The sequence below is a fragment of the Spirulina sp. CCY15215 genome (assembly GCF_016888125.1).
Taxonomy (GTDB): Bacteria; Cyanobacteriota; Cyanobacteriia; order Cyanobacteriales; family Spirulinaceae; genus CCY15215.
This window is the reverse complement of record NZ_JACSWA010000575.1, coordinates 1-57671: the sequence shown is the minus strand read 5'-3', so window position 1 is coordinate 57671 and position 57671 is coordinate 1. Positions and strand designations below refer to the sequence as shown.

General features: G+C 42.2%; 50 protein-coding genes and 1 pseudogene (1 of these 51 running past the window's edge). 27 read left to right on the top strand and 24 right to left on the bottom strand.

The genetic code is table 11. The annotated features are described in order from the left end of the window. The 3 genes from JUI58_RS20290 to JUI58_RS20280 all read right to left on the bottom strand — a co-directional run. Positions 1-617: the beginning of a serine/threonine-protein kinase gene (locus JUI58_RS20290; RefSeq protein WP_204105630.1), read on the bottom strand. The gene continues 871 nt to the left of window position 1, outside the view; the window shows 617 of its 1488 coding nt (coding positions 1-617); it begins with the start codon at positions 615-617; its stop codon lies beyond the left edge, outside the window. A gap of 75 nt (positions 618-692) precedes the next feature. Continuing rightward, entirely contained in the window at positions 693-1046 is a 354-nt protein-coding gene (locus tag JUI58_RS20285; protein WP_204105629.1) for a XisI protein, read from the bottom strand. Continuing rightward, on the bottom strand, positions 1034-1450 hold the full coding sequence (locus tag JUI58_RS20280) for an element excision factor XisH family protein (RefSeq protein WP_204105628.1): 417 nt from the start codon (positions 1448-1450) through the stop codon (positions 1034-1036). Before JUI58_RS20280 ends, JUI58_RS20285 begins: the two co-directional genes overlap by 13 nt. Positions 1451-1784: 334 nt before the next feature. Here JUI58_RS20280 and JUI58_RS26715 point away from each other — a divergent pair. The 4 genes and pseudogenes from JUI58_RS26715 (at position 1785) to JUI58_RS20255 (ending at position 3019) form a co-directional block, all read left to right on the top strand. Continuing rightward, positions 1785-2243 (top strand): annotated as a pseudogene (locus tag JUI58_RS26715) (element excision factor XisH family protein). Next, positions 2231-2587 carry a XisI protein gene (locus tag JUI58_RS20265; RefSeq protein WP_204105625.1) on the top strand — a complete coding sequence of 119 codons (357 nt, stop codon included), beginning with the start codon at positions 2231-2233 and terminating at the stop codon, positions 2585-2587. Before JUI58_RS26715 ends, JUI58_RS20265 begins: the two are co-directional and overlap by 13 nt. Further along, positions 2565-2702 carry a hypothetical protein gene (locus tag JUI58_RS20260; protein WP_204105624.1) on the top strand — a complete coding sequence of 46 codons (138 nt, stop codon included), beginning with the start codon at positions 2565-2567 and terminating at the stop codon, positions 2700-2702. The genes JUI58_RS20265 and JUI58_RS20260 overlap by 23 nt, the downstream gene beginning before the upstream one ends. Further along, positions 2690-3019 carry a XisI protein gene (locus JUI58_RS20255; RefSeq protein ID WP_204105623.1) on the top strand — a complete coding sequence of 110 codons (330 nt, stop codon included), beginning with the start codon at positions 2690-2692 and terminating at the stop codon, positions 3017-3019. The genes JUI58_RS20260 and JUI58_RS20255 overlap by 13 nt, the downstream gene beginning before the upstream one ends. Before the next feature lies 1 nt (position 3020). Here JUI58_RS20255 and JUI58_RS20250 read toward each other — a convergent pair whose 3' ends face one another. From JUI58_RS20250 to JUI58_RS20230, 5 genes are all read right to left on the bottom strand, one after another. Continuing rightward, positions 3021-3977, bottom strand: a complete 957-nt coding sequence (locus tag JUI58_RS20250) for an SGNH/GDSL hydrolase family protein (RefSeq protein ID WP_204105622.1) — start codon at positions 3975-3977, stop codon at positions 3021-3023. A 57-nt stretch (positions 3978-4034) separates the two neighbouring features. Beyond that, positions 4035-4823 (bottom strand): dienelactone hydrolase family protein, encoded by a 789-nt coding sequence (locus JUI58_RS20245; RefSeq protein WP_204105621.1) that lies wholly within the window; start codon positions 4821-4823, stop codon positions 4035-4037. A gap of 35 nt (positions 4824-4858) precedes the next feature. Further along, a complete protein-coding gene (locus JUI58_RS20240; protein ID WP_204105620.1) occupies positions 4859-5815 on the bottom strand; it encodes a glycosyltransferase family 2 protein in 957 nt (318 codons plus the stop codon). Positions 5816-5951: 136 nt separating this feature from the next. Then, complete coding sequence (locus JUI58_RS20235; RefSeq protein WP_204105619.1) at positions 5952-7253, bottom strand: flippase; 1302 nt, start codon at positions 7251-7253, stop codon at positions 5952-5954. 43 nt (positions 7254-7296) lie between these two features. Beyond that, positions 7297-8655 carry an O-antigen ligase family protein gene (locus tag JUI58_RS20230; RefSeq protein ID WP_204105618.1) on the bottom strand — a complete coding sequence of 453 codons (1359 nt, stop codon included), beginning with the start codon at positions 8653-8655 and terminating at the stop codon, positions 7297-7299. A gap of 248 nt (positions 8656-8903) precedes the next feature. Here JUI58_RS20230 and JUI58_RS20225 point away from each other — a divergent pair, with 248 nt between their 5' ends. After that, positions 8904-9173 (top strand): hypothetical protein, encoded by a 270-nt coding sequence (locus JUI58_RS20225; RefSeq protein ID WP_204105617.1) that lies wholly within the window; start codon positions 8904-8906, stop codon positions 9171-9173. A 44-nt stretch (positions 9174-9217) separates the two neighbouring features. Here the strand turns inward: JUI58_RS20225 and JUI58_RS20220 are convergent, their stop codons facing one another. Then, positions 9218-9784, bottom strand: coding sequence for a DUF4126 domain-containing protein (locus JUI58_RS20220; protein ID WP_239121605.1), 567 nt, complete (start codon positions 9782-9784; stop codon positions 9218-9220). 266 nt (positions 9785-10050) lie between these two features. Between JUI58_RS20220 and JUI58_RS20215 the strand changes: the two genes are divergently transcribed. Then, positions 10051-10857, top strand: a complete 807-nt coding sequence (locus JUI58_RS20215; RefSeq protein ID WP_204105616.1) for a sulfotransferase domain-containing protein — start codon at positions 10051-10053, stop codon at positions 10855-10857. A 20-nt stretch (positions 10858-10877) separates the two neighbouring features. Here the strand turns inward: JUI58_RS20215 and JUI58_RS20210 are convergent, their stop codons facing one another. The 3 genes from JUI58_RS20210 to tyrS all read right to left on the bottom strand — a co-directional run bounded on the left by JUI58_RS20210 (position 10878) and on the right by tyrS (position 13456). Then, positions 10878-11435, bottom strand: a complete 558-nt coding sequence (locus tag JUI58_RS20210) for a hypothetical protein (protein ID WP_348539935.1) — start codon at positions 11433-11435, stop codon at positions 10878-10880. 2 nt (positions 11436-11437) lie between these two features. Beyond that, positions 11438-12154 carry an orotidine-5'-phosphate decarboxylase gene (gene pyrF / locus JUI58_RS20205; RefSeq protein WP_204105615.1) on the bottom strand — a complete coding sequence of 239 codons (717 nt, stop codon included), beginning with the start codon at positions 12152-12154 and terminating at the stop codon, positions 11438-11440. A 72-nt stretch (positions 12155-12226) separates the two neighbouring features. After that, complete coding sequence (gene tyrS / locus JUI58_RS20200) at positions 12227-13456, bottom strand: tyrosine--tRNA ligase (protein WP_204105642.1); 1230 nt, start codon at positions 13454-13456, stop codon at positions 12227-12229. Between the two features lie 349 nt (positions 13457-13805). Between tyrS and JUI58_RS20195 the strand changes: the two genes are divergently transcribed. The 4 genes from JUI58_RS20195 (at position 13806) to JUI58_RS20180 (ending at position 20892) form a co-directional block, all read left to right on the top strand. Next, positions 13806-15731 carry a penicillin-binding protein 1A gene (locus JUI58_RS20195; protein ID WP_204105614.1) on the top strand — a complete coding sequence of 642 codons (1926 nt, stop codon included), beginning with the start codon at positions 13806-13808 and terminating at the stop codon, positions 15729-15731. Between the two features lie 28 nt (positions 15732-15759). Continuing rightward, a complete protein-coding gene (locus JUI58_RS20190; protein ID WP_204105613.1) occupies positions 15760-17898 on the top strand; it encodes a family 10 glycosylhydrolase in 2139 nt (712 codons plus the stop codon). A gap of 65 nt (positions 17899-17963) precedes the next feature. Continuing rightward, positions 17964-18932: a glycosyltransferase family 2 protein gene (locus tag JUI58_RS20185; protein WP_204105612.1), complete on the top strand. Its 969-nt coding sequence runs from the start codon at positions 17964-17966 to the stop codon at positions 18930-18932. A gap of 112 nt (positions 18933-19044) precedes the next feature. Further along, a complete protein-coding gene (locus JUI58_RS20180; RefSeq protein WP_204105611.1) occupies positions 19045-20892 on the top strand; it encodes a serine/threonine-protein kinase in 1848 nt (615 codons plus the stop codon). Positions 20893-20927: 35 nt separating this feature from the next. Here the strand turns inward: JUI58_RS20180 and JUI58_RS20175 are convergent, their stop codons facing one another. From JUI58_RS20175 to psaA, 4 genes are all read right to left on the bottom strand, one after another. Next, on the bottom strand, positions 20928-21629 hold the full coding sequence (locus JUI58_RS20175) for a methyltransferase domain-containing protein (RefSeq protein WP_239121603.1): 702 nt from the start codon (positions 21627-21629) through the stop codon (positions 20928-20930). Further along, a complete protein-coding gene (locus JUI58_RS20170) occupies positions 21619-22815 on the bottom strand; it encodes a glycosyltransferase (RefSeq protein ID WP_204105610.1) in 1197 nt (398 codons plus the stop codon). Before JUI58_RS20170 ends, JUI58_RS20175 begins: the two co-directional genes overlap by 11 nt. Before the next feature lie 94 nt (positions 22816-22909). Continuing rightward, complete coding sequence (gene psaB, locus JUI58_RS20165; protein WP_204105609.1) at positions 22910-25138, bottom strand: photosystem I core protein PsaB; 2229 nt, start codon at positions 25136-25138, stop codon at positions 22910-22912. 149 nt (positions 25139-25287) lie between these two features. Then, positions 25288-27591 (bottom strand): photosystem I core protein PsaA, encoded by a 2304-nt coding sequence (gene psaA / locus JUI58_RS20160; RefSeq protein WP_204105608.1) that lies wholly within the window; start codon positions 27589-27591, stop codon positions 25288-25290. Positions 27592-27900: 309 nt separating this feature from the next. Here psaA and JUI58_RS20155 point away from each other — a divergent pair, with 309 nt between their 5' ends. The 4 genes from JUI58_RS20155 (at position 27901) to JUI58_RS20140 (ending at position 31637) form a co-directional block, all read left to right on the top strand. Then, positions 27901-28137, top strand: a complete 237-nt coding sequence (locus JUI58_RS20155) for a hypothetical protein (protein WP_204105607.1) — start codon at positions 27901-27903, stop codon at positions 28135-28137. Further along, the gene (locus tag JUI58_RS20150) at positions 28122-29477 is read left to right on the top strand and encodes a hypothetical protein (protein WP_204105606.1); all 1356 of its coding nucleotides are present in this window, start codon (positions 28122-28124) and stop codon (positions 29475-29477) included. The genes JUI58_RS20155 and JUI58_RS20150 overlap by 16 nt, the downstream gene beginning before the upstream one ends. 313 nt (positions 29478-29790) lie before the next feature. Then, the gene (locus JUI58_RS20145; RefSeq protein ID WP_204105605.1) at positions 29791-29943 is read left to right on the top strand and encodes a hypothetical protein; all 153 of its coding nucleotides are present in this window, start codon (positions 29791-29793) and stop codon (positions 29941-29943) included. Positions 29944-29993: 50 nt separating this feature from the next. After that, the gene (locus tag JUI58_RS20140; RefSeq protein WP_204105604.1) at positions 29994-31637 is read left to right on the top strand and encodes a GspE/PulE family protein; all 1644 of its coding nucleotides are present in this window, start codon (positions 29994-29996) and stop codon (positions 31635-31637) included. A 78-nt stretch (positions 31638-31715) separates the two neighbouring features. On the opposite strand, the gene JUI58_RS20135 is transcribed toward JUI58_RS20140, so the two are convergent. Beyond that, positions 31716-32462: a 4'-phosphopantetheinyl transferase superfamily protein gene (locus JUI58_RS20135; protein WP_204105603.1), complete on the bottom strand. Its 747-nt coding sequence runs from the start codon at positions 32460-32462 to the stop codon at positions 31716-31718. A gap of 33 nt (positions 32463-32495) precedes the next feature. Between JUI58_RS20135 and JUI58_RS20130 the strand changes: the two genes are divergently transcribed. The 3 genes from JUI58_RS20130 (at position 32496) to JUI58_RS20120 (ending at position 43879) form a co-directional block, all read left to right on the top strand. Next, positions 32496-38336 carry a translocation/assembly module TamB domain-containing protein gene (locus JUI58_RS20130; RefSeq protein WP_204105602.1) on the top strand — a complete coding sequence of 1947 codons (5841 nt, stop codon included), beginning with the start codon at positions 32496-32498 and terminating at the stop codon, positions 38334-38336. Positions 38337-38533: 197 nt separating this feature from the next. Continuing rightward, complete coding sequence (locus JUI58_RS20125; RefSeq protein ID WP_204105601.1) at positions 38534-39478, top strand: MBL fold metallo-hydrolase; 945 nt, start codon at positions 38534-38536, stop codon at positions 39476-39478. A 150-nt stretch (positions 39479-39628) separates the two neighbouring features. Further along, positions 39629-43879: a CHAT domain-containing protein gene (locus tag JUI58_RS20120; protein ID WP_204105600.1), complete on the top strand. Its 4251-nt coding sequence runs from the start codon at positions 39629-39631 to the stop codon at positions 43877-43879. Positions 43880-43959: 80 nt separating this feature from the next. Here the strand turns inward: JUI58_RS20120 and pcrA are convergent, their stop codons facing one another. From pcrA to JUI58_RS20105, 3 genes are all read right to left on the bottom strand, one after another. Further along, positions 43960-46287 carry a DNA helicase PcrA gene (gene pcrA / locus JUI58_RS20115; RefSeq protein WP_204105599.1) on the bottom strand — a complete coding sequence of 776 codons (2328 nt, stop codon included), beginning with the start codon at positions 46285-46287 and terminating at the stop codon, positions 43960-43962. Between the two features lie 83 nt (positions 46288-46370). Continuing rightward, positions 46371-46568 carry a hypothetical protein gene (locus JUI58_RS20110; protein ID WP_204105598.1) on the bottom strand — a complete coding sequence of 66 codons (198 nt, stop codon included), beginning with the start codon at positions 46566-46568 and terminating at the stop codon, positions 46371-46373. Next, positions 46565-47884, bottom strand: coding sequence for an AAA family ATPase (locus JUI58_RS20105; protein ID WP_204105597.1), 1320 nt, complete (start codon positions 47882-47884; stop codon positions 46565-46567). Before JUI58_RS20105 ends, JUI58_RS20110 begins: the two co-directional genes overlap by 4 nt. A 428-nt stretch (positions 47885-48312) precedes the next feature. Here JUI58_RS20105 and JUI58_RS20100 point away from each other — a divergent pair, with 428 nt between their 5' ends. Together JUI58_RS20100 and JUI58_RS20095 are read left to right on the top strand one after the other, a co-directional pair. After that, on the top strand, positions 48313-48825 hold the full coding sequence (locus tag JUI58_RS20100) for an SET domain-containing protein-lysine N-methyltransferase (protein WP_204105596.1): 513 nt from the start codon (positions 48313-48315) through the stop codon (positions 48823-48825). A gap of 25 nt (positions 48826-48850) precedes the next feature. Further along, positions 48851-49435, top strand: coding sequence for a GNAT family N-acetyltransferase (locus JUI58_RS20095; protein ID WP_204105595.1), 585 nt, complete (start codon positions 48851-48853; stop codon positions 49433-49435). Positions 49436-49454: 19 nt separating this feature from the next. On the opposite strand, the gene JUI58_RS20090 is transcribed toward JUI58_RS20095, so the two are convergent. Then, a complete protein-coding gene (locus tag JUI58_RS20090; RefSeq protein ID WP_204105594.1) occupies positions 49455-50420 on the bottom strand; it encodes a DMT family transporter in 966 nt (321 codons plus the stop codon). A 209-nt stretch (positions 50421-50629) separates the two neighbouring features. Next, a complete protein-coding gene (locus JUI58_RS20085; protein ID WP_204105593.1) occupies positions 50630-50773 on the bottom strand; it encodes a DUF2281 domain-containing protein in 144 nt (47 codons plus the stop codon). Positions 50774-51120: 347 nt separating this feature from the next. Between JUI58_RS20085 and JUI58_RS20080 the strand changes: the two genes are divergently transcribed. The 4 genes from JUI58_RS20080 to JUI58_RS20065 all read left to right on the top strand — a co-directional run bounded on the left by JUI58_RS20080 (position 51121) and on the right by JUI58_RS20065 (position 53916). Then, positions 51121-51261, top strand: coding sequence for a hypothetical protein (locus JUI58_RS20080; RefSeq protein ID WP_204105592.1), 141 nt, complete (start codon positions 51121-51123; stop codon positions 51259-51261). Positions 51262-51310: 49 nt separating this feature from the next. Then, entirely contained in the window at positions 51311-53335 is a 2025-nt protein-coding gene (locus JUI58_RS20075; RefSeq protein WP_204105591.1) for a hypothetical protein, read from the top strand. Next, entirely contained in the window at positions 53332-53544 is a 213-nt protein-coding gene (locus JUI58_RS20070; RefSeq protein WP_204105590.1) for a hypothetical protein, read from the top strand. The genes JUI58_RS20075 and JUI58_RS20070 overlap by 4 nt, the downstream gene beginning before the upstream one ends. 150 nt (positions 53545-53694) lie before the next feature. Beyond that, complete coding sequence (locus JUI58_RS20065; protein WP_204105589.1) at positions 53695-53916, top strand: hypothetical protein; 222 nt, start codon at positions 53695-53697, stop codon at positions 53914-53916. Between the two features lie 40 nt (positions 53917-53956). Here the strand turns inward: JUI58_RS20065 and JUI58_RS27870 are convergent, their stop codons facing one another. Next, positions 53957-54133 (bottom strand): zinc metallopeptidase, encoded by a 177-nt coding sequence (locus JUI58_RS27870; RefSeq protein WP_348539934.1) that lies wholly within the window; start codon positions 54131-54133, stop codon positions 53957-53959. Between the two features lie 13 nt (positions 54134-54146). On the opposite strand from JUI58_RS27870, the gene JUI58_RS20055 reads away from it, so the two are divergent. Together JUI58_RS20055 and JUI58_RS20050 are read left to right on the top strand one after the other, a co-directional pair. Beyond that, entirely contained in the window at positions 54147-54875 is a 729-nt protein-coding gene (locus JUI58_RS20055) for a DUF433 domain-containing protein (RefSeq protein ID WP_239121602.1), read from the top strand. A gap of 84 nt (positions 54876-54959) precedes the next feature. Continuing rightward, entirely contained in the window at positions 54960-55118 is a 159-nt protein-coding gene (locus JUI58_RS20050) for a hypothetical protein (protein WP_204105588.1), read from the top strand. A 105-nt stretch (positions 55119-55223) separates the two neighbouring features. Here the strand turns inward: JUI58_RS20050 and JUI58_RS20045 are convergent, their stop codons facing one another. Beyond that, positions 55224-55910, bottom strand: a complete 687-nt coding sequence (locus JUI58_RS20045; RefSeq protein WP_204105587.1) for a zinc metallopeptidase — start codon at positions 55908-55910, stop codon at positions 55224-55226. A 208-nt stretch (positions 55911-56118) separates the two neighbouring features. Between JUI58_RS20045 and JUI58_RS20040 the strand changes: the two genes are divergently transcribed. Then, entirely contained in the window at positions 56119-57252 is a 1134-nt protein-coding gene (locus JUI58_RS20040; RefSeq protein WP_204105586.1) for a glycosyltransferase family 1 protein, read from the top strand. Between the two features lie 126 nt (positions 57253-57378). Further along, a complete protein-coding gene (locus JUI58_RS20035; protein WP_204105585.1) occupies positions 57379-57582 on the top strand; it encodes a hypothetical protein in 204 nt (67 codons plus the stop codon). Positions 57583-57671: the final 89 nt, after the last annotated feature.

Sequence of the window (57671 nt, the reverse complement as noted above, 5' to 3'; positions counted from 1 at the left end):
TATCCTACCGTCCCAATGCCATAATTGGCGTATTGCTGCATCAGAGTCGTAACAATGGGTTTAGCAATGCCAAAATCAATTAAAACCACTTTGCGATCGCCTCGTCTGCGAAGAATATTTTCTGGCTTAATATCTCGATGAATAACCCGCTTTTCATGCACAAATTTGAGAATCTTTAATAAATCCTCCAAAAAGTCTCGAACTTGGCTTTCGCTGAGACTGCCATTTTGCTCTAATTCTGCTTGTAACGTCTGACCCTCAATGAATTCTTGTACCAAATATTGACGATTATCTGAAGTAAAATAAGCAAATAACTCCGGAATTTGCGGATGTTTTCCCAATGCTTCTAATTGTCTTGCTTCCCGAGAAAACAATTCTGAGGCTTTTTGTATACTTTCTGTCCCCTGTGCTTGGGGGAGAAACTGTTTAATCACACAAGGGGGTTTTGAAGGTTTATCTTCGTCTACCGCTAAAAAAGTGCGACCAAACCCCCCTTGTCCTAAAATACGCTTTGCCCAGTAGCGTTCTCGTAATCGTAGCTTATCACCGCATTTCCGGCAAAATTGGGCATTCTTTGAGTTAGTTTGCAGACAATCAGGATTAAGACATTGGGACATTGCTCGACTGGGGAGGAATTTGCGATGGATGTGAGATAATAAAGCTAGTTTACTATAAATTTAGAATCGTGACCATTATGCAGATGTGGCTAAATCCGTTGTTCCATAACCAGTATAAGGTCTCTGGTAAGGTGGCAGCAACCCGATAATAATATCCTCTTTAGGAACTCCCATATTAACCAATTCTTCGGCAATATCCACCTCAGTCATATTGCGCTGAATCCAAATTTTTCCTATTTTTATATCCAGATGAATAAAACAAGCATAAATTCGTTCGTGATCTTGCCAACCGACATCTAATAAGAGATAGCGATCGCGTTCTTTATCAAAAATCAATTGATTCTCTATGTCAGGATTTTCTTGTTCTTTAAAAATTTCTGCGGTTAGAAATTTGCAAATACATTCACGATAAAATTCTAATCTTTCCATTGTGTAATAACCTCCTTGGATGGATCGTAAATAATGAGTTTAAGTTGATAGAATTGAACAGCTTCTTGAATGAATCTTTCTTGAAAAAAAGAGTTAAATGTATTTAATGGTACAGCTAAATATAAGATTCTCTCGATATCGGTCATTTGCAAAGCAAGTCTATAGTTCAAAAATTGACCCAAGGCTGCATGAAAATCTGTGAGACTTGAATTACTTAAGAAACTTTTGATTTCAACGGCAATTTTTCGTTCTCCTTTCTCAGCCGCTAACATTTTATCTGCACCCAAATCGATTTCAAAATGTACTTTGTCAATCTTAACTCTGAGGGGATCGGCTGTAATGTTCCAGTGTTCCTTCTGTAGAGCTTGTTTAACAGCATCATGAAATAAGTCTTTTGCAGCCATTTTTTCTTTTTTATCTCTCCTCTTCTCATTTTAGTTTAACATTATCGCATTTAATCAATTTGCTGCTTTTTCAGGAGACTTTAAAAATTTGATGAGATAAGTATAATAGCTTTCCGTTGTATAATCTCCTAAATTTCCCAAACTCACGCGATCGAACCTCAATCTCATTGTAGGGGTGTTATGCTTGCACCCTCAACGCGATCGGGGTTAATTTGGAGACAATTGGGATTGAGGTATTGAGACGACATTGTTAGACGGGAGAGGATTTATGACTGATGTGGGATGATAATGTTAGTTTACAGTAAATTAAAGATATCGTCACCATTCAGTTGTCATGCCTCGCCGAGACCTCTACCATGAAACTGTTAGAAATGCTCTTATCAAAGAAGGTTGGACAATTACCCACGATCCGCTCATTTTAGGCGATCTTGAATTGCGAGTTTATCCCGATCTTGGAGCAGAAAAATCGGGTGCATCTCAAAGTTGCAAATTTACAACATTGCTCCGAATAATTAGAGCTTCCGAATAATTAGAGCTAGGGAGCGAGACGCTCCCACTACAATAAACCATAATGGGGGTAGTGCGAGCATCTTGCTCGCTATTTTTACTATATTTATATCGCTCTATTTTACGTCGTAGCGGTTCTACTCGTCAGCCGTACCTCGCAGTTCCTTTAAAAGTATATCAAGAACTCTTTCAAAAAGCGATCGTGCAAAATGTAATTGAAGATGAATCTATTCATCTCATTGTGTTTAATCCTGACACGGAGGTTATCGAACAATGGATCGATTAAAACAATATCGTAATGCAATTCAACAAGTTCTCAACGAACACGCCCAACTCTCTCGCAAAGTTAGGGAAGATCGTCCTAGCGATCGCGACATTCCGGCTGAAGCGATCGCAATTTGTGACCCTCAAACCGATAATTATTTACTTGTTACTCTAGGTTGGAATGAATATCAACGCATTCATAGTATTATCGTTCATCTGCGAATTATTGATGGTAAAATTCATGTTGAATGGAATGGTACTGAAGATATAGCCGAAGATTTAATGGAACAAGGGATTCCTGAATCTGCTTTTGTTCCCGCCTTTCGCCATCCCAATTTTCGAGATGCGATCGCGACAAAAACATGATACCTACAAATCTCTCTTTTGCGAACCTGAAATTTCTGATTATATTGCTGAATTGAGCATCAATATTTTGGTTTTTAGTCTCGATACGGAGGAAATTGAACAATGGATCGACTAGAACAATATCGCATCGCCATTCGCACGGTTTTTGCCAAGCATCTCGAATGGTCAAAATCAAACGATCGCGGCGAAACCATCGCGATTTGCAATGAAGAAACCGATAATTATCTTCTGATGAATGTCGGTTGGAATGGCTACCAACGTCTTCACAGTATCTTTTTTCATCTGCGAATTATTGATGGTAAAATTCATGTTGAATGGAATGGTACTGAAGATATAGCCGAAGATTTAATGGAACAAGGGATTCCAGAATCGGCTTTTGTTCCCGCCTTTCGCCATCCCAATTTTCGAGATGCGATCGCGACAAAAACATGATTTAAAAATTCATGTAGTGTCCAACAGTGCGATCGCCTAACCCACCCAAGTTTTTAAAAACCAATTCAGCCACCGATCGCTGACCTTCTGGTGTTAAATGCGCCCAATCAACGAAATAGGATTTTACCATTTCTGGAGGAAGTTTCGACCAAGCATTGTGAATGTCGATCGCGGCAATTTTGGACTCTTGCAGAACTTGGAAAAATTGAGATTTGTAAGCAGGATCGTTAGGAATGGGTAACACATCTTCGCGACTGGGAGTATAAACCACAACAAGGGGAATATTGTTTTCTTGAGTTAAAGCGGCGATCGCCTGCAAAGATTGTAAATTGTCCTTAAATTGTAAATCTAAGTTCTCATTAGCCAATGTTACTTTTCCTCGCATAAAATAGGAGATACGAGGAATGAGATAACGTTGAAATAATTCGGCGATCGCAGAACTAGGATATTCTATTGGATATAAATTCTTTCCTTGACTGGTCGGTTGTAGCAAATCGTGAGTGCCAATTTGGAGAATAATGGCATCAGCATTAAATGTCCCAAATTTCTGCAAATAGCCTAATTGATTACCAATTCCCCAAGAATTTGCCGACGCATTGAGAACCTCTGTTTCTTTTCCCTTCTCTTTTAATTGTATTTCCAATTGTTCGGAAATTGTTTCCATTTGATCGGTACGGTTGCCCCCATTTAATACCGAATCACCTAACATTAAAACTCGTAATACACCTGCTTTTTTTTCAATTTCGATAGGTTCAGAACGTTGAGAATATTGATTATATTCTATCCAATTGCCAAAACGCCGCGTTTTTTGATTGGGCTGAAAACGATAACCCATTTCAATATCAGCTTGTACCAAAGCAGGTTTACCCAAACCTAAAAAAAAGCGCAGTCCTATTTCTATCATCAATACAGTCAATAGAACTGCCAGTAGTATTTTACCAATACCTCTAAGTCTCATCTCATTAATTCTGTTATCAAGTATTCGCTAAAAATTGCATTCAAAAACAACTAATAACTACTTGAAAATTTCACTAAAAAACTGTTTCATTGCAGCCCAAGAACGCCGATCTGCTTCTTTTTGATAAGCCGATCCTTTAGAGGGATCGTTCCCTGCATTAGAGTCGGTAAAACTGTGAACAGCACCCCCATACATGACCAATTGCCAATCAACATTAGCCGATCGCATTTCTTCAGCAAAGGTCTGCACTTGTTCGGGAGGAACAAAAGGGTCATCGGCACCATGCAACACTAAAACTCCCCCGCGAATATTGTTAGCATCCTCAAGATTTGGCGTGTCTAAATTGCCGTGAAAACTAACAACTCCAGCCAGAGAAACACCACTCCTGGCAAGTTCTAAAACTGTCCCTCCGCCAAAACAATAGCCGATCGCCGCTATTTTTCCAGGGGTGGTGAGTTCGTGACTTTGCAGAACTTTTAAACCCGCATTGGCGCGATCGCGTAACAGTTCGCGGTTAGAACGATAAAGTGTAGCTTGAGTTCTGGCTTCTTCCTGAGTTTGAGGGCGTACACCTTTACCATAAATATCGGCAGCAAAGGCAACATAACCCAATTCTGCCAATTCTCTCGCCCGACGTTTTTCGTAATCTCCTAAACCCTTCCACTGGTGAACTACAAGAACACCCGGGCGCTGTTCTTTAACTTCATCATCATAGGCTAAATAGCCTTCTAGAAGCACGTTATCTTGGCGATATTCAACGATCTCCGTGCGAATAGCAGCTTCGGCTGGAACCGCCATCCAAGCTATAATTGGAGCTAAAAACAAAGCAATTGATAAAGATTTCATCGTCTAAGTTCAGTGTTTGAATTTTTATCTTAATCTTACCAGCTTTGTGACAATTTTAACCCTAATATTTTGCGAACTTTACGATTGATGCGCTTGTATAGGTTAGGCTGATAATCAAAATAAGTCGATTCGGTATAGCGATCGGCTTTATCGTGACGAATGATAAAAGGAGGGTGTTTTAAGGGAAATTCCATTGCTTTAACTTCTAATTGATTGTATTGACTTAACGCATTAGTGGTATGGGTTGCATCTTCTGTATAACCAATATATTTAATGAGATTTTCGCGGGGTGTTATGGCTAAACCTCCGTGAACCCAATTGGCAAAAATCCACTGAAAATCCCAACAATCTAACTGGTTTGCGGAAATAATATCAAAGGTATGTGTCCATGATTTAACCGCATGAGAATCTTGTAAAATATCTTGTAGTAGGTTCTTTTCTCTAATTTCTGGCCATACCTTTAAATCAAAATCAAAGTATTTCCAAGCACGTCGCCAACTTGCCCAGCCCCAACAATGATTGTAGCGGGAAAAATAATAGCTATAATCTGTCGGATTTTCTCCAAATTGTACGTTTAAACCGCAAATTGTCATTACTCTTTCGTCATCTCTATAATAGTCTAATAACTCTTGGCAGTAGCGAAAAAAGCTGGGATCGGGTAAACAATCATCTTCGATAATAATTGCTTCTTCTACGCTATCAAACACCCAATCAATCCCCGTAGAAGGACGCTTACCACAGCCTAAGTTAACATCAGAATAATTTTTGTATACTTGACAGTCCCAATCAACTTTTTCGATAATTTCTCTCACCGCAGCGCATTTTTTATCTTCTCCTGGTTTATCTGGGCGAGGTCCATCAGCAATTAGGAAAAGAACGGGAGGTTTGACTTGACGAATCGCTTCAAATACTTTTTTTGTGGTCTGAGGTCGATTAAAAACAATCATAGCCACAGGGGTTGTTAATTGCCAGTTTAATTGCTCGTTATTCATTGCTTTAATCTCCGTAATTTGAATAATATAAAAGAGCGCGATCGCGTTAATGATATAATATTTATACAGTAACCGATCTTGCTAAAATTCGCAAATAAATAGCTCTCAAAATAGGATATTTATAAAGGCGATCGCTTTATTTTTCCCAGAGTCCCATTAAAAAGAGAGCTTTTGTTTGTCGCCAGAAAATAGGTCGGATCGGTTTAAAAAATAACCCAGATAAATAAGAGGCTACAATTTGCGAGATTACTGTAGCAACGGCTGCACCTGTACCGCCATAAGTGTCAATCCATAAAGTATTAAGAATAATATTAATAACAGCGCCTAAAGCTGTTGTTGCTGCTGCAAACTGGGTTAAATTTTCTGTGGTTAACCATGTTGTTCTCGCAACACCCAAACCAATAAATAAACCTGCCCAAATATGAATAGTTAAAATATTAGCAGCTTCGGCATATTGTACTCCATAAATTAGATTCACAATATAAGGGCTTAAAAAAGTTATCGGAATTGCTGCCAGATAGCCAATAATGGTAACAATACTCAATAATTTCTGGATTCGACCATAGTAAATGCGATCGCCGAGTTCTTTCCCTTGAACAACAGAAGGATAAACTGAATTAATAATTGAAATAGGAACAAAATACCACATCTCAGAAATTTTTACGGCGGCTGAATAAATTCCTACTGATTCTGTACTCACCATTTGTGCTAACATGACTTGATCGATTCTCATGTAAATCACGGTGACAATATTGGCTAAGATCAAAGGCCAGCTATCTTGCAATAAAGAAAGGGCGCGATCGCGGCTAAATCGCCAGGCTTTAATTAAACTACCACTGAATTGATAAACAACAGCCAAGCCAATTGCTGTTAAAACTTGTTCGATGGAAAGAATGACAATAAATACTAATAAAGGTGCCTGTAATTGAATGGCGATAATTTTGGCAACGTTAATGATAATATAAACAATGTTTTTTGCAACAACAACATATTTAGATTGGACTTGAGATTGAAACCAATAGTCAATTACTTCCATCGAACGACTGAAACTGTTCCCAATAGCAAAAATACCCACAAAAAGAAGAATATTGGGATCGTTTGGTTCGGAAATTAAGGCGAAGATAATAACACCAATTGTTGCCAGTAAACTTGCAACAAATCTTAAAATACAACCTGTTCCTAATGTTTTATCTTTCTGAGAAATATCGCGAGAAATATCGCGGACAATAATTTGTTCTAACCCTAATTTGGCAACAACACTAAAAAGCAAGACAATAGCAACGACATAATTGTATAAACCAAATCTCTCCGGTCCCAAATAACGTGCAACCCAAACTCCTACAAAAAGCCCGAGAAAAAGCTGTAAAATTTTCTCCCCAAATAACCAAGTTGTGTTACCAATAATTTTTCGTAAATTCGGACTTATTTTTTCTAACATTTAGTTTTTTCTTAATTATTAAAAGTTTAATCTTGCCGTAAAATTATGTTTGCTGACTAATATCAATACTAACTCGAGTTGTCAAAGCAATATACCAAAAAAAGATACTGGTAACACCGAGTAAACCTGTTTCTGTTAAATTGGTAACGAGAGTATAGGTTAAAAGTAGGATGGGTAAGCCACCATAAGGCATAGGAGCTTTGCTTAAGTAGATGACTGCTTTAACAATACTAGCAATAAATGCAGCAATAAAAAAGGATAACCCTAAATAGCCTAAATCTAGGGCTAAATCCATGAATCCATTATGGGAGTGGGGGGGAGAAAATTGAGTTTTTTGGACAATAATATCTGCCGCCGGATTATTTGCACCTTCCCAAGGTTGCCAAAATCCATCAATTCCATAGCCTAAAATTGGCCGCCCGTTAATTTTATCAATAATGAGAGGCCAAAAGTCAGTTCTCCCGGTAAGAGTCAAGTCTTTATTGAGGGTATCGACTACAATAAATTCGAGATTTTCTGTTACTAAAATTGTCAAAGCAATACTTAAAATCATAAAGAGAATAACAGAGGTGACAGCCCATTGAATGGGCAATGTTTTCACAAATCCCAAATAAAACCAAAGAGAAATTAAGCAAAAAACTGTGACTTTTCCTGCACCGCTTCCCCCTTGATTTAAAGCAAACAAAGCCATTAAAAAAATAAGAACACAAAATAGGCGTTGCTTAGGATTATAAAGAGATTGAATAAACCAAAGACTAGCACTGAGTGCCATCAGAAAACAAAATTGATTTTTATGCCCGCTAATACCAACCCATGCGCCATCTGAAACACCAACGGAAGGTTTAACAAAACCGTAAAAAAATGCGAGAAATACTAATATACAATGAATCCATAAAAGCAGAGGATATAATTCTTGCCAAGTGAAGCGCTTGCCAGTATAAATCGCAAAAGTGGTAGTTTCTAGAATAGCAAAACTTGCTTTTAATGTGAGTACAAAATTATTAGACCATGAGGCAGAGAGTAATATTAATAAGAGAAATAAATAGAGAAAAGGATTTCGCGTAATGAGAATACCAAATATACCGACAAAATCTTTTAAAGTATAACGTAATAGAGGGATTAATAGGAGGATTGCGATTCCATATATTACAACTTGGGCAATAATTGTTGGTGGAGTAACTGCCAGATTAGATAGAACTCGAGGATGCAATTTGGTCAAAGGAGAAATAGTTGCTCCTGTTGCACCAGAAATAGTAATTAAGAAAAGACCAAGACAGAATTTCTCATAGATAATCGCATATTTTAGGTAAGTTCCTAAATAGTTAAAGGCGATCGCTAAATAAATCAAACCCATGCCAAGGATTAGGGGTAAAATGAGAGGATCGAGGAGTAGTTCTTTCATGGAATCTTCTTTTTCGGTTTGGCGATCGCCAAATAATATAAGTTTCTACATACAAAAAAATTAAATACTCTTATTTTTGTTAATTTTCTTGTCGTAATATTGTTTGATCTTGATATATTTAACGTTCTTTAACTTTTAAAGTGTTTGCCTCCTGAAATCGTGATTAAATAAACTGTAACTGCTAGAATCATAAACATTGAGTCAGCACGATCGCCATTTATTTTTGTCACTATTTTTGGGGAATAGCAATGTACGAATATTCCGAACAAGATGAGTTAACGTTAGAATTCCGTCGAGAACGTTCAGTGCGTCGGGCGGCTGCTATTCTTGAAGCCAAGCAAAGGCGCATTCGGGCAGATCTCAAGCAGTTACTCGCCCATATTTCTTTGCTAATTCCTGCCTCGGCATTACAGGGCGATCGCGGTTCTAAATTGATGTTACTGGAAGATGCTGCCGAACGTTTGAGAGATGAGAATTTTTCTCAGCTAATCTTGGATATTTTGCGAGAAGGACAATAAGGACAATAAAATAAGGACAATAAAATTAAAAAGTATCCAAGATTTTAGATTCGATATTTGCGTTGCGGCTTTCTTCCCTGTCTGAAGACAAGACTTAAAACCAGTAAAACAACAACACCGGCAAATAGGGGGAGAAGCAAGGCTAGAATGGATAGGGTGATTGCACTGAGAACTTCAAGGGTTGCTAGGATGCCGTTTCCCAGCCCTCCTGTGTTGGTGGTGGAGTCTAATCGCGTTACGCTGGTAAAACTCTCGATCGCCCCAGCAGTTCCTCCTCCGGTGATCGCCGCTAAACTCCAACGTAATAGGGGATCGACTTCTCCTAAATTGGCGGCGGCGATCGCGGTACCCAAGGCGATCGCGGCGGGAATTTCTAGGGTATCTAAAAAATTATCCACCACGGGTAAATAATAAGCTGATACTTCGAGGAGGGCGGCGATCGCAAAACAAATCAGGGCGGGGTAAGTCCCGATCCAAGCAAAACCAGGGGCGAGGGTCAAATTTCCTGATAAGGAGGCAATGCTCATCACTAAAGGGGGAACAAAAATCCGAAACCCACAAGCTGCACTGAATGCAATTCCCAAACACATTGCGATCGCAAAATCTATCATGACAATACTGCATAAATTGTAATTCTGTTCTGGCTCGTCCCTGCAAATCTGTTGTATTTTCTCTGGGTAGATGTTTTTAAATTAAGGGTCAGATCAACGGCAATATTAGCAGAAATGTTGACAGAAACGTATTTTTATGATTCACTTTCTCTCAGTTGCAGGGCAGTAGATTTATTGATCGCCGATTAATCTTTAGAGAAATTTTAAATCTAATTTTAAATGTATTAATGGTAATGCTAAAAAAGATAAGTCATAAAATCAAACTCATGTTCTACTCTCGTAAATTGCAGAGTAGACTTAAGATAGCTTCCCGTAATTTAGAGCGACCGCGATCGATTATATTTTATACTACCCATAAGTGTGCTTCTACTTTTGTGCAGAGATTGTTTGAAATCATCTCTAAAAATGCTGAATATGAGTTAGTCGATTATGCGGGGACAATTTGGGGGGCTGGCGATCGCTTTAAGAATATTGAAAGTCCTTATGAATTGTTTTTAGAGAGGGCTTATAGCGATTTATATTCTCTCAATGGTAAAATTTATGGACCCCAAAGGGAGTATTTAGATTTTCCTGGTCGAAATAAATTTAAACATATTTTCTTTTTAAGAGATCCGAGGGATGTTTTAGTCTCTGCTTATTATTCTTTTGCTTTTACTCATACAAAACCCTTGAGAAGTGGCGATCGCGATGTTTTTCTGCAACAAAGAGCGCAAATACAAGAACAAGAAATTGATGCTTATGTTTTAGAGCAAGCAGAAGAATGGATTGTTCCTTTTTATCAAAACTATCAAAAGCTACGAGATACCGCAGATGATTATCTCTATTTGCAATATGCTCTATTTATTAATGATACTGCGGAATTTATCAAAAAAATCTCTGATTTTTGTGCTTTGAGTCCTTCAGAAAAAGAGATTAGAATATTAATGCAGGAAGCCAGTCCAGTCCAAATACGAGAAAAAATGACTCATAAGCGATCGGGAAAAACCGGGCAGTATTTGGAAAAACTTCGCCCAGAAACGATTGAAAAATTGAATGATATTCTGGCAGATGTTTTGCGCGAATGGGAGTTTTGATGTTATTTTTCCAGTGTTTCCTAATTTTGTTTTTTCCGATCGGGACTAAAACGGCAATCTCGCAACCACAAGCGCACAGCTTGACCGATCGCGCCATTACTGGCTTCTCTAGGAGGGGATGGGGGTTGCTCTCTGTTAACGGACCCATAACGGGTAAATAGCGTCGCCATGCGCCAACCGTCGGGGGATGACACGAGAAATAACCAATGATAATTTTCTCGGGGGATGGCGCGATCGCCGCTAAAAGACTGCTCTAGGGTGGTAAAAAATACCTGTTTGGGGTCGTCTGGAGAAATAGGTAAAGCGCGAGTGCTTCCTACTAATGCCAAGGGTTCAAACTCCGGTTGTCCTGTGGTAATAACATAAGTTTCGTGGTCGTTTGTCCCCGAGAGGCGCGATCGCTGAATCACCCGATTTGTATAGCCTGGTAAATCCTCCAACAGCAATTCCACCACTGTTTCTAAATCCTGATCACAAGAGGTTTCCACCGCAATAGCAACCGTGGGAAAAATCCCCCCAGTGGCGATCGCCAGCCCGAATCCCGTTAAAACTCCTTTTATTGCTAACTTTAAACTCACAATTACATCGCTCCAGCGACTTCTTCACAAATGCGTTCCCATGCCTCAAGGGGATTTGTCGCTTGAGTAATGGGACGACCGATCACCAAATAATCTGCTCCGGCTGCGATCGCCTGGCCAGGGGTCATGACTCGTTTTTGATCTTTTGTCTCCGACCAACTTGGACGCACTCCAGGACAAACCAAGAGAAAATCCCGATCGCAGATTTTTCGTAACTGACCTGCCTCTCGCGGGGAACAAATAGCCCCAGAAATTCCCGACTCTTGAGCCAGTAGTGCCATCTGCAAAACATATTCGGGCAATTCGAGGGGAATTTTTAAATCAAACGCCAATTCTCGGGAATTAATGCTGGTCAGAAGTGTAACTGCCAAAAGTTTCAAGTGTCCCGAGCCACGAGCCACCTCTGCCGCCATTTCTAGGGTCTTGCGGCCAGATGTTGCGTGAATGGTGAGGAAATCAATATCGTACAGTTTAGCCGACGTACAAGCTCCAACAACCGTATTGGGAATATCGTGGAGTTTCAGATCCAGAAAAATACGCTTATTGCGTTGTTTGAGAACCTTGAGAACCTCTGCACCTGCACCAATAAATAACTCAAAGCCAACTTTCCAAAAAGTAACTTGAGGGAGTTTGTCGATTAGGGCGATCGCCTGCATAGGCGTGGGAACATCAAGGGGAACAATAATGCGATCGCTAACTAATAATTGTTCGCTATTCATTGATAACCATTGACGAAAATTATTGACGAAAATTATTGACGAAAATTATTGACGAAAATTCGCTCTCAAATTCTACTTTTTATTGACAAGCCGAACAAATTTTTTCTTGCCCACTTGCAAAACTTTACCATTGAGATCGACAGGAGAGGCAAATTCAAGATTAACATCGCTAATGCGATCGCCATCTAAGCGCACTGCCCCTCCTTGAATCTGGCGGCGACCCTCACCGCTACTCTTACATAAGCCACTCGCACCGAGGACGTAATACAACTTAGCAGGAAATGTCACCTCAGTTAACAGAAATTCAGGAACAGATTCCGTTGCAAGTTGTTTCCCTTTGCTTAAAGACTCCGCCGCTTTTTGGGCTTCCTTGGCTGCTTCCTCACCGTGATATTGAGCCACCACATCCAATGCCAGTAATTTTTGCCGCTCTCTGGGGTTTTCCGGTAAACTCTCTAAGGGTAATTTGGTTAGTAACTCAAAATACCGCTCCAAGAGCGCATCGGGAGTCCCTTCCAACTTGGAATACATGGAGAGGGCATCTTCAGTTAATCCCACATAATTATTGAGAGATTTCGACATCTTATTAACGCCATCAAATCCCAAAAGTAAAGGCAATAACAGACCAAACTGAGGTTTTTGACCAAAATGGCGCTGTAAGTCCCGTCCCACTGCTAAATTAAACTTCTGATCAGTTCCCCCTAACTCCACATCCGCTTGCACAGCTACCGAGTCATAACCCTGCATCAAAGGATAGAGAAATTCGTGTAAGTAAATGGGATTTTCCTGCTCATAGCGTTCGGAAAACCCCTCTTTGGCCAACATTTGCCCCACCGTCATTGTCGCCAATAACCCCAGAATTTCCTTTAAATCCAATTTAGCCAACCAATCCGAGTTATAACGAATTTCCAGGCGATCGGGGGTGTCAAAATCCAATACAGGGCGCAATTGTTGCAAATAGGTTTTGGCATTATCCCGCACATCTTGGGGAGTTAGTTGGCGACGCACCTCCGATTTCCCCGTGGGATCGCCAATTTGAGCCGTAAAATCCCCAATGATAACTACCGCAATATGTCCCGCATCCTGAAACGCCCTTAATTTTCGGAAAGGAATGCTATGACCGAGATGGAGAGCCGATCCCGTCGGGTCTATGCCTAACTTTACTCGCAACGGGCGATCGCACTGCGCCAATAAACAAGCTAAATTTTCTGCGGGGTGATCCGACTCGGGGCGATCGGGAAAAATTTCGCTAATGCCTCGGGAAAGCCAAGTCATATCGGGGTTTAAATTGCGATCGGGCATGAGATTCGACAAGTTGATGGTTTAACGTTAGGATACCAACCAAGTGTTTTAGGGTAACACGCACCCGTACTGTTAAGTTAAGGAGAAATGCTCTAAGTCTTTATAAATAAATTAGAATTTTGGATAAAGTATCAGTGTTAAGTAAATGTTAAAGTTTCTAAAGGGGGAAATCGGCCAATGGGCTGTAGATTATTTTCTGTAAAATGTAGTTTTTATTTTTCCCGGTTCTCTTAGCTCCCTATTTGGGCAAACATTTTGCACAAGCATTTTGCACAAGCATTTTGCACAGAACACATTTTGCACAGAAATAGAGCATCGAACATTTTTAGAGTGAGGTAGTTGAATTATCGTGGCGACTGGTACCGTTCGACAAAAAAGCACAAAGAAAAGCGATCGCAAGCCCTTGGTTGAATTTGCCCTTGGGATGACCAAGGCTGCTGGAGGAACAATTCTGGGCATTACCATGCTCTCTAGTTCCCTTGTAGCAGGTGGGTTGGTTGGACTCGCCATTAGTTTTCGCAATCTCCCCGACGTTCGCGTTCTGCGAAACTTCGTCCCCACAGAAACGAGCTATATCTATGATATCAAGGGCAAAATCCTCGATAGTCTACACGGAGAATACAATCGGGAAGTCGTCAAGCTCGACGAAATTTCCCCAAACCTCAAACGAGCAGTTTTAGCCATTGAAGATAGCCATTTCTATCTACACGATGGCATTAATCCCAATAGCATTGGCCGCGCCTTACTCGTCAACTGGCGACGGGGATCTGTGGTAGAAGGGGGGTCTACCGTGACCATGCAGTTAGTCAAGAATTTATTTCTCTCCAGACAGCGCACCTTCAGCCGCAAACTGGCGGAAGCAGTTCTCGCGATTCGCGTCGAACAAATCTTTACCAAAGACCAAGTTTTAGAAATGTACCTCAATAATATTTATTGGGGTCATAACAGTTATGGTGCGGAAACTGCTGCCCAGAGTTATTTTGGTAAATCCGCTAAGGATTTGAATTTAGCAGAATCCGCCGTGATGGCCGGGTTAATCCAAGCGCCGGAAGATTATAGTCCTTTCATTGACTATAAAAAAACGAAACAAAGGCAATATTTAGTCCTGCAACGAATGCAGGATTTAGGCTGGATTACAGCTAAAGAGTCAGAAGAGGCGAAAAAAGCCCAACTTTTGATTGGCCAGCCTACAGCTTGGAAAAGTAGCGAACTGCCTTATATTACGGAGGCTGTGGTTGCGGAACTGCAAAAGCGTTTTGGAGAAGATGCCCTACTCAAAGGGGGAATGCGAGTGCAAACCACCGTAGACTATAACTTCCAAAAAATGGCGGAAGAAAATGTCGCCCAAGCGCACCAAAATTTAAAAAATCGCGGACTCTATGCGGATCAGGTGGCTTTAGTGGCGATCGATCCTCGCACTCATTATGTCAAAGCGATGGTGGGAGGGGTGAACTATAAGGAAAGTCAGTTTAACCGCGCCATTCAGTCCCTGCGTCAGCCAGGATCGTCTTTTAAACCTTTTGTTTATTACACTGCTTTTGCTAGTGGGAAATATACCCCCTATTCGAGCATTAATGATAGTCCGGTTAGGTATCGCGATGGTTCTGCCTATTACGAACCCCAAAACTACGGGGGGAGTTTTTCGGGATCTGTTAGTCTTCGCACGGCGATAATTCAATCTCTCAATGTTCCGGCGGTGAAGATCGGTCAAGCGGTAGGGATTGATAATGTGATTGAAGTTTGTCGCACTTTAGGTATTAGTAGTCCTCTCGATCCGGTGATTTCTTTGCCTTTGGGATCGATTGGCATTACACCAATGGAAATCGCGGGGGCTTATGCCACTTTTGCTAGTAATGGCTGGCATTCCAAACCGACGGTTATTGCACGGGTTACGGATAGTAGTGGTAATGTTCTCCTTGATAATACTCCTAAGCCTCGCTTGGTTCTGGATCCTTGGGCAACGGCTTCTTTAACGAGTGTGCTGAAGGGGGTTCTCGAGGGGGGAGGAACGGCACCAGGGGCGGCGATCGGTCGTCCGGCGGCGGGTAAGACGGGAACGACGACTTCGGAACGGGATGTCTGGTTTGTGGGTTATGTTCCCCAATTGTCTGTGGCGGTTTGGATCGGCAATGATAATTATCGACCTTTGGGAAAAGGTGTGACGGGAGGGGGATATGCTGCTCCCATCTGGCGTGGTTTCATGCGGGAGGCTTTGAAAAATGAGCCGGTGAAGCATTTTCCTTCTCCTTCTAAGTTTCCTCGTCCGAAGGCTTAAGTTTAAATTAAATTATTGGTGCGGGTAAATGGCCAAGATTGAAACTACGGGAACGGTGGATGCAAGCGGAATGTTAACGGCGCAGGTTGAGGGGGTGCCGGCGGGGGAGTACGCGATCGCCCTAACTCCTCTGAATACTGCTCCGGCGATCGCCACTTTCAATACTGCCAATACCTCTCAATTTCCCGATATTCAGGGACATTGGGCGCAGCCTTTTATTACCGCCCTGGCGAGTGCGAAGATCATTCTCGGCTTTCCTGATGGGACGTTTCGCCCCGACCAACCGGTTAACCGCGCTCAATTTGCCTCTTTAATCACCGGTTCATTCAATCTACCCATTCAGCGCGATGCCATTAAATTTGGCGATTTATCTTTGGGATTTTGGGCCAATAATGCCATCCAAAAGGCCTATCAAATGGGATTTTTAACCGGATATCCCAATAAAACTTTTCGTCCTCATGTTGAGATTAGCAAGGCGCAAATTCTGACGGCTTTGGTGAATGGTTTGCAGATTAATACTGCCAATTTACCTAAGATTGCCCTCGGGGATTATTATCAAGACGCGACAGAAATTCCCAATTACGCGATCGCCCCCATAACCATCGCCACAAGTACGGGAATGGTGGTCAATCATCCCGATCGCCAAAAATTACAGCCCAATAAAGCCGCCACTCGCGCCGAAGTTGCGGCTTTGCTTTATCAGGCGATCGCCCAAACAGGGAAAATGCCGAAGATTGCTTCGGATTATTTAATTAACCCCCCCAAAACGCAAACCACCGCCATTCTCAGCCATCAGAGGGAATTTCGCGGCGCATGGATTACCTCCGTCTGGAATGTCAATTTTCCCTCCAAACAAGGACTTTCCGCCCCAGAACAACAACAGGAATTACGTGCTATTCTCGATCGCCTACAAAGTCTTAATTTTAACGCGGTGATTTTTCAAGTTCGTCCTGAAGGAGATGCCCTTTATTCTTCAGCGCGAGAACCTTGGAGTGTATGGCTGACAGGCATTCAAGGCAGACCCCCAGAACCCTTTTACGATCCCCTCGAATTCCTTGTGACTGAAGGACATCAGCGCAATATCGAGGTTCATGCTTGGTTTAATCCCTTCCGCGCTAAAACCAGTAAATCTGAAGCCAATAAGATCCCTCATTTCGATGCTCTCCATCCTGAAGCCGTGTACAATTATGGCAATGATCGCTGGATGGATCCCGGTTTGGAAATCGTTCAGAATCAAACCTATGAGGTCATTCTCGATGTCGTCCGGCGCTACAATATCGACGGGGTTCACATTGATGATTATTTTTATCCCTATCCCATCACGGGACAGGATTTCCCCGATCGCGTCACTTACGAGAGCTATCAACAAAGTGGCGGTACTCTCGATGTTGGTGCATGGCGCAGGGAAAATGTTAATAGGATAGTGAAACGCTTATCGGAAGGCATTCGCGCCACAAAACCTCAGCTTAAATTCGGCATTGCACCTTTTGGTATTTATCAGCCTGGAAAACCCCCCGGTATTGCCGGATTAGACCAATTTAACGCCCTATATATGGATCCGATCAAGTGGTTATCAGAAGGGTGGGTAGATTATCTCTCTCCGCAATTGTATTGGAAAATCGAACAAACAAAGCAAAGTTATCCGGTTTTATTACAGTGGTGGGCAGAAAATAATCCTCAAAATGTGCATCTTTATATTGGTAATAATTTATCGCGAATCAGCACCGTTACCAGTAGTTCTCCTTGGTCGGTGGAAGAGTTTGAAAATCAAGTGAAAATTACACGAGAGTCAAAGAATAAAAATGTTTTAGGGAATATTTTCTATCATGTCAAACCTTTAATGGAAAATATGCAAAATGTCAATGAAGCCTTTAAGAGTAGACTGTACGATCGCCCCGCATTAGTCCCCTCCCTATCTCGACACTTGGCGAAAAAACCTTCATCTCCTAAAGTTAGTATTAAGGGCAATACGCTTTCGTGGCAACCCCAAGGAAATGCAGAAATTCGCGCTTGGAGTTTATACCGCTTGAAGGATGAAACTTGGGAATTGGCGGCTATTTTTCCCGCTTCTATCCGCGCTACGGGAATTGCATCTGGAATGTATGGGTTATGTGCTGTGAGTTCTACGGCGGTAGAGAGTGAAGGCGCGATCGTTACATTAACTTAATATCTGCACAAATTCTCTCTTAATTAAGGTTAATCTTAGGATTATCTCATTTTTTCTATTTTTCTATGTCTTGCTCTAGCGACATTGAGCTTTCTGTTGTCATTCCCTGCTATAACGAGGAAGATAATCTTACCGTTCTCTTTCAGCGCTTGCAAGGGGTTTTAGAGGGCTTAGATTTAACTTATGAAATTATTTGTATTAATGATGGTAGTAGGGATAATACGCTAGAAAAACTGATCTATTTTCATCATCAGAATCAGGCCATAAAAATTATTAATTTATCCCGCAATTTTGGTAAGGAAATTGCCTTGACAGCAGGCTTAGATTATGCTATAGGCAAGGCAATTATTCCCCTTGATGCCGATCTGCAAGATCCACCAGAATTAATTACAAAGTTAGTGGAAAAATGGCGAGAGGGATATGATGTAGTTTGTGCGACAAGGCGATCGCGACAGGGAGAAAGCTGGTTAAAAAAAATGACAGCAACAGCATTTTATCAAACTTTAGGGAAAATGAGTCCTGTTACAATTCCCTTCAATACAGGAGATTTTCGCCTTCTTGATCGCCAAGTGGTTGAAGCGATTAAAAAAATGCCAGAAAGAACTCGCTTTATGAAGGGAATATTTGCTTGGGTAGGATATAAGCAAACATCAATTCTCTTCGATCGCGATCCTCGTTTCCAGGGAGAAACCACCTGGAATTATTGGAAATTGTGGAATTTTGCCCTTGATGGAATTACTTCTTTTAGTATGCTTCCTCTTAAGGTTTGGAGTTATTTAGGTTTATTTATTTCTTTAATTTCTTTACTATATGCTAGTTTTTTGATTGTGCGAACGGTGATTCAAGGAATTGATCTTCCGGGTTATGCTTCGATCATGGTTGCTATTTTGTTTTTTGGAGGTATTCAACTGATTACCTTGGGGGTTTTGGGGGAGTATTTGGGAAGAGTTTACGAGGAAGTTAAAGGTAGACCTTTATATTTTGTGCGCGATGCTTATGGATTTAAAAACATTGATGATTTAATTAAAGAGTAGATTTAATTGGCTCGTAAGTAAGATGATAAGCTAGAAACTTTGAGCGGATCTATTCTCAAAATAGATTTTCGAGTTAGAATCGAGAGAAATCATTGTATGTTCTCCAGTCCAAATGAGTTATTGTCTCAATCCAAACTGTTCTGTTCCTGAAAATATCGACAGCATTCAGTTTTGTCCGTCTTGCGGAACCTCACTCAGTTTAGGCGATCGCTATCGTTCTCTCAAACTCATCGGTCAAGGAGGGTTCGGACGGACTTTTTTAGCCTGCGATCGACACAAACCCTCTCATCCTCTCTGCATTATTAAACAATTTCATCCTCAAGAAAAAATTGAGATTGATAAAGCTGCACAATTGTTTCAGCAAGAGGCTATTCGTTTGGAAGAGTTGGGGGATAATCCCCAAATTCCTAATCTTTATGCTTATATTGAGCAAGAGGAAAATCAATATATTGTTCAAGAGTTTATTGATGGTGAAACCTTACAAGTAGAATTAGAGAAGAACGGCAATTTTACAGCCAAGCAAATTTTAGAAATCCTCGAAAATATTCTCCCAGTGTTGGAATTTGTCCACCAAGGCCGGGTCATTCATCGAGATATCAAACCCAGTAATATTATGCGCTGTTCGGACAATAAAAATTTGATTTTAATCGATTTTGGTGCGGCAAAATATGCAACGAACACTGCTTTAATACAGAAAGGAACACAAATAGGTAGTGCGGAATTTATTGCCCCTGAACAATTGCGAAGACAACCAATATTTGCCAGCGATCTTTATAGTTTGGGAGTAACTTGTCTGTATCTTTTGACCGGAATTTCTCCCTTTGATTTATACAACACCCTGGAAAGTCGCTGGGTTTGGCGAGATTATTTAGTGGACAATGCTGTTGGCGATCGCCTGGGTAAGATACTGGATAAAATGATTGCAGAATCCTTAAGCGATCGCTATGGTACTGCAACGGAAATTCTGCAAGATTTAAACAGTTCTTCCCCAACTTTTCCCCAAATTTCATCCTCCCAAAAATCTCCTAAATCTTCAGTCAAGCGCGAAAATACCTACACCCATGCTTATAATTTGACTCAGCATAGTGATAAGGTTTTAGATCTTGCAATTAGTCCCGATAGCCAATATTTAGCTACGGCCAGTGAAGATAAAACAATTAAACTGTGGGAATTAGCAACAGGAGAAGAAGTACAAACTTTGCAAAATAAAGCGGGAGAAGAATCGGCTTTTCATTCTGTTACTTTTTCTCCCAATGGCAAAGTTCTAGCGAGTGGAGACTTTAATAATGTAATTCAACTTTGGAAGGTCAAAAATGGTAAAAAAATCCGTCAATTGAAAGGTCATGGAGGATTTGTTGCAGGAGTTAATTCTTTAGCTTTTAGTTGGGATGGGGAAATATTAGCCAGTGTGGGAGGAGATAAAACCTTGAGAATTTGGGAGGTTAAGAGTGGAAAATGCTTGCACATTCTGCGGAGTCATTCTCGTTGGTTGAGTTCCGTTTCTATGAGTCCAGATCGCCAAACTTTAGTAACAGCAAGTGCCGACCAAACTATTAAAATTTGGGATTTTCATGCAGGTACCGAGTTAAAAACTATCAAAAATGATGCAGCATTGTTTGCTGGGTTTAATGCGGTTACTTTTAGTCCGGATGGTAAAATAATTGCTACTGCAAGTGATGATTATACCGTGAAACTTTGGGATGCGATCGCAGGCAGTAAAATCGGCGTTTTAGAAAATCATAATAATTGGGTTTGTTCGGTAGATTTTCGTTCGGATGGTTTATTTTTAGCGAGTGGTGGCTATGATAAAGCGATCCGAATTTGGGATATGCGATCGCAGGAGGAATACCAAGTTTTAGAAGGCCATCAGAATACCGTGAGAGTTGTACTTTTTAGTCCGGATGGAACAAGATTAGTGAGTGGTAGTGAGGATAAAATGGTTAAAATTTGGCAGTTGTAATAAGGCAAAAATAATTGTAAAATAGAGAAGTTTCTCTATTTTTTAATTCCTTCAATACAAATGGCATTTTCAAAACTTTCAGGATGTTCGACTCCCGCAAAGCGATCGTCTCGCCATTCTTGATATTGACAGAGACGAACATCTTTAAACCCTTGTTCAATAAAGGCATTAGTTAGAGAAGATTCGTCCCACATCCATTGATGGCGATTATTAGAAAACATTTCTCTCAGGCGATCGCCTAACGCTTTTCGCGTCCCTAAATGCCCAATTAAGGAGTTAGTCATAAAATTAATGGAGGCTTGAGAAGCAAGTTTTTCTTCCTTTTTTTCCCGAATATAAGTAGCAATTAAATCTTCTAAATTAGGAACAACTGCGCGGAAAATTCCTTGGGGTTTTAAATAAGAATAAATTCTTTCCATTGCAATCTTAAAATCTGTAATACTAAGATGTTCGAGAACATGGGAAGCGTAGATTAAATCGCAGCTATTGGGAGCAATATCTAAACCCTTGACAATATTTCCATATTGTGCATTTGTAGACCATGCTGGTAATTTGAGTACAGGAATTAGAAAACGTCCAATAATAGGAATTTTAACCAATCTTAAAGAGGGAGAAGCGTCAATATTTTTCCAGCCTTCAGCGATAATTAAACCACAACCAATATGCAGGCATATTGGTTGTTTATTATTGGTTATTTGTTGTGGGTTGTCTTTCATTAATAATTGTTTATTGTTCATTAATAATGGTCTGATAAACCGAGATGAGATGTCCGGCGATCGCATCCCAAGAATAGCGAGTTTTGACTAATTGTTTGCCATTATCGCCTAATTCTTGACGCAGTTGAGGAGATGCGAGGAGAGTCGCGATCGCCTCGGCTACTTTCGTCACTTCCCCTTCTACCACTAACCCAGCCTTAGCTGCAAGAACTTCTGGGGCAATTTGCACTTGAGGGGTGACAATAACAGGTAATCCTACCGCCATTGCCTCGGCAACTGCAACCGCAAAGTTTTCTGCAAAGGAAGGCAAAATGAATAGATCGGAACCTTGCAAGGCTAATGCTTTACTTTTCCCAGTTAAAAACCCAGCAAAGGTAACATTTTGAGTTAAGTCAAAAGATGCAACCAAACTTTCTAGTTTCTTGAGATATTCTTCTTCTCCCGTACCTGCAAAAATAAGATGAAATTCCTGTTTGGTTTTCAGAGAATAAAGTGCTTCGAGTAATAATTCTGGACGTTTTTTATAATGGATACGAGAGAGAAATAAAATAATCGGAGTTGTAGAAGAAATCTGATAAATTTGGCGTAGTTTTGAGCCTGCATCATCAATTATTATCTCTGATTGCACTCCTAAAGGTAAAATGGCTTTAGGTGCGACAATACCAAAATTATTGACATCTTCAGCTTCTCCTGCCGTGGTACAGTGAATAACCGCCGCCTGATTAAGATTCCGACGTTCAATCAAAGCTGAATATACTTGCTTTTTACGCTGACTTTGTGCTAAAGCCCAAGGTGATAATTGTCCCATTGTCCGAACAGTATAGGGAATTTTCTTCCACCTTGCGATCGCCCCAGCACAAGTGGAACTATAAGAAAATAAATAATGATGATCTAAAATGTCATAATTGGCGAGATTTTGCCATAACCATTGGGTTAATGACCACGAAAAAAGGAAACCGCGATCGTTACCGAGGGAAATCGTATTTTTTGGTGCAGAAAAGCGCGGGAAAAACCAAATAGGAACACCCTCATATTCAATACGCTGATGGAGAGGAACATCTAAAACCTCTAAACCATCATCATCAGTTGTGGCAATTTCTGCATCTATACCGCGATCGCGCAAGGCTTTAACTAAATTTAAAACAACCTGAGTCGGACCCCCTCGCGCCGACGAAACGGAAGGAATAACATGAAGAACTTTAAACACGATCGATAATCGACTATAGGGTATTTGTTATTATTTATACCATGAAAAATCCCCCACCCGAAGGCAGGGGATTTAAAACCTACTCAGCTAATGGTTAGCCGAACTTACCAGCCGTTGAAGCTATCAAGAAGGCCGCGTAGGTGAAGATGTAACCCACCGTGAAGTGAGCTAAACCAACCACGCGAGCTTGAACGATAGAGAGAGCAACGGGCTTATCTTTCCAGCGAACCAAGTTCGCCAAAGGAGTACGCTCGTGGGCCCAAACAATCGTCTCGATTAACTCTTGCCAGTAACCGCGCCAAGAGATGAGGAACATGAAACCTGTCGCCCAAACCAGGTGTCCGAAGAGGAACATCCAAGCCCAAACCGAGAGGTTATTCACGCCATAAGGATTGTAACCGTTGATTAATTGAGCAGAGTTTGCCCAGAGATAATCCCGGAACCAACCCATTAAATAGGTCGAGTTTTCATTGAACTGGGCAACATTACCTTGCCAGACGGCCAAGTGTTTCCAGTGCCAATAGAAGGTTAACCAACCCAAGGTGTTCAACATCCAGAACATGGCGAGGTAGAAGGAATCCCAAGCAGAGATATCGCAAGTACCGCCACGGCCCGGACCGTCACAGGGGAAGGAATAACCGAAATCTTTCTTGTCCGGCATTAACTTGGAGCCGCGAGCATCCAAAGCGCCTTTAACCAGAATCAACACCGTGGTGTGCAAACCAAGGGCGATCGCATGGTGAACCAAGAAGTCTCCAGGTCCAATGGTCAAGAACAGGGAATTAGCCCCGCTATTGATTGCATCTAACCAACCCGGCAACCAAACGTTAGCGTAGTTTGGGTATGCAGTGGCAGCAACACTATCAGGGTTGGATAACAGAACATCCATCCCGTAGAGAAGTTTGCCGTGAGACGCTTGGATGAACTGAGCGAACACAGGTTCGACGAGAATTTGCTTTTCAGGAGTCCCGAAAGCAACCACGACATCATTGTGAACGTACAGCCCGAGGGTGTGGAAACCGAGGAAGAGAGAAACCCAACTCAAGTGGGAAATCAATGCTTCTTTATGCTCCAACATCCGCGCTAGAACATTGTTCTCGTTCGCAATGGGATCGTAATCCCGCACCAAGAAGATCGCGCCGTGAGCAAATGCTCCTACCATCAAGAAACCAGCAATATACTCGTGATGAGTAAATAAGGCTGCTTGTGTGGTGTAGTCCCGCGCAATAAAGACGTAGGACGGCATGGAGTACATATGCTGTGCCACCAAGGAGGTAACAACCCCTAAACAAGCCAGATGCCATCCCAATTGGAAGTGCAGAGAATTGTTATAGGTGTCGTACATCCCTTTATGACCCGCGCCAATCATGCCGCCAAAAGGCGTACCTTCTGGGGGAGTGTGGGCATTCATGATCTCTTTCATGCTGTGACCGATACCGAAGTTCGTGCGGTACATATGGCCAGCAATGATGAAGAGAACTGCGATCGCCAAGTGGTGGTGAGCGATGTCAGTCAACCAAAGAGACTCGGTTTGGGGATGGAAGCCACCGAGGAAAGTCAAGATAGCTGTTCCCGCACCTTCAGAAGTTCCGAAGATATGACCCGCCGTATCAGGATTCTGAGCGTAAACGCCCCAGTTTCCCGTAAAGAACGGTGCCAAACCTGCCGGGTGAGGTTTCACGGAAAGGAAGTTATCCCAACCCACGTGGATGCCCCGAGATTCGGGAATCGCTACGTGAACCAAGTGACCGGTCCAAGCCAAAGAGCTAACTCCGAATAATCCAGCCAAGTGATGGTTCAAGCGAGACTCGGCGTTTTTAAACCAAGACAAGCTGGGGCGGAACTTGGGTTGCAAGTGCAGCCAGCCAGCGAACAACATCACGGCAGAGAGAATTAAAAGGAAGATAGAACCTTGGTAAAGTTCTGCATTGGTGGTCATGCCAATGGTGTAGAACCAGTGGTAAACCCCGGAATAGCAGATGTTAACGGGATTGCTTGCTCCCGCTTGGGTGAAGGCATCAATTGCACCTTGACCGAATTGGGGATCCCAAATTGCGTGAGCGATGGGACGGACATTGAGCGGATCTTTAATCCATTGCTCGAAGTTACCTTGCCAAGCCACATGGAAGAGGGTGCCAGAAGTCCACAGGAAAATGATAGCGATGTGTCCGAAATGGGAAGCGAAAATCTTTTGGTAGAGATTTTCTTCGGTCATGCCGTCATGACTTTCAAAGTCGTGGGCTGTGGCAATCCCGTACCAGATCCGACGGGTTGTTGGATCTTGGGCGAGGTCCTGGCTAAATTTTGGAAATTTAGTTGCCATAAATCTTTTTGAGGAGTTTTCCTACCTGAACATGAGTCTTATGCAAATTCACTAATGCGTGTTGCTACTCATTTGGGGACTGTCTTACCGCCATCAAAGAGGATTGATTCAATTTGATGGGGTAAGAAGTTAGACTTTCAACCGGACGTTTAACCCACGGAGAGTATTCGCGCCAAGAAGAATGCCCAAGTGGTGACAATGCCTCCGAGGAGGTAGTGAGCGACACCCACTGCACGTCCTTGGGTAATGCTCAACGCACGAGGTTGAATGGCGGGAGCAAGTTTCAGCTTGTTGTGAGCCCAAACAATGGACTCGATTAATTCTTGCCAGTAGCCGCGACCGCTAAACAAGAACATCAAGCTGAAGGCAAAGATGAAGTGACCCGCTAGGAACATAATGCCATAAGCCGAAAGGGCCGACCCATAAGAGTTGATGACATTAGCTGCTTGCGCCCACAGGAAGTCTCGCAACCAACCGTTAATGGTAATTGCGCTTTGAGCGAAGTTACCGCCGGTGATATGAGTGACTGTTCCATCTGGTGCTACTGTACCCCAAACATCGGATTGCATTTTCCAACTAAAGTGGAAAATTACGATGGAGAGGGAGTTATACATCCAGAACAAGCCCAAGAAGACGTGATCCCAACCGGAAACTTGACAGGTACCGCCGCGACCTGGACCGTCGCAAGGGAAGCGGAAGCCGAGTTCGGATTTATCGGGAACCAAGCGAGAACTCCGTGCGTAAAGAACGCCTTTGAGGAGGATCAGTACGGTGACGTGAATGGTGAAAGCGTGGATATGATGAACCATAAAGTCGGCAGTGCCTAACTTAATGGGCATCATTGCAATTTTGCCACCCACGGCAACGATATCACCACCGAAAGCAGGACTAACGGAGTTGAGGGCAAAGGGTGCTGTAGCACCGGCTGCTGCCGCATGAACTCCTTGGATCCACTGGGCAAAGATGGGTTGCAGTTGAATGCCCGTGTCCGAGAACATATCTTGGGGTCGTCCCAAAGCTCGCATGGTGTCATTGTGAATGTACAACCCGAAGCTATGGAAGCCTAACCAGATACAAACCCAGTTCAGGTGAGAGATGATGGCATCGCGTACCCGCAGGACGCGATCGAGAGCGTTGTTAACGTTCTTGGCAGGATCGTAGTCGCGCACCATAAAGATTGCCGCATGAGCGCCCGCCCCTACGATCAGGAAGCCACCAATCCACATATGGTGAGTGAAGAGGGACAATTGCGTGCCGTAGTCTATCGCTTGATAGGGATATGGGGGCATCGCGTACATATGATGGGCGATGATGATGGTCAGGGAACCGAGCAAGGCCAAATGCCAAGACAGTTCGGCGTGCCAAGAGGTAATAAAGATCTCGTAAATGCCTTTATGACCTTCACCACCAAAGAGAAGAGGATCGCCTTTATGAGCGTCCATGATCTCTTTAAAGGTATGACCGATACCCCAATTGGTGCGGTACATGTGACCGGCAATGATGAACAATACCGCCAATGCCAAGTGGTGGTGAGCGGTATCACTGAGCCAAAGTCCGCCTGTTACTGGATTTAAACCGCCTTTAAAGGTGAGGAAGTCTGAATAGACTGCCCAGTTCAAGGTAAAGAACGGCATAATGCCTTGGGCAAAACTGGGATAGATATCCGCCATTAAGCTCGGATTCAAAATCCACTCGTGGGGTAGGGGGATGTCGCTAATGGTTTCGATGACTTTACCGCCTACGGTGAGGGGGCTTCCGGCATCGATCGCATCTAAGCAAGCGTTAATGGGCATGGAGACGTGAATTTGCTGTCCCGCATAGCCTAAGCATCCTAATCCCAATAAACCCGCTAAGTGATGGTTCATCATCGACTCTGCGTTTTGGAACCATTCCAGTTTGGGGGCTTTTTTGTGGTAGTGGAACCAGCCGGCAAAAAGACACAGAGCAGCCATAACTAGACCGCCAATAGCGGTGCAGTATAGTTCGTACTCGTTGGTAATGCCATTGGCACGCCACATTTGGAAAAAGCCAGAGGTGACTTGAATGCCGTGGAAACCGCCACCAACATCACCATTTAATATTTCTTGACCGACAACAGGCCAGACGACTTGAGCGCTGGGTTTGATGTTGAGCGGATCTTGCAACCAAGCCGTGTAGTTAGAGAAGCGAGCACCGTGGAAGTACATCCCACTCAACCAAACGAACACGACGGCGAGGTGGCCGAAGTGCGCGCTAAAGATTTTGCGGGAAATTTCTTCTAAGTCGCTGGTTTGACTGTCAAAGTCGTGTGCGTCGGCGTGTAGGTCCCAAATCCAGGTGGTGGTTTTGGGCCCTTTGGCTAAGTCACGACGAAAATGACCCGGTTTTCCCCATTTCTCAAAGGAAGTGGGTACGGGATCGGTGTCAACCGCTACTTTTGCTTTTGCCTCTCCTTCTGGAGGACTGATTGTCATGAGGGTTCTCCTCCCTAGACAACAATGGACAAGCATTTTCCCTGTAAGGGGAATTTGCCAAACAATTTTTTGATTTGAAAAGCCGACGGAATTAAGATGTCGCCTTGTTTTCCCTTAATTATTTAACATCTCAGTGTTCAATTGAGATGTGTCTTTAGGGGGGTTTTGCTTTTAAAACCACTTATGAAGTAGATGATACGGTGCGTTCGTTCTTTTCGTTGAGATATGTTAACAATATTTAAACTTAGCTAAATCCTCTGTTCGATTGAGGGTTTAGTTCAATAGGAAAGGGGGAAAAGTCAAGTCATAATGAGGTTTTTTTTACAAAATGAAATATTTCTCCTTGACTATGTGGCGATCGCGGCTTTTCCGGTTCTAGTGCTTGATGTTTCCCCCTCTCTCAAGCTAAATTTGCGATCGGGCAGTCTGGTGTTAAGTCTGCTAAAACCAGAGGTTTGTAAACTGAAGCGATCGCCCAAGGAGGGGAAATGGCATTTTCAAGGATTTTGTTTCAATCGAGCAAATTGTTTTTGTCTGGGGTTTTGATTTTTGCTTTGAGTTGGGGACTGATGGGGTGTGGCGATCGCATTGAAAGCAAGGTTCTACAATCTCCTCCAGGGGACGAACTAGAATCTTTAGCGGAAGCGGCTCCCCCCCAAGCCTTTGTTGAGTTGGATCGGAGTTTACTTCGCTATCAGCCTCAAGTGACGATTGTTAGCCCTAAAACTGAGGAAATTATTGCTGATACTCAAGTATCTGTTGCAGTGCGGGTGGATGATTTGCCTATTTATCGCGATCGCGACCTAGGTTTGGGACCCCATGTTGCTGTGATTTTGGATAATGAGCCAATGCGAGAAGTTTACGATCTCGAAGAAGCTCTTGTTTTAGAAGATGTAGCACCGGGTACTCATACTTTACGGGTGTTTGCGGTGAAACCTTGGGGAGAAAGTTTTAAAAATGAGGGGGCTTATGCTCAAACAACATTTTCTCTTTTTACGCCAACTCCTCAAAATACGCCCAATACTTCTCAACCCATTTTGACTTACAATAGTCCCCAAGGAGATTATGGAGCAGAGCCGATTCTCCTCGATTTTTATGTGGCCAATGCTCCTCTTCATTTGGTTGCCCAAGAGAGTAATAATGATGAAATTGCCGATTGGCGCATTCGCGTAACTGCGAATGGGAAGAGTTTCTTGCTCGATCGCTGGAGTCCGATTTATCTTAAAGGTTTTGAGCCGGGTATTAATTGGGTGAAACTCGAGTTTTTAGACGAATATGGCAATCCTGTTAATAATACTTTTAACACTTCAGTGGGTCTTTTTAATTATCAACCTGGAGGAAAAGATACTCTTTCTCTATTGATTAACGGTGAATTGGCGGCATTAGATGCGAGTCCAATTGTCGATCCGAATTACAAACCGATAGAAACTGCGCCTATTATTGTGGAGGACGAATCGGAAGAAGTTCCCACTACTGATGAAGAAGTTATTCTAGAAAGTCCTGAAAACGAGTCCATTGAATTAGAAGAAATTTCTCCTTCTGAACCTTCTCAAGAACTGACCTCGGAAGAGGAACTATTAGAGGAAAACGCATCTTCCCAATCTTCTCAAGAACTTATCCTGGATGAAACAACAACACCAGAAGAGGAAATATTAGAGGAAAGCTCATCTTCCCAATCTGCTCAAGAACTTATTCCGGATGAAACAACAACACCAGAAGAGGAAATATTAGAGGAAGAAATTCCTATGCCAGAATTGGAGCAAGAACCGATATCGGTAGAAAATAATGTTAAGGATACAGAAAGTTCTGTTTCTGAAACGGAAAATATAGAATCCACTCAAGAAACTCCTATCGATCCGCCATCCGAGAACTTCTCAATCGATTAATGTTGAGAGCAGTTCTCTCTAAAGCACAAAGCCCCAACTAAACACTTTTTGACTTAGTTGGGGTAATTCATCTCAGATAAAGCGATATGCCTGTTGATTGTAGCAAATAATTTTATTTGCTTCTTGTTTTCGCGATCGCCCTATGATATACTTACTTTAGTTGTATTTAATATATTTATTTCATAATGGGTAATAGTGGCAGTTATAAATAGGTCAAAATATTCCCATTATAATAAAATTAAAAATAACAGAAAAAATCAGAAAAAGCAAGGATTTTAACGCAAAAAAATGTTAAGAAATATTTATAAAATCCATGAGGGATTATCAATCAATTAGCTATACTGCCTTTTTAAGCGGTTGGTGGCTGCCTCTCATTCCTGCTTTATTAAGTTTGATTCTTGCCGCGATCGCCCTTCCCTTCGTGACAGCAAGACAGGGGTTTGGAGACCAAACCCCTACCTCATAATCAATTTTTGCTATAGAATTGGAAAATATGAGAGTTTTGAGGGTAGAAATGTGGTCGAACTGATCAAAATACCGACAGCATGGCAACAGTTAAGAAATCGTCAAATTACTTGCGATCGCGCTTTAGCTATGTTAGTTGATGAAGAAGGTTTAATCGACTCCTCCTTACTCGATTCAGAAGTCAGCGATCGCTTTTTTCGCGAATTTCCCCACAAAAAACTCTTACCTCCGGTTGTTCCCCTACTCCTCTGGCAAAATTGTTATTATTTAGGCAGTCCCGTAGATATTTCTGCGGCAGATCTACGCATGATGCGCGATCGCACTTTCGCAGAAATCGAAATTGTTCGCGTTATAGATAAAAGTTATAACAAGTGGTATCACACTTATCACTACAATCCTAAAAATATCACCGCTAATCCTTTTGTAAACCCCCTCACAGGATTAACAGAACAAGAAAATATTAGTGAAACCACAGAACTCTATCTCGCTAAAGCAGTCGGCCAGATCGAACGCATTAAAACCCTCATTTCCGGTGCTTTAAGAAACCGTGCCAGTGATATTCACCTCGAACCCATGCAAGAAGGGTTGAGAGTGCGCTATCGTATCGATGGTGTTTTGCGAGATATCACTACCCTACCCATTGAAATCAGTCGGCGAGTAATTGTTGCCTTAAAGGTCATGTCAGAGATCGACATTGCCGAAAGTCGTAAACCTCAAGATGGACGTATCGGCGAACAATATGCCTCGGGGGAACAAGCAGAATTAGGTATGGATATGCGAGTCAGTACCCTCCCTTGTGTATTCGGAGAAAAGGCCGTCGTTCGTTTGTTACCTCGCAAAAATCCCTTTAAAGTTCTCAACGATCTGGGATTTTCCCCCAAAACCCTCGAAATTTATAAAACTTGGTTGACTCAACCCCAAGGAATTATCGTCTTTACCGGTCCCACGGGTTCGGGGAAAACCAGTACACTATATACCAGTTTGCAAGTGATTTCCACGGAACACGTTAACGTCGTCACCGTAGAAAACCCCGTTGAGTATATTTTGCCTCGCATTACTCAAACTCAAGTCAATGAAGCCGCAGGAATGACCTTTGCCGCAGGAATGCGGGCGATTTTGCGCCAAGACCCAGATATTATTATGGTGGGGGAAATTCGCGATGAAGAAACCGCCGAAACTGCTGTGAGAGCAGCCTTAACAGGACATTTAGTTCTCACTACTCTTCATACTAACGATGCTCCTGGTGCTATCCCCCGACTTAAAGATATCGGCCCCGATCCAGGGTTGATCAGCGATGCTTTATTGGGTATTGTGGCACAGCGTTTAGTGCGGCGAGTTTGTCCCCACTGCGCTGAACCTTATATCCCCACGGAACAAGATTTTGATAAGTTAAATGTAGATCCCAAGCGCATCGATACTTCCCAATGGCGTAGGGGAAAAGGGTGTAATATGTGTTTTGATTCGGGATATTTGGGACGGGAGGCGATCGTGGAACTTTTGGATGTAGATGATACTGTCCGAGAAATTATTTATGATGGCACAATGACCCAATTACACCGCTATTTAAAGAAGATTAAGTTTGCTTCTTTTCGCATTGCAGCCATTGATAAAGTTGCTTTAGGGGTGACAACTATTGAGGAAATTTTGCGAGTTTTGCCTTACAGTTCTTTACGTCGGAAGGCATTAGGAGAATGAGAAGATTTACAAAAATAAAATTGCGAAATGATCTTAATACACATTAAGTCAAAATCGCGTTATCCAACAATAGTTAATTCACAGCGATCGCATTTCAAGCCTTAAATCATTTTCTCCTTGCACTGCTACAGCCCCAACATAAGCTGATTCTAGATCGATCGGCCACAATTTCCACCCCACTGCGACTTTTCCCCCAATACGATAAATTTGCACGGGTTCCTCGGGTAAGAGGGAAACTTCGACATCTTTTAACCCTGCTATTCCCTCCCCCGTCGCCTTGAGAAATGCTTCTTTGCGCGTCCAAGCGGTGAAAAATGCCCTTGAGGTTGAAAATGAGGGTAAATCGCGAATCTTCTCCCATTCCGCCTTACAGAAAAAACGCTCGGCTAATTTTACCGCGTCAGGAAGGGGGCGAATTTGCTCGATATCAACTCCAATGGGGCGATCGCGACTCACCCCATACAAAATTAAGTCCCCAGAATGGGAGATATTAAATTGCAGGGTTTCGCCTTTTAAGAGGGGTTTTCCCCTAGCAGAGTAAACAAAGGTCAAACTCTGGGGATCTCGTGCCAAATAATGCCCTAATAATACTCGTAACAGTCCCCGCCCGAGGATATAGCGATCGCGATCGCGTTGGAAGTGAAATCTCTCTGCTTTGCTTTTTTCTTCCTGGGAAAGCAACTTTACCAATGTTTTTACGGTCATAGGGGGAGATTGGACGCAACATTGCCAAACGCAAATTTCCGGCGGCGATCGGGTTAAAATGTCTGGGAGAGACTGCAAAAACTTAGCTTGTGTTTCCTTAAATTTTCGATCTTCGTTCATAATGCAAAGAAGTGTGAGACGAGTGAGAAAGCTATGACTCTGTTACCCGGATCGGGCGATCGCCCAAACAACCCACCCCCCCAACACCGACGCAATTTCTGGTTGCGGGTTTTACTCATTTTAGGGGTTGGGACGACGGGAGGTCTAGCCATTTTTTGGATTCTCGTCCAACAATTTTTCGCCCCGCGTTTTCTCTCCCCTCGGGTTGAAATTATTCTCGAAAATCTGCTTCAACGTCCGGTAGAATTGGGGGATCTCGAATCATTTTCTCCCACGGGACTGCGTTTGGGCAGAACGGTGATTCCCAGTACTTCAGATCAACCCGATACCGCTACAGTTCAAAGTATTCGGGTTCGTTATAATCCCATTTCGATTCTAACTCATCGCAGGTTAAATTTAGATATTTCTCTCATCGAAGCCGATGCTTATATCGAACAAAGAAAAGAGCGCAATTGGTTGGATATTCCGCCTTTTCCTGAAAGTGATTTTCCTGTGAAGATTAATGTTTCTGCTGTCCGTATTTTCGATAGCAATTTAACTGCGGTCAGTCGCTATCAAGATGGAGAATTTCAACCGCCGATCCGCCTTTCTATAACGCGATCGATTGTGTATCTTAAGGATAAATATGAAGATGTTCGGGTTGCAGATTTGGAGGGATTTTTTCCCGCAGGTGGTACATTTTCCCTCAAAGGCAAAGGTATTATTCCTGGGAAGAAGATTGCTAACTTGGAAGCGAAACTGACATTGATCGCGAGTAAAGTTAATCTTGAAGAATTTAAAAATATTATTCCTTTACGTTTGGCAGATTATCAGATTGCAGATGTTCAAGGGGAAGCGGGTATTAATGCGACGATCGCCATTTCGGGAAATCCTTTTTCTCTTGATACTTTACCTTTTATTACTGGAGTTGGTACAATTGCTAAACTTGCCGTTATTAGCGATCGCCTTTCTCAGCCTTTGACGATTCCTCAAGGTTCAATTCGTTTTCAAGGACAAGTTGCTAAGTTAGAAAAGGTTACAGCTTATTTAGGAGATATTGCCACTCAAGTTGATGGTACCGTATCGCGAGAATCTGGTTTTGATATGGCTGCGATCGTAAAACCGGTAGCATTTTCGACACTGTTTAAAACACTAGATATCAAACCTCCCGATCTTTCTTTATCTGGGGTTGTTGAAGTTGAGAGCAAACTGACAGGAGATTTTGATAATATTATTCTCTCGGGGGTGGTTAAAAATGCTTGTTTGTCGAAAAAACCTTGCCGTTTACCGCAATTTGATCGCATTACTTTAAAAACAGTTAATGCCGCTTTCAATCTAGCAGTTAATCAACAAGTTTTGACTGTCGATCGCTTTACTCTCGATCCGGTTTTAGGAGGAAAAATTACCGGAGATGGCAGTCTTGCTTTCAAAAAGAGAGAAGCGATCGCCAATGTTACGTTTAACAATATCCCCGCAACAAACTTTGCCAGTCTTTATGGGATAAAATCAGAAGGATTACCTTTCAATTTTGGCAATTTGTCGGCGCGATCGCGAGTTTCTATTCCTCTCGATCGCTGGCAGAATTTTGAGGCAACAATTAACAGTAATATTCTGTTGGGAGAAGGTCGCGTTACGGTGAATAATTTTCGTGCTAAAAATGGGCGTTATGATGGCACAATTTTAGTCTCTGATGTGGGTTTGGGGCAAGTTCTTCCTCTTCCTACTGAAACTCGTCGCCAAGTGGGGAAGGCGAATGCTAAATTAAATGTATCGGGTTCTCTGGAGAATTTTAATCTCGATGCTATTGTCAAAAATGCGATCGTTCGGGGTAATGCTAGTCTCAATTTAGCGAGGGGAAAGGTTCAACTTGATAATCTAAATATTGCCAATAATCAATTTGCGACGATTCTGCGTTCTTCTGGTGTGAATATCGGAGAAATTGCCCCTACTTTTATTGGCGATCGCTTCTCTTTACCGCCTTTAGGAACATTAGCAGGACAGTTCAATATTACAGGAACATTAGCAGGTTTTTTCCCCGAAACCTTAACAGGAACGGGAAAAATGAGTGTAGGGGTTGCAGGAGGAGAAGGCAGTGCAACGGGTTTTGAATTTGTTAATAATACCCTCACAGCCAATGTTTCTGCAAGAGATATCCAACTAGAAGAACTTTCTAAATTGGTGACTTTACCTCCGGATCTGAAAATCAACCGCAAATCTCTAGGCAGAGTTTCCGGTACTGCCGATATTAATTATCAATTATCCGCGATCGGGAAACAATTTGCTTTCGATCTGGCACAATTATCGGTTCAAGGAAGGGGAGAAGTTGTAAATTTGGCAGGAGGGAGAGCAAATGCTACATTTAATGTTAATGAAGGGAATTGGCAAGCGAAGATCAAAGCATCGGGAATTGTCCCCAGTCGCATCACCCCACAAATTCCCTCTGACTTAGATGCGATCGCCTCTGGAAACTTTAATTTAACAGGGTCTTTAAATGCCCTGAATTTACAAGGAATTCGCGGCACGGGGACAGCTTTAATTAATGCAATGGGAGGCAATATCACCGCCAATAATATCCTTTTAGCAGGAGGTAATCTCCAAGCAAATCTCATGCCTCGCGGACTGCAAATCAATCGCATTTCTTCAGAATTACGAGGAATTTTAACTGGCAATATTAACATCAATGCCAACTTAGTACAATTCCAGCCCAGCGCCTTAAAAGCAAAAGGACAAATTAACCTCAGTGAAGGCGTTTCCCTGATCGATCGCCCCCTAGAAGCCCTCTTTGCTTGGAATGGGTCCCGGTTACAGATTGAAAAAGCCACAGCAGCAGACCAATTAGACGCAACAGGGTACCTAAATGTTAATCTTATCTCCCTTTTAGAACGGGATATTATGGGAGCATTGGGAGAATTTAATTTTGATGCTAACCTACAGAACATCGATCTGGCACGACTTAAAACAGAAGTTGCCCGTTTTACCGCCTGGGGGCTAGATCGGGAAAGTATTGTTCTCTCTGGGTTTGCGGGATTTGCGGGCAACATTTCGGGAACAACGCGATCGCCTTCCCTGCAAGGTCAAGTCTCCCTCGATCGTGTCGCTTTTAATCAACTCGTCCTCGATCCCGTCCTTTCCGGAGAAGTCAATTTTGTAGCGGGAGAAGGAGGCAACGCAGACATACGCGGAATCCGAGATAAAATTACCGCAACCTTAGATCGCAACTATCTCCCAGAAACCTTTGCCATCAAACTCGACGAATTTACCGCCACTGGAGAACGAGAAGGCAACATTCTCAACGCAGAGATAGCGAACCTGCCCCTCGCTTTAGCCAAAGCAATAGCACCCCTGCACCTCTTCCCCCGCGTCGTCGCCGCACAACCCCTCTCCGGTAACTTGGAGGGAAACTTAGCCGTCAACATGGAAACCTTTGACACAACAGGCAATATTGCGATCGCCGATCCGGTATTTGGAATCGTTAGCGGCGATCACTTTAGGGGCAAAATTGCCTATACTAACGGTGCGATCATCCTCGAGGAAGGCGATTTGAGTGAGGGAGAAACCCAATATCTCCTTGATGCCAGAGTCAGTGAGATATTTAGCGATCCCAAAATTCAGGGAGATATTCAAATCGCCAATGGAGATATTCAGGACTTCTTAAAAACCTTTCGCCTCAAAGACTTTCAGGATTTCTTGCGCCTCGCCCGCACCCTTGAAAGAGATGCACCTGGAAAGGCAGAGGACTTAAAGACCTTTGCCGTGGGTTCTGTGGATGAAACCACGATACTCAACCAACTCCGTCGCTTGTCAGAGATTAATACCCTTCAAGACCTACAAGAAGAAGAACGCCAGAAAGCCTTTCCTGTACCACCTCTAGCAGACCTGCGCGGTAATTTTGACGGGACGATCCAAATATCCACTAGACTCCGAGAAGGGTTTGCGGGGACTGACGCAGACTTCGATCTTTCCGGATTAAATTGGCAATGGGGTTCCTTTGAAGCGGATACTGTTGTTGCTAAAGGCAGCATCGAAAAAGGACTGATTACCATCTTACCCCTAGAAGTGAGAGCCGGAGAAGGATTTGTGCAAGTATCGGGAACCTATGGCGGAGAAGGAATTTCCGGTAAAGTAGACGTGACAGAATTCCCCATTATCCTCTTACAAGATTTACTCCCCTTACCTCCTGCGATCGGTTTTGGGGGTCGTATCAATTTAACCGCCAACCTTTCCGGAACCCAAGAAAACCCCCAAGCACGAGGTAGAGTGGATATTGCCGATACCAAAATTAACGATACTGACGTTTATTCTGCCGAAGGTACCTTCAGTTATAACAAAGCACGCTTGCGATTTTCCGGCAAGAGTCTCTTAGCAGAAGAGGGAACCCCTTTAACTTTAACCGGGGTTATTCCCTATCGCCTACCCATCCCCATCGCCTTACCCCCTGAAGATAATTCCTTAAGTTTGCAAGCTAATCTTGAAGATGACGGACTGGCAATTATTAATATTCTCACCCGTCAGCAATTGGAATGGGAAGGAGGGAAAGGCAAAGTTGATGTGAAAATTAATGGTTCCATCGATCCCGAGACGAAACGCTTAAAAACCTTAATCGCTGATGGCAATATTAGCCTAGAAGATGGCATTGTTAACCTACAAGTCATTCCCGACCCCATTACCGACATCAACGGGGAAATTGCCCTTAATTTTAATAACATTGATGTCAAGAATTTAACCGGAAAATTTGGCGGGGGAGATATCATTGCCTCGGGAACTATACCGACTTTTTTAGCCACACCCCAAGAAAACCCCCTGACGGTAAACCTAGAGACTTTGGCTTTGAATTTAAAAGGGTTATTAAGGGGGGATATTCAGGGAAATATGCAAATTGCCGGCACCGCGATCGAACCCATCATTTCCGGGGCATTAGAGATCGCTAATGGCACTTTACAGATTTTAGGAGCGGCGGGACAAGGGGATAAGGGAAATTTGTCTGGTAGCGGTGATGTCGGTTTGGCAGATTCCGTTTCTTTTGATAACTTACAACTGACTCTCACGGATAATTTTGCGATCGAACAATTGCCGATTTTAAAGTTTATAGCAGGGGGAAGTTTTCTCGTTAATGGTACCCTAGCGGACTTGCAACCCGAAGGTACAATTCATCTCAAGCGGGGTTTTGTGAATTTGTTTACCACAACTTTTCGTTTAGAACGCAATTATGACAATATCGCCCGTTTCGTTCCCGAACGGGGATTAGATCCGGAGTTAGACTTACTATTATTAGGGTCTGCGTTGGAAACTTCTCGCCCCATTTTGAGAAGCGATACTCTAACTTCTGAGGTTCGAGATACTGCCACTAATATCGGTTCCGTACAAACCTTGCGAATTGAAGCACAAGTGACCAGTACGGCGTTTGAGTTGGCGGATACGTTGAAGAATTCGGCGGCAACTGGGGGACGACCCGCGCAACAAGTCCTTACTTTAAGGAGTAGCCCTCGCCGCAGTGAAACTGAATTGATTGCTTTGTTGGGGGGTGGGTTCATTAATGCTGTGGCTGGGGGAGATAGTACGGCACTGGCGGGAGGTTTGGCCAATATTGCCGGGACAGCGCTTTTAGGGGGGGTACAGGGGCAAATTGCTGACGCATTTGCGTTGGATCGTTTCAGCATTTTTCCGGCGGAGGTAATTGATGATACGGGACGCACGGGAACATTAGGGGTAGCGATGGAGTTGGGGAAAGATTTCGGGCGCAATTTTTCGATTTCGGTGTTACAGTATTTGACTCCACCGGATCAACCGACGCGCTTTAATACTCAATATCGCTTAAATGATAATTTTACCGTGCGGGGTTCGACGGATTTTTCGGGGGATAGTCGTTTATCGGTGGAGTTTGAAACGCGGTTTTGATGGGTTTTTGCTAGATATGTAGTTTTATAGCATTGGTTGGGGCGAGGGATATTAAGGTAGAAGAGTCGATCCTTGCGTTTATATGGTAATGCAAACATTTTGCCCCTTAGTTGTTCAATGCGTAACTCCTATTGACGATCGCCGAGTCATCGTGGTAGTTTTCGGGTCAATGTCCCGTAAACTTTTCAGGATCGGTTATGAATTTATTACCACGTCAATTTTCCCGACAACTTTTTCAGAAGTGTGCGATCGCCTTGGTCAATTTGGGTGCTATTTTTATCGCTGCTTCTCCTCTGTTAGCGCAGGACTTTGAAAATGCTGAAATTAAAACGATTCCCGTTGAGGATGGCATCTATATGTTACAGGGTGTAGGCGGCAATTTGGGCTTGTTGGTGGGGAAAGATGGTATTTTTCTCATTGATGACGAATATGCGCCCTTATCGGAGAAAGTCATGGCAGCGATCGCCGCTATTAGCGATCGCCCGATTCGTTTTGTGATTAATACCCATTGGCACAGCGATCATACAGGAGGGAATGAAAATTTAGGTCGTGCAGGTACCGTTATTGTTGCCCATGATAACGTGCGGGAACGGATGAGTACAGAACAATTTGTGGAAACTTTGGATCGCACTTTTCCTGCTTCTCCAGCAGTCGCACTACCGACGATTACCTTTAACGATACGGTTACTTTTTATCTCAACGATAACGAAATTTCTGCCTTGCACGTTGACTTTGCTCATACCGATGGTGATTCTATAATTCACATTCGGGATGCAAATATCATTCACACGGGAGATATTTATTTTAATGGCGATTATCCCTTCATTGATATTGATAGTGAGGGATCAATTAATGGGGTATTGGCAGCCGTAGAAAAATTATTGCAAATTGTGGACGATCGCACGAAAATAATACCAGGTCACGGTTCCCTCTCCAATCGTAGCGAACTGATCAGCTATCGTAATATGCTGTTAGCGGTGCGCGATCGCGTCACTACGGCGATCTTGGCCGGGATGTCGGTGGAAGAGTTTCTTGCGTCAGATCCGACGGCTGATTTTGACCCAACTTGGGGGAATGGTTTCCTCAAACCTGAACAATTTTTGCGAATTGTTTACGCAGATTTATCGCGATCGCGGCAGTAGAAAACCAAGAATAAATTAAATCTAAATAGGACTTACGCATTTATACACTAGCGGGCAGAAGATGCCCGCTAGTGTATACTAATTAAGATATAAAGAATGGGGTGCAGTGCATTTGTATATTTTTAAGACTTGAAAAATAGTCGCGAAAAAATGAAATTTAAAAAACTACATTACTTTTTAATTCCTCTCTTATATTATCCCTTTTTAGACTCTCAGTCTCGATCGATGTTGGCCGGAGAGATTACTTCTACTTCAGATGGGACGGGAACGACAGTGAGAAAAGATGGGTCAATTTCCTACATTGAAGGAGGAAGTCAGGTTGAGGGGAATTTATTCCACAGTTTTCAAGAATTTGGACTCAGTGCTGGGGAAATTGCTAACTTTCTTTCTACACCCAATATTGAGAACATTCTCGGACGAATAACCGGAGGAAATCCCTCAATTATTGATGGCTTAATTCGTGTTACAGGAGGCAATTCTAACCTCTATTTGATGAATCCTGCGGGCATCGTTTTTGGTAGGAATGCTAGTTTGGATGTTCCTCGTAGTTTTACTGCAACAACGGCAGATAGAATCGGTTTTGCAGGGGGTTGGTTTAATGCTGAAGGAGAGAATAATTATCAAAATTTGATCGGTACCCCCAATGAATTTGCTTTCCTGAGTGAGAAGCCAGGAGCTATTATTAATGCGGGCAATTTAGAAGTTCCTCGGGGGGAAAATTTAGCCCTCATTGGCGGTACCGTGGTCAATTCTGGGGCGATCGCCGCTCCAGAGGGGAATATTACCCTCGCAGCAGTCCCTGGAACGAGTTTGGTGCGCCTCTCCCAAAAAGGAATGCTTTTAAGTGTGGAACTCCCTGCCGAAGCAATCACAAAAGGTATCACCCCTTTCGATCTGCCGCGTTTGTTGACAACACCAGAAGTAAAGGAAGTAACGAGGATCGACCCCTCTCGCATCGAAATTGAAGCGGGAACCGTCAGCATCATGGGGTCAGTTTTTGCCGAAACGGTTAATTTGGCGGCGGTTCGGGGGGTGACTCCCAGCAATGCCGATCTCCTCCGCACGGGAGACGGGAGCAAAAGCGCCCCCACTGTGACAATATTTCCCCAAAATCATCGCGATCCCCTCGCTTATGTAGCCATTGACGAAACTGTGGCCAACTATCAGGATTTTTTGTATGGAGGTAAACCAGGAACGACTTCTTTTGTGGTGATGCGGGAAGAAAATGGGTTAGGGGCGATCGCCGATCGCTTAGAGGCGATCGCCGCAGAAGGTAGAAGTGTGGATGAACTTCACATTGTCGCAGAAGGAAATAAAGGAGAGTTTTGGTTAGGCAATACTTTTGTTAGTCACGAAAATATCGAACAATACCAAACTCAATTACAATCATGGTCGGGTGCTTTTAGCGATACTGCTGATATTTTACTCTACAGTTGCTTTACCGCCCTTGGAGAGGCTGGGGAAGCACTGATGTACAATCTTGCCCAAGCAACGGGAGCCGATATTGCAGCTTCCACTAACTTAACTGGAAGTGCCGCTTTGGGGGGGGATTGGATTTTAGAGTATCACCAAGGAGAGATTGATGCTTCTCTTGCCTTTCAAGCCGAAACATTAGCAACTTATGAAGGGAAATTAGCAGTTTTTACCGCCAGTAATGAAACCGAGTTACTTAACCATATTAATACCGCTAATAGTAACGGTGAAAGCGATACTATTCGCCTGGCTAATGATATTGCTATTACCAGCAATCATGGAGGAGGAGAAAATGGTTTACCCACGATTCTTGCAGACGGAGGGAATAATCTGCTAGTTGATGGTTTTGAGCATACCATTACCCGCAGTTCTGGCTCCAATTTTCGCTTTTTCGAGATTGATAATGGTGCAAATTTAACTCTCAATAATTTAGCCTTAACGAATGGAAATGCCAGTTCTGGGGGCGCAATTTATAACCAAGGGACGGTGAGCATTAATAATAGTACCCTGTCGGGAAATGTGTCAACGGGAAACGGTGGCGCAATATTCAACTCCAACATTTTGAGTAATACCACAGTCAATATTAATAATAGTACAATATCGGGAAATTCTGCTTTGGGAAATGGGGGAGGTGTTGCCAATATCACCGCTCTTTTAGGAACGGCAACAGTCAATATTAATGATAGTACCATTACCAATAATTCTGCCAGTAATGGAAGCGGAATATTCAATCAATCTAATATATTATTCGCCAGTGCGATCGTCAATGTCAAAAATACCATTCTTGCTGGTAATAATGGCAGTCAAGCTAACAGTACTGCGGCTCTTGGAATCGCAACAATTAATAGTAATGGGAATAATCTTTTCGGTAGTGCTGCCAATATATCTGGGGTAGGGGGAAGCGATATTCTTGAGGCAGATCCGCAACTTTCTCCCCTCGGTAATTATGGCAGTTCCCTGCAAACTCACGTTCCTCTCCCCAATAGTCCGGCGATCGATGCTGGCAATGCTGTCAATGGGACGGATCAAAGGGGATTAACTCGAGGGGGAAACAGCGATATCGGTGCGGTGGAAGTGACTGCGGATCTGGCGGTGGATTGGACGGTTAGCAATCCTACTCCCACTCCAGGAAGTTCGGTTACTTTTGTAGTTACTTTAAATAACAATGGTTTTGATGCAGTAGGGAACATTTCCTTAGCAACACAATTCCCAACTGAAATTCAAATCACTAATGTTTTAGCTTCAGTAGGAACTTACGATCCTATGACAGGAATTTGGAGCGTTGGCAATCTCGATGGCAGTTTCAACACGATCGCCGAAGATACCAATGCAACTTTAACATTTACTACCGCGATCGCTCCCGATGCAACGGGAACGCTATTGAGTTTGGCAGATAATATAACTTTAGTGGGAGAAGATCTTGACTTAACGAATAATCAGAGTAGTGTGTCCTTGGTGATTCCTCCCGCGAATATTGTGGAAAATATTATTTCCTCCAGCACTCCAGTTATTGTGGAAAATATTATTTCCTTTAGCACTGCTTTTGAGGAAGACAATAAAACTATTGATGCGATCGCTACCCCTGATTTTAATCCGATTCTATTTACTAAAAGAGAAGAATTTGCATTCGATTTAAAACTTCTCGAAGAATCAGTGACGAATATTTATGAAGACTTTTTCGGACTAGAGAAAGTTGATATTCTCACCCTTGCCGAAGCACAAGATACGCTTCGCAATATTGAAGAACTAACAGATTTTAAACCCGCTCTGATTTATGCCTTTTTTCAATCTTCTACCCTAGGAAACGAGGCAGAACAAACACCGATTTGGGAGTTCAATCGCTTCTTTAATGCCAATCCAGAAACCTTTATCGTGCGCTTGGAAGAATCTCAACCAACGGATCAACTATATCTCGTTCTGGTTACAGGAAAAGGTGAAGTCATTCGCTATCATATCCCCGAAGCAACTCGAGCAAAAGTGAAACAAGAAGTTTATGATTTCCGTCGCCATGTTACCAATCCTCGCCGAGTGCAAAGTTTTCTCTCTTCTGCTCAACAATTATATCAATGGCTAATTTCTCCTTTAAAAGAAGATTTACAGGAGAGAGGGATTAATAACCTTGCCTTTATTGTCGATGCGGGTTTACGTTCCATCCCTCTCTCCGCACTCCATAGCGGCGATCGCTTTCTGATCGAGGACTATAGTGTGGGCATGATGCCAAGTTTGTCCCTCACGGATACCCAGTATCGGGATATTCGCGGCGATCGGGTGCTGGCCATGGGAGCAGAGCATTTTAGCGATCTTGAATCTTTACCTGGAGTCCCTTTCGAGTTGGAAACCATTCGCGAACTCCTTTGGCAAGGGGAATCTTTCCTCAATGAAGACTTTACAGCAGCAAATCTCAAAAAAGCGAGAAGCACTCAAAAGTACAGTATTGTTCACTTGGCAACTCATGGGGAATTTCGACCAGGAATGCCGAAAAATTCCTATATTCAACTGTGGAACGAACGGTTGACTCTTGATAAGTTACGAACTTTAGAGCTAAATCGTTCTACCGTCGATCTGTTGGTTTTAAGTGCTTGTCGCACGGCTTTGGGGGATGCAGAAGCAGAATTAGGCTTTGCAGGGTTTGCGGTTTTGGCAGGAGTAAAATCGGCCATGGGCAGTCTCTGGTATGTTAGTGATATAGGAACTTTGGGATTAATGACGGGTTTCTATGAAAAATTGCAGCAAGTTCCCATTAAGTCCGAAGCCTTACGACAAGCTCAGTTAGCCTTGTTGCGAGGAGAAACCCGCATTGAAGATGGCTTATTAGTCACTCCTACAGGGAATTATCCCCTCCCTCCCCCATTGGCTTCTCTAAACGATCGCAGTTTGAGCCATCCTTACTACTGGGGAGGATTTACTACTATCGGTAGCCCTTGGTAATTCTGCAAGGAAAGGAGAAAAACTGGAGGTTTTTTGTGAGGCTTTTCTCTTTTTGTAGGAGTAATAAAAGGAGAGATTAACTAAGGCAACCTTTCCAACCTGGCAACTTTAGGATCGATAATTTTCTGCCCGAGTTGGGGAAATTTAATGGCAATATTGGTCTTTTTTCCCGTACCGAAAACATGAGTTATTTCTCCTTCTCCAAAAGTATTATGTAACACCCGATCGCCAACTTGCCAAATTTCAGTTAGAGAATCATTGGAAATGGCGATCGCGGTTTTCTTTTTGCGACGAGAGGAAGGGGTAATTTTGACATTGCGATCGATTAAATCTTCGGGTAATTCTTCGAGAAATTGTGACGGAATACAGTGTTCTTTCGATCCCCAGAAATAGCGTTCTTGTGCATGGGTAATGAACAATTGTTCTTGCGCCCGAGTAATCCCAACATAACACAAACGGCGCTCTTCTTCCAAACCCGCAGGATCGCGCATGGCTCTAGCATTGGGGAGTAATCCTTGTTCTAATCCTACCATAAAAACGACGGGAAATTCTAAACCTTTGGCGGAATGTAAGGTCATCAAAGAAACGACTTCTTGTCCATCGTCTAAGTTATCTAAATCGGAAGCAAGGGCAGCATTGGCTAAAAATGAAGGTAAATCTTTCTCGTCATTATCTGCTTGAAATTGTAAGACAGCGTTACCCAGTTCGAGAATATTTTCGATGCGATTACTGGCTTCTTCTGTGCCTTTATCTTGTAATGTTTGCACATAACCTGAATCTTTCATGATACCATCTAAAATATGATAAGCATCTAATTGTTCTATTTGTTCTTGATAGGTTTTAATCGTTGTTGCAAACTTATTAATCGCTTTTGCTGCCCGTCCTCCTAATGTATTCACTGAAGTTTCATCACTAAGAATTTCCCATAAAGGGACTCCTAATTCTTGTGCGGCTTTAACTAAACCTTCAATGGTTGCCTTGCCAATTCTGCGAGAAGGGGTGTTAATAATACGCAATAAACTAACAGTATCGGCAGGATTTGCGATCGCCCTGAGATATGCCAACGCATCTTTAACTTCCTTGCGATCGTAGAACTTCAAACCGCCAACAATAGTATAAGGGATTTCCGTCCTTAAGACATCTTCAAAGGCACGAGATTGGGCATTGGTGCGATATAAAATTGCAAAACTCCCCCAATCTAATTCGGGATTTTCTTGGGTTAGTCGTCGCAGTTGTCGCAGCACAAATTGCGCTTCTCCTTGGTCGTCATCGGCTTTATGGATACATATTTTTTCTCCTTCTCCTCGGGTTGCTTTCAGGACCTTATCGATCCGTTGCGTATTGTTTTCAATTAAAGCATTAGCCGCTAAGAGAATATTTTCCCGCGATCGATAATTCTCCTCTAACTTCACCATTGTTTTAGTTTTAGCATCTGTCAAACCATCGCCAAAATCTTCTTGAAATCCTAAGAGAATGGTAAAATCTGCCATGCGAAAAGAATAGATCGATTGATCTGCATCCCCGACAACAAAAGTAGAGCGTTTTTGCCAATTCCAGTTCTTTTTATTCTCTTCTCCATTCATGGACAATAAACGCACTAAATCGTATTGAATGCGATTAGTATCTTGATATTCGTCCACCAAAACATGATAAAATTGTCGATGCCAATAGTCTAAAACTGCTTGATTTTGTTGAAAAAGGCGAACGGGAATTAAAATCAGATCGTCAAAATCTAGACCATTATTGGCTGCTAACTGAGATTGATATTCATTATAAACTTCAGAAATAATTCGTCCTCGATAATCAGGATTTTCTCTTTGAAATTCTTCTGGAGATAATCCCAAGTTTTTAGCATTACTAATGGCATAGCGCACTCTGCGAGGCTCAAATTTTTTATCATCTAAATTGAGTTGTTTGACAACAATATTTTTAACAACACTCTGCACGTCGGAATCATCAAAAATAGTAAAATTTCGTTGCCAAGTTCTGCCTTTTTCATCTTGATATTTGTTAATATCATAGCGCAGAATGCGAGCGCAAAGACTGTGAAAAGTTCCAACCCAAAGCGGTTTTGTATATTGACGATAAACTTTAGATTTAAGGAGAACTTGCTCTTCTGGTGTGAGAGAATCAAGAGGTTTTTGGTATTTATCAAACGCTAGTTTTTGAGCAAATAAGCGTTCGATCCTATCCTTCATTTCTCGTGCGGCTTTATTGGTAAAAGTAACAGCAAATATATTTTCCGGTGCGACGCGATGTTCGTTAATGAGATGATAGATACGATAGGTTAATGCTCTAGTTTTCCCCGATCCGGCTCCTGCAACCACCAGAAGGGGTCCCTCAAAGTGTTCGACGGCTTGACGTTGGGAGGGGTTGAGGTGGGAGAGAAAGTTGGAATTGGCACTCATGGGGAGTTTTGCAGGGAAAGGGGTAGTTTGATTATATTGTATTGCGATCGCGTTTCCTTAAATTCTCATGGGAGAGGCGATCGCTATTCTTCTCCCCAAGCACTCAATTGAGAAATATGATTGCCTGTTTCGTAAACAGTGGCCATCGGCAAAAGAAATGATGTATCATTTTTAACAAGCCTTGTAAATTCTTTGAATACTTCCTCTCTGGAGCTATTCATATTGGGGATATCGAGAAAATTACAGAAAATAGAAGTATCAACAATTGCCACTTTTTTCATACACTAATCTTCATTTCTTGACGAAGAGAAGCCAGCCATTCCATTGCTTTTTGCTTCTTCTGTTCGCTTCCGGGATGATATTTCACAAACTTTTCTAATAAACCCTGTGTCATCAAATGTCCAACAGTACCTTGGGCAATCAATTCGGGGTAATCTGTGATATCTTGTAATCGGACTAATTTACTCGAACCATCATCAGGACTGCGATAGCAAAAGACAGTTTCTGGAATAGCTTCATCCGGTAAAGCATCAAGTAATGCTGGATTATGACTGCTAATCAAAACTCGTAAATGGCGCAATTTTGCAATATTAGAAATGCGTTTTAGCAAACCCTCTACTCGATTGGGATGTACTCCATTATCAATTTCTTCAATAACAACAATACTTTGTTCTGAAGCCGAAAATAGAACGGCTGCAATTGATAAAACTCGTAGTGTACCATCTGATAGATTTGTGGCATCATAGGCAGTGGAAATCCCTCCAAAAGTTTCAGTTAACTTTAACATTACTTCCCCGCGAGAGGTTTCAATAAAATCAATATCTTCAATATCTTGTTCGGGAAGACTTCTGACAAATTCTAATATCTCTGCTTTAATAGTTGGGTTTTGGGAAAGATTATAGAGAACTCCAGACAGATTTTCTCCATGTTTATCTAGCAAACAATCGGTTTTATAGCTATAGGAACGCATTGCATGAGGTTCTGGCTCAAGAAAAACAATACTACTTAACCAATTTACATAACTCTCGGTAATTCGAGGAATTTTTTCTCGGCTTTCTGGATTTTCTTGACGAAAACGAATGTCACTTAATAGCTGAGTAAAGATTGCCATGTGGCTACTGCATACAATTTTGGGTCTTCTACCACCACCCGCAAAATTATTATATTCTACTTCAACATCACTCCCTACCCCTTGAGGTTCGCTACTAATTTGGTATAAAGGAACAGTTGATATTGGGTCTGTAATTTTTTCTTTGATAACATGAATATTTCCATCATTACCAAGCTCTAGATCGATTTCAAAGTGATTCCAGCCTTTAAAGTCTTGAGTGTTGATATTGCAAGCGATTTGAAAAGATTTTGCTCCCCGATACCCAAGATTATCAATTTCACCTCTAAACGGACTTTCATTCTGTTTATGAGTATCACCAAGCAAACTCAGTCGTTCTCCTGTAGCAATTCTTGCGAGTAATCTTAGAGCTTCGATAATGTTACTTTTTCCTGACGCATTTGCCCCAATCAAAACAGTTAAAGAGGCAAAAGGTAAAACTCCGGATTTATAGCTTTTAAAGTTTTTAACTTGGATTTCAGTAATCATGTTTTTTGCTCCATAATTTAGTTACTATCAAAAATAAATAAACTCAAGAGAATAGAATGAAAATACAATTTCACTTATTCTTACTAAATAATAGTCTACGGCATATCTATAATAGCGCAAATCGATCCACCGATCGCACTCGATCGCCATTATCTCCAAAATAGAAACGAATGTATCAAAATAGCGATCGCTATTCTTCTCCCCAAGCACTCAAAAACTCAACTTTATTTTGCATTTCTTCTTGCGATCGCATGGCAATTAATCTCAATTGAGTCTTCATCTAAATAATGATAAGCGTATCGAGATTTATTGATGTTACCAAAATAATTTGCTCCCAATTTTTCTCAAAAGCTATTTATAATATACCATAATCAGGCTAAATAGAACAAATCAACTGTTTTTGCTGTTCAGTTTTAGGACAAATTGAAATGAGTGTATTTTTTGCAGTTACAATTTATACCAAATTAGATGTGTTTACCTTGAGAAAAAAATGCTATTCTATTATTGTTATTAGTGGTATCTTACATCTCTTTACTACTATGGTTGACTTATCAAGCTGTATCGCAATCTCCCAGCATCCCTCAAAAGGAAAAATAGTAATTGCAACGCAATCTATTCAAGCTGGTGAAATCATTGAAATTGCTCCTGCGATCGCCATTTCTGAAAAAACGCGAGAACTCTTGAAGCCAACAGAACTCTTTCAATATTGTTTTGTTAACCCCGATGGCTATGTTCATAATTGGCCTGTAAGCGGTTATTTTGTGCTAGGACTCGCGACTCTCTGCAATCATTCAAATCAGCCTAATGCAAAGGTTAATTGGGTTAGAAATGATAAGGGGAACTGGTCGCATTTAATTGCTTTAAATGAAATTAATTTGAGTGAGGAAATTCTTTTATTTTATACTGACTTTAAGGAGTATGAATCATCTTCTTGGGTGTAATTTTTTAGATTAAAGAGATAAAATAATGAACAATAATATACTGTTAGAACAAACTCATAAAGCAACAGGATCAAGGATTTTCTTAACCCCTATGAGCGATCGGCATATTCAACACTTAATTCTACTTGCTCGAGATCCAAGCCTAATAGATTTAATGGGTTGGAATACTTTTTTTGAAATTAAAGATACAGAAGAATTTATCAAAAATATTTCTGCTTTTGTTCTCCCTTATTCTCAACTCAGTCAACCTGTAATATTGGGAATTTACTTGGACTTAGAAAGTTTTCCCATTGGATACGTTGTCTTAAAAGGGGTGAATATGAGTTTGTTAACTGCTGAAATTGGCGTGGCGATTCTCGATCGAAAACATAGAAAGGGAGGCTATGGAAGATTAGCATTAAAGCGAATGGTTAAGTACGCATTTTCCGAGTTACATCTTCAAACTATTGGAGCAACAATTCTCTTATCAAACAAAAGTTCAATTAATATAGGTAAAAAGCTAGGATTTATAATTAGAGAAATTATGACTGATTCTTGGTCGATGCCAAACGGAGATATAACAGATATGGTCTTGATGGAAGTCACCCAAGAAACATGGATAGATCGATGAAAATTAATTAAAAAAGCCGTTAATCTTCTCCTTTTTTTATTCCTACCTTACTCAGTGTTGTCAAGTATACTCCAAGTAAAATGATAGTGAATCCTAAAAAATTGGTTAGGCTAAAAAATTCTGAAAAAATGACCCAAGCAAGAATTGCTGTAATCGCTGGATGTAGTAACAATATTATGGCAACTAATCCTGAAGATAGCTGTTTGAGGCTATAAGTTATCAGAATTCTAGCAAAAATACCAATGATTCCCATTGCAGTCAGAATTGCCCATATTTTTCCAGAGGTCGGAATGAGATTATCTCCACCAATTAATAGGATTGGGAGCAAACAAATACTCCCAATTAATTCGTTCCAAGTCGTTATTATAATCGGATTTAATTGGGTTTGTAATTTTTCCAAAATCAACAAACATCCACCCCAAAAAATAGCGGAAACTAAAGCTAATTCATCACCTTGTAACTTATTAAGAGCTATTGAGAAGTCATTAGCAACTAAAATAATCGAACCCCCAATCGCGATCGCAATTCCGAGAAGAAATCGGCGATCGAATTGTTGACCCAGAAACATCCAGCCAATGAATGTTGTGAATAATGGTGTGAGACTGTGCAAAACTTCCGAATTAGCAACGCTGGTTTGAGTTAGCGATCGCGCATAGAGTAAGAAATGTCCAACAGAAAATATTCCAAGCAGGCACAATAAAAACCACGTATTTGAGAAATTGCTCGGGAAAACTTGAACGGTGAAAGATTGTTTTTTGATCCCTGATATGATATTCCAACATCCTAACATTGCAGTTGCGATCCAGCAACGATTAAATATTGTTGCATTGGCAGTCAGATCGCTTTCACTAATCTTGAGCAAAATAGGAATACAAGCATAAAGGATAAGAGAAGCAAAAACAGCAATTAAGGCTATTGTCGTGTTATTGCTTGATGCAAAGGGAACAGTTGATTCTAATGGAAAAGATGTTTTCTCTTGTGACATCAATTTATCTTGATATACTCAATTGTTTTGCTAAACAGGGTTTCTTTATACTCTATATAACACTAATTTGGACATTTCCCCCTCGATATCTATCGCTTTTATACTGCCCGCTTTCAGATCGCAATCTCAATTCCCTAATCTTACATATTGTTGTAAGTGCATCCTAGCATAATTTTCCCAAGTATCTTGAGTTAGGATTGATTGACTTGTTAGTTTGAAACAATTTCTTCCTCTGGCTCTATTTTTTGTTTTGAGTATTGACTTGCCAAGAACTCAGTATAAAGCAAAACAGCTTGCTTGACTGATTCTGGCAAATTTTCAATGTTTTTTAAAATAGTCGCTTCAATTGTCATTTTCTTTCCTCAATTATTATGTATTGTAGTAAAAATGTAAAAACAGCGAGCAAGATGCTCGCACTACCTCAATTATTATGTATTGTAGTGGGAGCGTCTCGCTCCCTAGCTTCCTAAATCCCTTTGAGATGCACCCTCGTATTGATTGAACATACCGCGATCGCACGCTCAACAAAAAGCCATAACAGGGAAAACTCTGCAAGCAAGGCGATCGCAATCTAAGAGTTGAGGAATCGCCGCTAAATCAATCACCGCAACGCATCGAGACGTTGTTTCGTGTTTAAAGTATTTTAGGCGATCGCAGGATGGGCTAATAATGAACTTAGGGATAATACACGATTTTAAATATGAATGGGCAGATAACCAATGAGGCGATCGCCATTTTAATTCTTGCTTCTCTCCTCAATCCCCTGATTGGAGATCCAGTGAAGATCGCCAATTCTCAAAAGAGCAGCATAAGGCAGCTATCAGCAGGTTTTTTTGACTGAATTGTGAGAATAAAGGTAAATTAAAAGTGGCGTGTTGAGTTGTGGTGTGATGTCGAAAAAAGAAAATCGCTTTTTCCGTTATGCGCGTTTGGCTTTTGTAGCGTTGGCTTTTGTTCTCTATCCTTATTTTGTCAATCAAATGCCAGAGTTGGCATCACTTCTAGAGGAAGTGCCAGGTTTTGTGGTTTTTGGTGGGGCGTTGGTTTTTGCGGCGATCGTGGTGGTGGGTCCAGAATTGTTGAATGCGGAAACAATTTCTGAGAAAGAGTTACGGGAGGATTTTTGGCAGGAAAATCAGAGGATTATTAACGATCGCCTCAAAATGTCCCTCGATCGCGATCGCTATATTTCCCTTTCTCATCAGGATGCACCTGCACCGATGGGAATTGTTAGCGCTTTCCCTGGGCTTGAGAGACGGCGAGAAGTGGAGAATTTAGAAACAGAAGAGAGGAAAGAATTGGCGATCGATAAGCCGATTTTAGAGGTTTTTGAGGAAGCCGATCGCCGTTTATTGATTTTGGGGGAACCAGGAAGCGGTAAAACGACGGAACTTCTGAGATTAGCGCAGAGTTTGGGAGAAAAAGCGGCAGATCCTCAACAGCCTATCCCAGTGATTTTTGAGCTTTCTGCGTGGCGAGGGCAGCCAATGTTAGATTGGATGGCGGAACAGATGCAGGGGCGCTATGGCTTAAATTTGCCCCTTTGTAAGGAGTGGTTGCAACGGGATAAGGTGGTGCCGTTGTTGGATGGTTTGGATGAATTGGGGAGTGATGGCATTAAGGAGGCGATACTGGCGATCGATGCACTCCAAGAAGATTATCAGCATCAGCCGGATTTGGTCATTTGTTGCCGCATTCAAGATTATCGCAAGGTGACGGAGGAGGAGAAGGAAGGGGTTAAAAATGGGGAGGAAAAGTCCCAACGCCTTCGCTTGCGGAAAATGAATCGCGCGGTGAGGCTGTGTGCATTGAGTGATGAACAAATCAAGGACTATTTAATACAGCGCCATGCAGCAGAGTTATGGGAAGAGTTGCAGATTCATCAAGGGTTTATGACATTGGCGCGAACTCCGATGTTATTGAATTTAATCCCCATCGCCTACCCTCACGAATTGCCGGAGGATGCCCCAGAAGACTCTGAGGCTTGCCAAGAGCGACTTTTTGATAAGTTTTTACAATGCAAGCTCAACCCCTCTCGACGGTCAAGTTCTGGGCAACTCGAGCATTATAAACTGGAAGACGCAAGGCGTTATTTGGCGTGGTTGGCGGCGAGTATGGAACGGAAAGGGATTAATCAACGAGAGTTTTTGATTGAAGGTTTACAACCGACTTGGTTAGAGAATCAACAGCAATGGCGGCGCTATCGGCTGATTGTCGGGCTGATTGTCGGGCTGATTGTCGGGCTGATTGTCGGGCTGATTGTCGGGCTGATTGAAGGGCTGATTGTCGGGCTGATTGAAGGGCTGATTGGAGGGCTGATTGGAGGGCTAGACTCTATTGAATTAACAGAAGCCCTCGACCTTTCTTGGCGAGGAATTAAGCGAGGAATTAAGCGAGGAATTAGACAATCGCTGATTGGAGGGCTGATTGTCGGGCTGATTGGAGGGCTGATTGTCGGGCTGATTGTCGGGCTGATTGTCGGGCTGATTGAAGGGCTGAAGGCCGATCTAAAAGTTAGAACAAAACCCAATCAAGGTATCTGGGAAACCGCAATTAAAACCTTAATTACGATTGGTTTAGCCCTGCCTCTTTCGCCATTAATGTTCATTGTCCCAAATTTAGCAACAGGACAAGAAATAAATCTCACCGAAGCGGTAATTCTAGGAGTAGGAAACGGAGTTGTAATTGGATTTTATGCCGGAGGGGGAACAGCATTAATTCAGCATTTTGCCCTACGGTGGGTTTTATTTCGTCGGGGTCGAATGCCGTGGAATTATGCTAAATTTCTCAATGAAGCCAGTCATCTTGGCATCTTAAAACAATCGGGAGGTAGTTATCGCTTTTATCACGATAAATTGCGGGAATATTTAGCAAAAGAGATTCATTTACCATCAAGGTCGAATTATTTTCAATGATAAACCCGTGCGCGATCGCGCTATCGAAAGTGCCTTTAAACTTCAAACAAGCGCGAATTACCCTCGGTGCTGATGAGTATTATGTCATCGGTAATAATCCCGATTATCCTAACTTAGAAACCTTTGGCGCAATTGTCCCCCGCAAAACTATTCAAGGTCAACTAATTCTGCGTTTTTATCCCTTCGATCGCATCGGTTTCATTCATTAATCAAAAGTTGCTGAATAGACAAATAAATTATAAATTTAACCAATTTAACAATCATTATCAGATATTGTAGTGGGAGCGTCTCGCTCCCTAGTTCTAATATCGTATCAAACACCGTAACAAAGCCTATTCTTAAATTTAGAGGTTATTAAAATGGCGATCGAACTCCATCCCAATTTTTTAAGTCAAAATGGCACAAAATTTTTTGCTGTTCTTCCTTATGAAGAATATTTAGCTATTCAAGAAATACTTGAAGATTGGGAAGATTTAAACGATTTAAGACAAGCAAAACAAGATGAGGAAAATTTGCCGATCTTATCTTTAGAGGAAGTTAAAAAAGAGTTAGGCTTAGAGAATCATGAAAACAAAAAATAAGGTGGGCAATGCCCACCCGATCGCGAATTAATTTCCCGAATTAACGACGCGATATTAAAATCAATTGAGCCAGTTGTAAAACAGCATAAACAGCAGTTGCAACATAAGTCCATGCTGCCGCTTGCAAGACTGATTTTGCGATCGCATGATGATTTTTAGATGAGTTAGGCGATCGCACAATCTTCTCAGATTGATTTACAATACAGATACTATACACAACGGCGATCGCAATGATTGATATTTATGGTGGCAAAGATCCGCGCAATATCCCCAGTTACTCTGCTGGGGATGCAGCACGCTACTTAAAAATTCCTGCTTCGACTATTCGATCTTGGACAGTTGGGCGTAAATATCGAGTCACTGAGGGAAAAAAACGAAACAAACAATTTCGTCCTTTAATTGAAAGTAAAGTAACTGAAAGCAAAGGGAAGAAATATTTACTTCTAACTTTTATTAACCTAGTTGAAATTCATGTTTTAAGAGCAATTCGACAACATCAGAGAATTAACTTAGAAAAGGTTAGAAAAGCACTGGATTATATAAACGAGGAATTAAAAATCCCTCATCCTCTTGCTCATCGTAAGTTTTATACTGACGGAGTAGATTTATTTGTCGAGTATTATAGTTCTCTGATTGATGCTTCTCAAACAAGGAAAACCGAACTTACAAAGACATTAAATATTCAGATACAACGGATAGAAACAGATGATAGCGGTTTAGCGATTAAACTTTATCCCTTTACCCGAAAACATGAAGAAAACAATCCTCGCGTCGTTGTTATCGATCCTCGTATTGCCTTTGGTAAAATGACGATTGCAGGAACGGGTATTCCAACGGATATTATTATCGAGCGATTTCGTGCTGGAGATTCTCACGAATTACTCGCTTATGATTATGACTGTAACATCGACAAAATAAAAGAAGTGATTCGCTTTGAAAATCCTCTTATTGCTGCATGAGTAAAGAGTCTAAAATAACGTTTTTTGTCGATCGCTCATTGGGAAAACATACTGTTCCAGAAATATTAAGAGCTACAGGTGTTAATGTTGAAATCCATGGCGATCGCCTTTCGGGAGGCTTTGCCTAAAATGTTGAAGTTTATCGAAAAAAATCCTGCTCCATTTATTGCTAAAGTCTATAAAGATGGTAGAGTATCTGCTTGGAAAACTGCTACAGACTTACTTGACGAAATCAACACTTAAATTTTTCCCCTCTAAATATTAATCGAGATCGCATTTTTAACTCAAAACAAAAATATAAAAAATCGGGTGGGCAATGCCCACCCGATCGCAAACTAATTTCCCGAATTAACGACGCGACATTAAAATCAATTGAGCCAGTTGCAAGACTGCATAAACAGCAGTCGCAACATAAGTCCATGCTGCTGCTTGCAGGACTGCTTTTGCGCCTTTATTTTCCTCACCTTGTAAAATACCGAGTTGGTCGATTAATTTTAAGGCACGACGAGAAGCATCAAATTCAACAGGTAAAGTAACGAGATGAAACAAAATGACAGCAGCAAAAAGGAAGATACCGATATTAATAAATATCGAAGAAATCCCCCCTAAAAAACTTAAAACAATGCCGATAACAATTAAAGCAGGTCCAAGTTGCGAGCCTAAATTGGCAGCAGGAACAAGAGAGGCTCTCACATTCATAAAAGTATAGCCTTTACGGTCTTGAATAACATGACCGCATTCGTGAGCAGCTACCGCAGCCGCAGCCAGAGAGGTAGAATTATAAATTCCCTCCGATAAGCGGACTGTACTCGCTCTGGGATCGTAATGATCGGTTAATTCTCCCTGGATGGGTTCGATGTTAACATTCTCAATTCCCATCGATGAGAGAATTTCCTGTGCCACTTGCGCTCCTGTCATGCCCATACTGGAAGGAATACGAGAATATTTCCGATAAGTTCCTTTGACTTGACTTTGCGCCCAGAACATGAGCAGCATTCCTGGAAGTAAGAGTAAATAAGACCAATGAAAAAACATAAATGAGAGCTTCTCCGCGATCGCGAAGGGTAAATTTATTCAGAGTTATATTCTGTAATTATACAAAATTCCCAATTCTCGAAAACCGTACATTACCGAACCAAAAGTCTTGTTTGCGGACGCGATCGCTGCTATTGATATTGATGGTTTCGCCCGATGAATATTTTAAAAACAACAACCCAATAGCCCGCTATCCCAAAATTAAAGTATGCGAATCGCACTATTTACAGAAACGTTTTTACCCAAAGTTGATGGCATTGTCACCCGGTTGCGCCATACCGTCGAACACTTAGAACGCAATGGCGATCGCGTTTTGGTGGTTTGTCCTCAAGGTGGACTCAAGGAATACAAGGGCGCAAAAATTTACGGTCTTTCCTCGTTTCCCCTTCCCCTCTATCCCGAATTAAAAATTGCGGTTCCCCGTCCCGCGATCGGCAAGCAACTGGAAAAATTCAAACCCGATTTAATTCACGTAGTAAACCCAGCAGTGTTAGGACTGGCGGGAATTTATTATGCAAAAATGCTCAATATTCCCCTTGTCGCTTCCTATCACACCCATTTACCCCAATACTTGCATCATTACGGTCTCGGGGCTTTGGAGGGCTTTTTGTGGGAGTTGTTAAAAGCGGGACACAATCAAGCACAGTTGAATTTGTGTACATCTTCGGTAATGGTGGAAGAGCTACGCAGTCACGGTATCGAACGTTTGGACTTGTGGCAACGGGGGGTTGATACGGAGATGTTTCAGCCCCATCTCGCCTCGGCTAAGATGCGCGATCGCCTCTCTCAAGGTCATCCCGATCGCCCTCTCCTCCTCTATGTGGGTCGAGTTTCCCCAGAAAAGGAAATAGAACAGATTAAGCCTATTTTAGAGGCAATTCCAGGGGCGAGGCTGGCGATCGTGGGCAATGGTCCCCACCGAGAAGCCTTGAAAAAACATTTTGCGGGTACACCGACGAATTTTGTGGGCTATTTACACGGACTTGAACTCGCTTCGGCTTTTGCGTCGTCAGATGCGTTTGCCTTTACCTCTCGCACAGAAACTCTAGGATTGGTGGTTTTAGAGGCAATGGCGGCGGGTTGTCCTGTGGTTGCGGCTAATTCTGGAGGTATTCCCGATATCGTCACTGATGGCGTTAATGGCTATTTGTTCGATCCTAATGATGCCAATGGCGCGATCGCGGCAACAAAACGCCTATTAGCAGCCCAAGATGAACGGGAAACCCTCCGCGCCAATGCCCGCAAGGAGGCGGAACGTTGGGGCTGGTCGGCGGCAACTCGACAGTTACAGGGCTATTATCGTTCTGTGGCTAATTCTGAATCTATTTCTACGGCTGCGTAAATGGTCAAAAGGTCCACGGGATTTTGAGCGCCCGTAGACCTTTTATGACTTAGAGCAAGTCAAATGCGATCGCTGTGAGTGCATCTTAGTTGGTAAAATAGAACTGAAATTTAAACTTATAGTTTTATGGCAACTCCTCTACCTTTGCAATTGGAACGCCTACCGGATAATTTTCCGAAAGAAAGCGCAGTCAGTATCGATCTGGTGGAAGGAATTCCAATTTTTTGTGCTTCTCAAGAGATTCAATCTAAAATTGAGTCATTGTTGAACAAACAGAAGGACTTGAAGTTAAGCGATCGCGAAGAGAAAGAACTCGATTATTGTCAATAACCCACCGCTAACCCTTTGGGTATAGCGGGGGCTTGAACCAAGCCCATAGTTGACCAGCCTAAGTTCTTGGGAACTACGTTTTTTAAGCT

Excerpts from the sequence above, each read along its gene's own strand:
- JUI58_RS20285 (WP_204105629.1), bottom strand. The coding sequence starts at position 1,046 with ATGGAAAGATTAGAATTTTATCGTGAATGTATTTGCAAATTTCTAACC.
- JUI58_RS20280 (WP_204105628.1), bottom strand. The coding sequence starts at position 1,450 with ATGGCTGCAAAAGACTTATTTCATGATGCTGTTAAACAAGCTCTACAG.
- JUI58_RS20265 (WP_204105625.1), top strand. The coding sequence starts at position 2,231 with ATGGATCGATTAAAACAATATCGTAATGCAATTCAACAAGTTCTCAAC.
- JUI58_RS20260 (WP_204105624.1), top strand. The coding sequence starts at position 2,565 with ATGCGATCGCGACAAAAACATGATACCTACAAATCTCTCTTTTGCGAA.
- JUI58_RS20255 (WP_204105623.1), top strand. The coding sequence starts at position 2,690 with ATGGATCGACTAGAACAATATCGCATCGCCATTCGCACGGTTTTTGCC.
- JUI58_RS20250 (WP_204105622.1), bottom strand. The coding sequence starts at position 3,977 with ATGAGACTTAGAGGTATTGGTAAAATACTACTGGCAGTTCTATTGACT.
- JUI58_RS20245 (WP_204105621.1), bottom strand. The coding sequence starts at position 4,823 with ATGAAATCTTTATCAATTGCTTTGTTTTTAGCTCCAATTATAGCTTGG.
- JUI58_RS20240 (WP_204105620.1), bottom strand. The coding sequence starts at position 5,815 with ATGAATAACGAGCAATTAAACTGGCAATTAACAACCCCTGTGGCTATG.
- JUI58_RS20235 (WP_204105619.1), bottom strand. The coding sequence starts at position 7,253 with ATGTTAGAAAAAATAAGTCCGAATTTACGAAAAATTATTGGTAACACA.
- JUI58_RS20230 (WP_204105618.1), bottom strand. The coding sequence starts at position 8,655 with ATGAAAGAACTACTCCTCGATCCTCTCATTTTACCCCTAATCCTTGGC.
- JUI58_RS20225 (WP_204105617.1), top strand. The coding sequence starts at position 8,904 with ATGTACGAATATTCCGAACAAGATGAGTTAACGTTAGAATTCCGTCGA.
- JUI58_RS20220 (WP_239121605.1), bottom strand. The coding sequence starts at position 9,784 with ATGATAGATTTTGCGATCGCAATGTGTTTGGGAATTGCATTCAGTGCA.
- JUI58_RS20215 (WP_204105616.1), top strand. The coding sequence starts at position 10,051 with ATGTTCTACTCTCGTAAATTGCAGAGTAGACTTAAGATAGCTTCCCGT.
- pyrF (WP_204105615.1), bottom strand. The coding sequence starts at position 12,154 with ATGAATAGCGAACAATTATTAGTTAGCGATCGCATTATTGTTCCCCTT.
- tyrS (WP_204105642.1), bottom strand. The coding sequence starts at position 13,456 with ATGCCCGATCGCAATTTAAACCCCGATATGACTTGGCTTTCCCGAGGC.
- JUI58_RS20190 (WP_204105613.1), top strand. The coding sequence starts at position 15,760 with ATGGCCAAGATTGAAACTACGGGAACGGTGGATGCAAGCGGAATGTTA.
- JUI58_RS20185 (WP_204105612.1), top strand. The coding sequence starts at position 17,964 with ATGTCTTGCTCTAGCGACATTGAGCTTTCTGTTGTCATTCCCTGCTAT.
- JUI58_RS20180 (WP_204105611.1), top strand. The coding sequence starts at position 19,045 with ATGAGTTATTGTCTCAATCCAAACTGTTCTGTTCCTGAAAATATCGAC.
- JUI58_RS20175 (WP_239121603.1), bottom strand. The coding sequence starts at position 21,629 with ATGAACAATAAACAATTATTAATGAAAGACAACCCACAACAAATAACC.
- psaB (WP_204105609.1), bottom strand. The coding sequence starts at position 25,138 with ATGGCAACTAAATTTCCAAAATTTAGCCAGGACCTCGCCCAAGATCCA.
- psaA (WP_204105608.1), bottom strand. The coding sequence starts at position 27,591 with ATGACAATCAGTCCTCCAGAAGGAGAGGCAAAAGCAAAAGTAGCGGTT.
- JUI58_RS20155 (WP_204105607.1), top strand. The coding sequence starts at position 27,901 with ATGAGGTTTTTTTTACAAAATGAAATATTTCTCCTTGACTATGTGGCG.
- JUI58_RS20145 (WP_204105605.1), top strand. The coding sequence starts at position 29,791 with ATGAGGGATTATCAATCAATTAGCTATACTGCCTTTTTAAGCGGTTGG.
- JUI58_RS20135 (WP_204105603.1), bottom strand. The coding sequence starts at position 32,462 with ATGAACGAAGATCGAAAATTTAAGGAAACACAAGCTAAGTTTTTGCAG.
- JUI58_RS20130 (WP_204105602.1), top strand. The coding sequence starts at position 32,496 with ATGACTCTGTTACCCGGATCGGGCGATCGCCCAAACAACCCACCCCCC.
- JUI58_RS20125 (WP_204105601.1), top strand. The coding sequence starts at position 38,534 with ATGAATTTATTACCACGTCAATTTTCCCGACAACTTTTTCAGAAGTGT.
- JUI58_RS20120 (WP_204105600.1), top strand. The coding sequence starts at position 39,629 with ATGAAATTTAAAAAACTACATTACTTTTTAATTCCTCTCTTATATTAT.
- pcrA (WP_204105599.1), bottom strand. The coding sequence starts at position 46,287 with ATGAGTGCCAATTCCAACTTTCTCTCCCACCTCAACCCCTCCCAACGT.
- JUI58_RS20110 (WP_204105598.1), bottom strand. The coding sequence starts at position 46,568 with ATGAAAAAAGTGGCAATTGTTGATACTTCTATTTTCTGTAATTTTCTC.
- JUI58_RS20105 (WP_204105597.1), bottom strand. The coding sequence starts at position 47,884 with ATGATTACTGAAATCCAAGTTAAAAACTTTAAAAGCTATAAATCCGGA.
- JUI58_RS20100 (WP_204105596.1), top strand. The coding sequence starts at position 48,313 with ATGAGTGTATTTTTTGCAGTTACAATTTATACCAAATTAGATGTGTTT.
- JUI58_RS20095 (WP_204105595.1), top strand. The coding sequence starts at position 48,851 with ATGAACAATAATATACTGTTAGAACAAACTCATAAAGCAACAGGATCA.
- JUI58_RS20090 (WP_204105594.1), bottom strand. The coding sequence starts at position 50,420 with ATGTCACAAGAGAAAACATCTTTTCCATTAGAATCAACTGTTCCCTTT.
- JUI58_RS20085 (WP_204105593.1), bottom strand. The coding sequence starts at position 50,773 with ATGACAATTGAAGCGACTATTTTAAAAAACATTGAAAATTTGCCAGAA.
- JUI58_RS20080 (WP_204105592.1), top strand. The coding sequence starts at position 51,121 with ATGAATGGGCAGATAACCAATGAGGCGATCGCCATTTTAATTCTTGCT.
- JUI58_RS20075 (WP_204105591.1), top strand. The coding sequence starts at position 51,311 with ATGTCGAAAAAAGAAAATCGCTTTTTCCGTTATGCGCGTTTGGCTTTT.
- JUI58_RS20070 (WP_204105590.1), top strand. The coding sequence starts at position 53,332 with ATGATAAACCCGTGCGCGATCGCGCTATCGAAAGTGCCTTTAAACTTC.
- JUI58_RS20065 (WP_204105589.1), top strand. The coding sequence starts at position 53,695 with ATGGCGATCGAACTCCATCCCAATTTTTTAAGTCAAAATGGCACAAAA.
- JUI58_RS20055 (WP_239121602.1), top strand. The coding sequence starts at position 54,147 with ATGATTGATATTTATGGTGGCAAAGATCCGCGCAATATCCCCAGTTAC.
- JUI58_RS20050 (WP_204105588.1), top strand. The coding sequence starts at position 54,960 with ATGTTGAAATCCATGGCGATCGCCTTTCGGGAGGCTTTGCCTAAAATG.
- JUI58_RS20045 (WP_204105587.1), bottom strand. The coding sequence starts at position 55,910 with ATGTTTTTTCATTGGTCTTATTTACTCTTACTTCCAGGAATGCTGCTC.
- JUI58_RS20040 (WP_204105586.1), top strand. The coding sequence starts at position 56,119 with ATGCGAATCGCACTATTTACAGAAACGTTTTTACCCAAAGTTGATGGC.
- JUI58_RS20035 (WP_204105585.1), top strand. The coding sequence starts at position 57,379 with ATGGCAACTCCTCTACCTTTGCAATTGGAACGCCTACCGGATAATTTT.